50 protein-coding genes and 11 pseudogenes (2 of these 61 cut by a window edge) are annotated in these 57671 nt (G+C 68.6%); 42 read left to right on the top strand and 19 right to left on the bottom strand.

Annotation, left to right across the window (positions count from 1 at the left end; genetic code table 11):
- Together JK363_RS13740 and JK363_RS44180 are read right to left on the bottom strand one after the other, a co-directional pair.
- On the bottom strand, positions 1–2619 hold the 5' portion of the coding sequence (locus JK363_RS13740) for an ATP-binding protein (protein WP_201875145.1). The gene continues 129 nt to the left of window position 1, outside the view; only the first 2619 of its 2748 coding nucleotides appear in the window; its start codon is at positions 2617–2619; the stop codon falls past the left edge of the window.
- Positions 2620–3948: a helix-turn-helix domain-containing protein gene (locus JK363_RS44180; protein WP_307821716.1), complete on the bottom strand. Its 1329-nt coding sequence runs from the start codon at positions 3946–3948 to the stop codon at positions 2620–2622.
- Positions 3949–4192: 244 nt separating this feature from the next.
- Here JK363_RS44180 and JK363_RS13730 point away from each other — a divergent pair, with 244 nt between their 5' ends.
- Entirely contained in the window at positions 4193–6943 is a 2751-nt protein-coding gene (locus JK363_RS13730) for an ATP-binding protein (RefSeq protein WP_201875144.1), read from the top strand.
- 75 nt (positions 6944–7018) lie between these two features.
- Here the strand turns inward: JK363_RS13730 and JK363_RS13725 are convergent, their stop codons facing one another.
- Entirely contained in the window at positions 7019–7360 is a 342-nt protein-coding gene (locus JK363_RS13725) for a GNAT family N-acetyltransferase (RefSeq protein WP_201875143.1), read from the bottom strand.
- Positions 7361–7370: 10 nt separating this feature from the next.
- Positions 7371–8351, bottom strand: coding sequence for a pirin family protein (locus tag JK363_RS13720; protein ID WP_201875142.1), 981 nt, complete (start codon positions 8349–8351; stop codon positions 7371–7373).
- A gap of 125 nt (positions 8352–8476) precedes the next feature.
- Here JK363_RS13720 and JK363_RS13715 point away from each other — a divergent pair, with 125 nt between their 5' ends.
- Positions 8477–8983, top strand: coding sequence for a carboxymuconolactone decarboxylase family protein (locus tag JK363_RS13715; protein ID WP_201875141.1), 507 nt, complete (start codon positions 8477–8479; stop codon positions 8981–8983).
- 280 nt (positions 8984–9263) lie between these two features.
- The gene (locus JK363_RS13710) at positions 9264–10100 is read left to right on the top strand and encodes an alpha/beta fold hydrolase (RefSeq protein ID WP_201875140.1); all 837 of its coding nucleotides are present in this window, start codon (positions 9264–9266) and stop codon (positions 10098–10100) included.
- Between the two features lie 56 nt (positions 10101–10156).
- Here the strand turns inward: JK363_RS13710 and JK363_RS13705 are convergent, their stop codons facing one another.
- Positions 10157–11311, bottom strand: coding sequence for an FAD-dependent oxidoreductase (locus JK363_RS13705; RefSeq protein WP_201875139.1), 1155 nt, complete (start codon positions 11309–11311; stop codon positions 10157–10159).
- A 118-nt stretch (positions 11312–11429) separates the two neighbouring features.
- On the opposite strand from JK363_RS13705, the gene shc reads away from it, so the two are divergent.
- From shc to JK363_RS13660, 9 genes are all read left to right on the top strand, one after another.
- The gene (gene shc / locus JK363_RS13700) at positions 11430–13322 is read left to right on the top strand and encodes a squalene--hopene cyclase (protein WP_201875138.1); all 1893 of its coding nucleotides are present in this window, start codon (positions 11430–11432) and stop codon (positions 13320–13322) included.
- A gap of 15 nt (positions 13323–13337) precedes the next feature.
- Positions 13338–14081: a class I SAM-dependent methyltransferase gene (locus JK363_RS13695; protein WP_201875137.1), complete on the top strand. Its 744-nt coding sequence runs from the start codon at positions 13338–13340 to the stop codon at positions 14079–14081.
- Positions 14078–14980: a prenyltransferase gene (locus tag JK363_RS13690; protein WP_201875136.1), complete on the top strand. Its 903-nt coding sequence runs from the start codon at positions 14078–14080 to the stop codon at positions 14978–14980. Before JK363_RS13695 ends, JK363_RS13690 begins: the two co-directional genes overlap by 4 nt.
- A 1-nt stretch (position 14981) precedes the next feature.
- Positions 14982–16073 (top strand): polyprenyl synthetase family protein, encoded by a 1092-nt coding sequence (locus JK363_RS13685; RefSeq protein ID WP_201875135.1) that lies wholly within the window; start codon positions 14982–14984, stop codon positions 16071–16073.
- The gene (locus JK363_RS13680) at positions 16070–17416 is read left to right on the top strand and encodes a cytochrome P450 (RefSeq protein ID WP_201875134.1); all 1347 of its coding nucleotides are present in this window, start codon (positions 16070–16072) and stop codon (positions 17414–17416) included. Before JK363_RS13685 ends, JK363_RS13680 begins: the two co-directional genes overlap by 4 nt.
- Before the next feature lie 10 nt (positions 17417–17426).
- A complete protein-coding gene (locus JK363_RS13675; RefSeq protein WP_201875133.1) occupies positions 17427–18674 on the top strand; it encodes a flavin-dependent oxidoreductase in 1248 nt (415 codons plus the stop codon).
- A gap of 289 nt (positions 18675–18963) precedes the next feature.
- Entirely contained in the window at positions 18964–19947 is a 984-nt protein-coding gene (locus JK363_RS13670; protein ID WP_201875132.1) for a metallophosphoesterase family protein, read from the top strand.
- Positions 19948–19985: 38 nt separating this feature from the next.
- Complete coding sequence (locus tag JK363_RS13665; RefSeq protein ID WP_201875131.1) at positions 19986–21356, top strand: MFS transporter; 1371 nt, start codon at positions 19986–19988, stop codon at positions 21354–21356.
- Positions 21353–22414: a TolB-like translocation protein gene (locus JK363_RS13660; RefSeq protein WP_201875130.1), complete on the top strand. Its 1062-nt coding sequence runs from the start codon at positions 21353–21355 to the stop codon at positions 22412–22414. Before JK363_RS13665 ends, JK363_RS13660 begins: the two co-directional genes overlap by 4 nt.
- A gap of 61 nt (positions 22415–22475) precedes the next feature.
- Here the strand turns inward: JK363_RS13660 and JK363_RS44650 are convergent.
- Positions 22476–22703: pseudogene (locus tag JK363_RS44650) on the bottom strand (transposase); the annotation flags it as partial.
- 36 nt (positions 22704–22739) lie between these two features.
- On the opposite strand from JK363_RS44650, the gene JK363_RS13650 reads away from it, so the two are divergent.
- Complete coding sequence (locus JK363_RS13650; protein ID WP_201875129.1) at positions 22740–22898, top strand: hypothetical protein; 159 nt, start codon at positions 22740–22742, stop codon at positions 22896–22898.
- Positions 22899–22966: 68 nt separating this feature from the next.
- Positions 22967–23113, top strand: a pseudogene (locus JK363_RS42350) (site-specific integrase); the annotation flags it as partial.
- Here JK363_RS42350 and JK363_RS13645 read toward each other — a convergent pair.
- Positions 23076–24317: an MFS transporter gene (locus JK363_RS13645; RefSeq protein ID WP_201875128.1), complete on the bottom strand. Its 1242-nt coding sequence runs from the start codon at positions 24315–24317 to the stop codon at positions 23076–23078. The pseudogene JK363_RS42350 and the gene JK363_RS13645 sit on opposite strands and share 38 nt — an antisense overlap.
- A gap of 99 nt (positions 24318–24416) precedes the next feature.
- Here JK363_RS13645 and JK363_RS13640 point away from each other — a divergent pair, with 99 nt between their 5' ends.
- Complete coding sequence (locus JK363_RS13640; RefSeq protein ID WP_201875127.1) at positions 24417–25502, top strand: helix-turn-helix domain-containing protein; 1086 nt, start codon at positions 24417–24419, stop codon at positions 25500–25502.
- Positions 25503–25547: 45 nt separating this feature from the next.
- On the top strand, positions 25548–25712 hold the full coding sequence (locus tag JK363_RS44645) for a VOC family protein (RefSeq protein WP_372444766.1): 165 nt from the start codon (positions 25548–25550) through the stop codon (positions 25710–25712).
- Positions 25713–25725: 13 nt separating this feature from the next.
- Here the strand turns inward: JK363_RS44645 and JK363_RS13630 are convergent, their stop codons facing one another.
- Entirely contained in the window at positions 25726–26466 is a 741-nt protein-coding gene (locus JK363_RS13630; RefSeq protein WP_201875126.1) for an NIPSNAP family protein, read from the bottom strand.
- A gap of 128 nt (positions 26467–26594) precedes the next feature.
- Between JK363_RS13630 and JK363_RS13625 the strand changes: the two genes are divergently transcribed.
- The 3 genes and pseudogenes from JK363_RS13625 to JK363_RS42345 form a co-directional block, all read left to right on the top strand.
- Positions 26595–27575 (top strand): helix-turn-helix transcriptional regulator, encoded by a 981-nt coding sequence (locus tag JK363_RS13625; protein WP_201875125.1) that lies wholly within the window; start codon positions 26595–26597, stop codon positions 27573–27575.
- A 48-nt stretch (positions 27576–27623) separates the two neighbouring features.
- A pseudogene (locus JK363_RS13620) lies at positions 27624–27806 on the top strand (integrase core domain-containing protein); the annotation flags it as partial.
- Positions 27807–27891: 85 nt separating this feature from the next.
- Positions 27892–28031 (top strand): annotated as a pseudogene (locus tag JK363_RS42345) (IS5/IS1182 family transposase); the annotation flags it as partial.
- A 54-nt stretch (positions 28032–28085) separates the two neighbouring features.
- Here the strand turns inward: JK363_RS42345 and JK363_RS13615 are convergent.
- Positions 28086–28649, bottom strand: coding sequence for a hypothetical protein (locus tag JK363_RS13615; protein ID WP_201875124.1), 564 nt, complete (start codon positions 28647–28649; stop codon positions 28086–28088).
- A gap of 227 nt (positions 28650–28876) precedes the next feature.
- On the opposite strand from JK363_RS13615, the gene JK363_RS13610 reads away from it, so the two are divergent.
- The gene (locus tag JK363_RS13610) at positions 28877–29287 is read left to right on the top strand and encodes a PadR family transcriptional regulator (protein ID WP_201875123.1); all 411 of its coding nucleotides are present in this window, start codon (positions 28877–28879) and stop codon (positions 29285–29287) included.
- Complete coding sequence (locus tag JK363_RS13605; protein ID WP_201875122.1) at positions 29284–30441, top strand: hypothetical protein; 1158 nt, start codon at positions 29284–29286, stop codon at positions 30439–30441. Before JK363_RS13610 ends, JK363_RS13605 begins: the two co-directional genes overlap by 4 nt.
- A 294-nt stretch (positions 30442–30735) precedes the next feature.
- Here the strand turns inward: JK363_RS13605 and JK363_RS13600 are convergent, their stop codons facing one another.
- Positions 30736–31338, bottom strand: a complete 603-nt coding sequence (locus tag JK363_RS13600; RefSeq protein ID WP_201875121.1) for a TetR/AcrR family transcriptional regulator — start codon at positions 31336–31338, stop codon at positions 30736–30738.
- Positions 31339–31455: 117 nt separating this feature from the next.
- Here JK363_RS13600 and JK363_RS13595 point away from each other — a divergent pair, with 117 nt between their 5' ends.
- On the top strand, positions 31456–32550 hold the full coding sequence (locus JK363_RS13595) for a lipocalin-like domain-containing protein (protein ID WP_201875120.1): 1095 nt from the start codon (positions 31456–31458) through the stop codon (positions 32548–32550).
- Positions 32551–32873: 323 nt separating this feature from the next.
- Here JK363_RS13595 and JK363_RS45165 read toward each other — a convergent pair.
- Positions 32874–33047: pseudogene (locus JK363_RS45165) on the bottom strand (TIGR02391 family protein); the annotation flags it as partial.
- A gap of 28 nt (positions 33048–33075) precedes the next feature.
- A complete protein-coding gene (locus JK363_RS13590) occupies positions 33076–34182 on the bottom strand; it encodes a hypothetical protein (protein WP_201875119.1) in 1107 nt (368 codons plus the stop codon).
- A 284-nt stretch (positions 34183–34466) separates the two neighbouring features.
- Here JK363_RS13590 and JK363_RS13585 point away from each other — a divergent pair.
- Positions 34467–34925, top strand: a pseudogene (locus JK363_RS13585) (integrase core domain-containing protein); the annotation flags it as partial.
- 27 nt (positions 34926–34952) lie between these two features.
- On the opposite strand, the gene JK363_RS13580 reads toward JK363_RS13585, so the two are convergent.
- The gene (locus JK363_RS13580; RefSeq protein WP_201875118.1) at positions 34953–35528 is read right to left on the bottom strand and encodes a CGNR zinc finger domain-containing protein; all 576 of its coding nucleotides are present in this window, start codon (positions 35526–35528) and stop codon (positions 34953–34955) included.
- A gap of 82 nt (positions 35529–35610) precedes the next feature.
- Between JK363_RS13580 and JK363_RS13575 the strand changes: the two genes are divergently transcribed.
- Complete coding sequence (locus JK363_RS13575) at positions 35611–36783, top strand: epoxide hydrolase family protein (RefSeq protein ID WP_201875117.1); 1173 nt, start codon at positions 35611–35613, stop codon at positions 36781–36783.
- A gap of 59 nt (positions 36784–36842) precedes the next feature.
- Here the strand turns inward: JK363_RS13575 and JK363_RS13570 are convergent, their stop codons facing one another.
- Positions 36843–37439: a PadR family transcriptional regulator gene (locus JK363_RS13570; protein ID WP_201875116.1), complete on the bottom strand. Its 597-nt coding sequence runs from the start codon at positions 37437–37439 to the stop codon at positions 36843–36845.
- Between the two features lie 88 nt (positions 37440–37527).
- Between JK363_RS13570 and JK363_RS13565 the strand changes: the two genes are divergently transcribed.
- From JK363_RS13565 to JK363_RS42330, 9 genes and pseudogenes are all read left to right on the top strand, one after another.
- Positions 37528–38925, top strand: coding sequence for a carotenoid oxygenase family protein (locus JK363_RS13565; protein WP_201875115.1), 1398 nt, complete (start codon positions 37528–37530; stop codon positions 38923–38925).
- Between the two features lie 207 nt (positions 38926–39132).
- Positions 39133–39312: pseudogene (locus JK363_RS44640) on the top strand (hypothetical protein); the annotation flags it as partial.
- A gap of 115 nt (positions 39313–39427) precedes the next feature.
- Positions 39428–39586: a hypothetical protein gene (locus JK363_RS42340; RefSeq protein WP_236075758.1), complete on the top strand. Its 159-nt coding sequence runs from the start codon at positions 39428–39430 to the stop codon at positions 39584–39586.
- 4 nt (positions 39587–39590) lie between these two features.
- Positions 39591–40145, top strand: coding sequence for a hypothetical protein (locus tag JK363_RS13555; RefSeq protein ID WP_201875114.1), 555 nt, complete (start codon positions 39591–39593; stop codon positions 40143–40145).
- Between the two features lie 548 nt (positions 40146–40693).
- Positions 40694–42760, top strand: coding sequence for a galactose-binding domain-containing protein (locus JK363_RS13550; RefSeq protein ID WP_201875113.1), 2067 nt, complete (start codon positions 40694–40696; stop codon positions 42758–42760).
- Positions 42761–42841: 81 nt separating this feature from the next.
- A pseudogene (locus JK363_RS13545) lies at positions 42842–43240 on the top strand (glycoside hydrolase family 36 N-terminal domain-containing protein); the annotation flags it as partial.
- Positions 43241–43319: 79 nt separating this feature from the next.
- Positions 43320–43553: a GH36 C-terminal domain-containing protein gene (locus JK363_RS13540; protein ID WP_307821715.1), complete on the top strand. Its 234-nt coding sequence runs from the start codon at positions 43320–43322 to the stop codon at positions 43551–43553.
- A complete protein-coding gene (locus JK363_RS42335) occupies positions 43550–43741 on the top strand; it encodes a hypothetical protein (RefSeq protein ID WP_236075811.1) in 192 nt (63 codons plus the stop codon). The genes JK363_RS13540 and JK363_RS42335 overlap by 4 nt, the downstream gene beginning before the upstream one ends.
- Positions 43692–43952: an MFS transporter gene (locus JK363_RS42330; protein WP_236075757.1), complete on the top strand. Its 261-nt coding sequence runs from the start codon at positions 43692–43694 to the stop codon at positions 43950–43952. The genes JK363_RS42335 and JK363_RS42330 overlap by 50 nt, the downstream gene beginning before the upstream one ends.
- A gap of 15 nt (positions 43953–43967) precedes the next feature.
- Here the strand turns inward: JK363_RS42330 and JK363_RS13530 are convergent, their stop codons facing one another.
- On the bottom strand, positions 43968–44615 hold the full coding sequence (locus JK363_RS13530) for a TetR/AcrR family transcriptional regulator (RefSeq protein WP_201875112.1): 648 nt from the start codon (positions 44613–44615) through the stop codon (positions 43968–43970).
- A gap of 61 nt (positions 44616–44676) precedes the next feature.
- On the opposite strand from JK363_RS13530, the gene JK363_RS13525 reads away from it, so the two are divergent.
- From JK363_RS13525 to JK363_RS13500, 6 genes and pseudogenes are all read left to right on the top strand, one after another.
- Positions 44677–46011: a GH1 family beta-glucosidase gene (locus tag JK363_RS13525; protein WP_201875111.1), complete on the top strand. Its 1335-nt coding sequence runs from the start codon at positions 44677–44679 to the stop codon at positions 46009–46011.
- 181 nt (positions 46012–46192) lie between these two features.
- Entirely contained in the window at positions 46193–46870 is a 678-nt protein-coding gene (locus tag JK363_RS13520) for a DUF4232 domain-containing protein (protein WP_201875110.1), read from the top strand.
- Between the two features lie 1128 nt (positions 46871–47998).
- A complete protein-coding gene (locus JK363_RS13515) occupies positions 47999–48865 on the top strand; it encodes a nuclease (protein ID WP_201875109.1) in 867 nt (288 codons plus the stop codon).
- Between the two features lie 18 nt (positions 48866–48883).
- A complete protein-coding gene (locus JK363_RS13510; protein WP_201875108.1) occupies positions 48884–49282 on the top strand; it encodes a sugar dehydrogenase complex small subunit in 399 nt (132 codons plus the stop codon).
- Positions 49283–49301: 19 nt separating this feature from the next.
- Positions 49302–50999 carry a GMC family oxidoreductase gene (locus JK363_RS13505; RefSeq protein ID WP_201875107.1) on the top strand — a complete coding sequence of 566 codons (1698 nt, stop codon included), beginning with the start codon at positions 49302–49304 and terminating at the stop codon, positions 50997–50999.
- Positions 51000–51135: 136 nt separating this feature from the next.
- Positions 51136–51660, top strand: a pseudogene (locus JK363_RS13500) (transposase family protein); the annotation flags it as partial.
- A gap of 282 nt (positions 51661–51942) precedes the next feature.
- Here JK363_RS13500 and JK363_RS13495 read toward each other — a convergent pair.
- The 4 genes and pseudogenes from JK363_RS13495 to JK363_RS13480 all read right to left on the bottom strand — a co-directional run bounded on the left by JK363_RS13495 (position 51943) and on the right by JK363_RS13480 (position 54339).
- Positions 51943–52314, bottom strand: coding sequence for an amidase family protein (locus tag JK363_RS13495; protein ID WP_201875106.1), 372 nt, complete (start codon positions 52312–52314; stop codon positions 51943–51945).
- A 23-nt stretch (positions 52315–52337) separates the two neighbouring features.
- A pseudogene (locus tag JK363_RS44635) lies at positions 52338–52631 on the bottom strand (amidase family protein); the annotation flags it as partial.
- 216 nt (positions 52632–52847) lie between these two features.
- A pseudogene (locus JK363_RS13485) lies at positions 52848–53504 on the bottom strand (NADPH-dependent F420 reductase); the annotation flags it as partial.
- A gap of 22 nt (positions 53505–53526) precedes the next feature.
- Entirely contained in the window at positions 53527–54339 is an 813-nt protein-coding gene (locus JK363_RS13480; RefSeq protein WP_201875104.1) for an inositol monophosphatase family protein, read from the bottom strand.
- 127 nt (positions 54340–54466) lie between these two features.
- Between JK363_RS13480 and JK363_RS13475 the strand changes: the two genes are divergently transcribed.
- From JK363_RS13475 to JK363_RS13465, 3 genes are all read left to right on the top strand, one after another.
- On the top strand, positions 54467–55384 hold the full coding sequence (locus JK363_RS13475; RefSeq protein WP_201875365.1) for a LysR family transcriptional regulator: 918 nt from the start codon (positions 54467–54469) through the stop codon (positions 55382–55384).
- Between the two features lie 88 nt (positions 55385–55472).
- Positions 55473–56879 carry an amidase family protein gene (locus JK363_RS13470; protein WP_201875103.1) on the top strand — a complete coding sequence of 469 codons (1407 nt, stop codon included), beginning with the start codon at positions 55473–55475 and terminating at the stop codon, positions 56877–56879.
- A gap of 167 nt (positions 56880–57046) precedes the next feature.
- A protein-coding gene (locus JK363_RS13465) for an integrase core domain-containing protein (protein ID WP_307821714.1) crosses the window boundary here: on the top strand, positions 57047–57671 show its 5' portion. The gene runs 443 nt beyond the window's last position; 625 of the gene's 1068 nt are visible here — the first part of the coding sequence; it begins with the start codon at positions 57047–57049; its stop codon lies beyond the right edge, outside the window.

Raw genomic sequence — 57671 nt, 5'->3', positions numbered from 1 at the left:
CCGGTTGGTGTAGCCCTCGGCGATGAGGCGCGCGACCTTCTTCTCTGAGGCCGTGAGGGCCCCCCATCCCTGGACGGGGCGCCGCGTGGACGCTGCCCGGCGGCTGCCGGCCCCTGCACTATCGAGATCGCGCTGCATGCGTGCCGCTGCGGCGTGGGCGCCTGACTCGGCGAACGTGCCCTGGGCGTGAGTCAGCGCGGCCATTGCCTGAGGTCTCCGGCCTGCTGCGAGGAGTGCCTGTCCGAGATCGGCGTAGGCGGCGGCCCGGACCAGCGGGCGAGGGCTTGCCCTGAGCAGTGCCACGGAACGTTCCAGCAGGGCGAGATCGTTCTTCACGAGTCCGAGGGCCTGCGCCCCGATGCCAATCGCGGTGGGGACGGCCGGGTTGCGTTCGGCATGGGCTTCGGCCTGTGCGGCGAGGTCCTCGGCGAGCTCGTGGTCCGCGCCTCGCAGGGCCATGCGTATCGCGGAATCGACCCAGTTGCGCAACAGTGGCCAGCGCATGAAGAAGCCTTTCCGCTGCACCTGTCGCATCTTGTCGATGGCAAGCCCGATCTCCCCGTCGGCCTCGGCGTGGACCGCTTCCAGGAAGCGCACCGCTGCCGTGTTGCCCGGGTTCGGTTTGACGGTCAGTCTTTCTTGCGCTGCGGCCAGGTGCTCCCGCGCCGCTTCCCGATCGCCGCGCAGCAGGGCGATCCAGGAGCGGATCACGCGAGCGTTCACCTGCTGGACGGGTACCTGTACGTCGTCTTCCAGTCGCTCCATTGTCACCAAGCCGGCGTCGGCGTCGGCGAGCCTGCCAAGCCCCAGATCGTGCTGGCCCTGTGCCCACAGCATCATTGCCTGACGCATCGACCCGGCGTGGTCTGCTGCCTGCAGGAGCAGGCGTTCGCTGGACTCGAAGTCGTCCACGTGCAGGTGCGCGACGATCTCTTCGGGAAGGAAAGCGGAATCGACGGCACTGAGTGCGCTGAAGCACTCCAGCGCGACGACGTTCTCACCCGCGTTCTGCGCGATCTCGCCGAGCGCGGACAGCGTCAGGACGTGCGCCTCCCGGTCACCGATCGCGGTAGCGGCACGCAGCGCGGTCTCGCCGGCCTCGCGCGCCGCGACAAGATCATGGTCCCGGGACAAAGCCAGCGCCCGCAGAGCGGCCAGCCTCGCCCCGACCTCCGGGGCGGCGACGCCGATCGCGAGGGCCGATTCGGCCCGTCGGCGTAGTTCCTCAGCGAGATCCATGTTCCACAGCGTCCCGCCGAGGGCAGCCTGGAGCCGACTGAATGCCTCCAGTGGCGGTCGGAGGATCAGCAGCCGGTCGCCGGTCAACAGCGCCTCTCGACTCCTGCCGGCCCGAGTCAGGCAGACGATCGCCTGCTCACCCACGTCGAACCGCAACGGCCGCGCGGACGGCACCAATTCCAGGGCGCGCGTCATCAGGTCGGCCGCGAGGCCCGGCGTGACCGGCAGTACGTCGTCAGCGGCTTGCCGCAGCAGTGCCACGGCTTCCTCGTCTCCGGGCAGGGCGCCCCTGAGGATGTGCGGCACCGCGTCGATCGGCTGGCGGCCCGCGGAGACAAGCTGGTGGGCAGCCTCTCGGTGCAGAGCCTTCCGGGCTGACGGCGGGATGTCGACGTAGATCGCTTGGCGCAGCAGATCATGCCGGAAGGTCAGATGATCCCCGTCGTCGTCCAGGAGCCCGGCGCGCACCGCCTCCTCGAGCGCCGCGATCAACGTTGCGGACGGTTGGCCGCAGAGCGCGGCGGCGTCGTGGAAGCCGAACCTGCGTCCCAACACCGCTCCCATCTGAAGGAAGCGCAGTGTGCTGGGCGGCAGGGATCTGAGCCTGGCGCGCACACCCACCACGAGCCCTGGGGGCACAGGCTCACCCGAGGCCTCGACGGTCCGCAGGCCCGCGGGCATCTCGACCGCCGGAAGCGGGTTCCCGCCGGCTCCGTCGGGCAAGTCCCGTACCCGTTCGTCAACGCCTGCACCCAATGTGTCGCCGGCCGGTTGGCCGATGGCGGCGCCGGGCAGTGGCCCCAAGGGCACAGTGAGCGTCGGGAGTGTGTCCATCGCGGCTGCGACGACCTCCTCCGCTGGACCAGCGGGCTCCAGTCGCCCGGTCAGCAACCACAGGACCGGCGAGGTCCGCAAGCGTGTCGGAAGCTGCTTCAGGGCGAACCGGCTCAGCGGGTCGGCCCACTGCACGTCGTCGAGAGCGATCAGCACCGGCACGCTGCCGGCTCTGGCTTCGATCGCCTCCGCCAGGCGCTCCACCAGCCAGATCCGCTGATCGTGATTGCGCGCAAGATCGACAAGGGCATCGCCGGACAGCAGCGGCTGATCGCCGTGCAGGATGCAGGTCGCCAGCGACGAGAGCGGGACGATGCGATGCAGCTCATCGGCCTTGCCGAGGCCGACTGAGAATCCCGCTGACCTGGCGCTGGTGACGGCCTCGGCGAGCAGCGTGGTTTTGCCGATGCCCGGTTCGCCCTGGATCAGGGCCAAGCCGCCGCTTCCGGTCCGGGCCACCGAGGCGATCAGTGCCCGCAGCTCTTCGAGCTCGGCCTCTCGGCCACGCAGACCATTACGGGACAGCGATCCGCCTGACGCCGCCACTCACGCGCCTTCCTGTGCGCACTCGCCGGCCGAAGCCGGGCTCAGCCCGTGCCGACTGGTGACTGCGCCCTTCGGGGTCGCCTGCCGGTGCCGGAAGATCTCAGCGCCGGAAGGACCGGCGAGCACCTCGGGTGGCAGACCGGTCGCGGGCTCACGTTCTCCGTCGGCATGGAAACGCCCGAGGGCGTGCGTGACGCCCAGCGGGTCGCGGCTCTCCGCGGGCTCGCCATGCGTGGCCGCCTCGCGGCACGTCAAACCCACCGTCTGCGAGTGCTTCGTCACTGCGGGTCTGCGGTCGTGCTTCTCGTGACGACGCGGAGCATGACAGAGATCGTCTTCCTCGACGTCGAGTGGCAGGCGGACGCGATCAGTAGCGCCGGCCCGAGTGTCACGCCACTGGCTCGGCGACATGCCGTACGCATCGCGGAAGAGTCGGCTGAAGTGGGCCGGATTGGTGAAGCCCCACCGCCGGGCCACGCCGGAGACTGTCCTCTCACCGATGTCGCCCTGGGCGAGATCCCTGGCACACTCCCGCAGCCTACGGCGCTGAATCAGGCGACTGACCGTGATCCCTTCCCCTTCGAAGAGCTTGTGGAGGGACCGGACGGACATCCGGTGAGCAGCCGCGATGGTGTCCGGACCGAGCCCCGGATCCCCGAGGTGTCGGTCCACGTAGGCGCAGACTTCCCAGGTCTGGCGGTCTCGGGAACCGACCGTGCCCGCCACGTCACCGGCGGCCCGCTCGGTGATGAGGGTGGCCACCAAGTCAGTGAAGTTGCGGGCCAGGCGGCCGGCAACACGCTCAGGGCAGTCCGCGGCTTTCTCGGCCATCGTCACGAGAAGCGGTCCGACCAGGGCGGCCACCGGACCGGCCGCGTCGATCACAGTGGCCGTCACCCGCTCCAGTTGGTCGTCCCGTACGCCGAGAACGCGGCGAGGGACGAGGCAAGCCGTGATGGCTACACCGTGCGGAAAGTCGACCACATGCGGGCGCTCCGTGTCCCAAAGGGCAAGTGTTCCGGCGGCGAGCTCAGCCGTTCTTCCGCCCTGCTGGAGCACAGCACTGGTGGCCCCCACGACGGCGACCACCACGAAGCCCTCGGTCTGCCCGGCATCACGGGCGATCCGTCGTCGACTGCGGATGAAGCGTTGCGGATCCGCATCTGTCGTGACGAAGAGCAAGTGCCCCAGTGGCTGGGTCGTCATCCGGCCTTCCAGTGATGGCCCCCCGTACGAAGCAACCGTCACCGGCAGAGTGGCCATGGAGACAGCCCGGCTCCAGCGGCGAATCCTGTTCCCGCAGTCCGGAAATCTGGCCGTGTCGATCACAGGTGTCATAGGAGTCCTCCAGCCGGTCACGCGTGCCGGAACCCACCGCCGCACAAGCCGTCGGCTCGGCACAGCGTCCATCGTGGAACGCCGAATGACTTACGTCGTCGGCATGATGACTGCGAAGTGACTGTGAGGAGGCGATGCGCCGAGAGACAGGTGATTCTCAGCGCGCCTTGGTGTTCTCTGCGCGCACTTAGACTGTTCCTGTCCAGGTCAGAACAGTGGCGCAGGGGAACATCGGATGTCGGGCAACATACTGTTCGGTAGGGACAAGGAGCTGGCGACTGTCGACGAATGGGTCGACGGACTACCGGAGCGCGGCAGTGCACTGCTGATTCAGGGAGCCCCGGGGATCGGCAAGTCCTCCCTCTTGGCCCACGCTGTCACCCAGGCCCAGAACTCAGGATTCATGGTCCTCAAGGCGTCAGGTGTACAGGCGGAGACCCATCTGCCGTTCGCGGGGCTGCACCAGCTGACCCGGACCATGGTGGATCGGGTCTCGCACCTTCCTCCCATCCAGGCGGATGCGCTGCGGGGCGCCTTCGGCATGGCAGAGCCGTCCCCCAGTGCCTCCGCGCCCCAGTTCTTCATGATCGCCCTGGCCACGCTCAGCCTGCTCGTCGAGGCGACCGCCGATACCCCCGTTCTGCTGATCGTGGACGACGCCCAGTGGCTCGACGTCCCGACCCTGAACGTTCTCGGATTCATCGCACGGCGCGTCGGCGCCGAACCTCTCGGCCTGCTGTTTGCCCTCCGTGAAGGTCACGCGGCGTCGCTGGGCACCCTTGACATCCGCGAACTGCACCTGAAGCCCCTGGAGCCGGCCGCGGCCGATGCTCTGCTGGACGCCCGCGAACCCGGTCTCGACCCAGGCGTACGTCGCCGTGTGGTGGAGACGGCTGCCGGCAACCCGTTGGCGCTGATCGAGCTCCCGATCACCCTCGGCGCTGACGGGGAGACCTCCGGGGCCGTGGCATCGACAGCACTCCCGCTCACCGCCAGACTCGAGCGTGCTTTCGCCTCGCGCCTGGCCGATCTGCCGTCCGACACACGCAGTGCGCTGCTCGTCACCGCCGCCGACGACGGCGGCGGTGCGCCGATCGATGTGCTGGCCGCCGCTTCGATACTCACGGGCACAGAGATTTCCGCACGCTCCCTGGAGCCCGCCATCGCCGCACGTCTGGTGTCCGCCGATGAGTGCCGCATCGACTTCACCCACCCCTTGGTGCGCTCGGCCGTCCTGGGCTCGGCAACGCTCGCGGACCGTCTTGCCGCCCACGGCGCACTGGCCGACATCCTTCACGGACAGCCTGACCGGCAGGCATGGCACCGTGCTGCGGCCATCGGTCGTCCCGACGAAGCGGTGGCGCGGCAACTGGACCAGGTGGCTCTGCGAGCGAAAGGACGTGGCGCCGCCGCGGTGGCCATGTCGGCGTTGGAACGCGCCACAACATTGAGCGAAATTCCTTCCGGAAGAGTGGCACGCCTCCTGGGTGCCGCGGAACTGGGCCTCGAACTCGGCCAGACGGACCGAGCGTCAAGCCTGTTGCAGCAGGCCGAACCGCTGGAGCTCGGCGTGCTGGAGCGGGCACGACTGCTCCTGCTGCGCGAGGGGCTCGAAGTGGATGTCGCGGGGAGCACTCCCCGGCTCCATCTACTGATCACAACAGCGGAGCGGGCCTCCGAGGCCGGCGATCCCGAACTGGCCCTGCGGCTGTTGCGCGCAGCCGCGCGGCGGTGCTGGTGGTCCGACCCCGGACGGGAACTACGGGAACGCGTGGTGGCTGCGGCCGAGCGGCTACCCGTTCCGGAACTCCACCCGGACCTGGTGTACACACTGGCCGCGGCCACCCCGGTGGAGCGGGCGGCGACGGTGCTCGAACGCCTGGAGCGCGTCGAACGTCAGGGCGGGTACGACTTTCTGGCCGCTGCCACCCTGGGCACGGCGGCCACGATGGCGAACGCGTACGACCACGCCACCGGATTTCTCCGGCACGCGGCGGCCGGGCTGCGTGCCCAAGGCTGTCTGGGCCTGCTGGCCCAGACACTGGTGTCCCTCGCCTTCAGCACCGTGCACACCGTCGACTGGGAGACCGGACTCCCGGCTGTGGCCGAGGCGATGCGTCTGGCCGAGGAGAACGCACAGCCGCGCTGGCTGGCCGGCGCGCGAATCGCGAAGGCTCAGTTCGCCGCATTGCACGGAGATCTGGACACGGCGCTCTCCGTCATCGACGAGGCGGAGCGTCAAGGGTTGTCCGTGGCCAATCCCTCCAACCTCGCGTTCATCCAGATCACGCGCGGCCGGATCGGGCTCGCCGCCGGCAACCACGCCGAGGCGTTCCACTGCATCTGGCGGGTGTTCGACCCGAGCGATCCGGCCTACCATCCGTTCCTGCAGACCACCGCCATCGCGGAGTTGGCCGAGGCCGCAACGGACGATGATCAACGAGCCATGGCGAGGGCCGCGTTGCAACAGCTCGACGCGTCCGCCGGATCCAGCGAGGCCCAACTGATCCGGATAAACCTGGGATTCGCCCGTGCGCTGCTCTCCGACGATGAGCATGCGGAAGAGCGCTTCCGATCGGCGCTCGATCTGGACATGTCCCATGCGCCCTTTGCCCGCGCCCGACTCATGCTCGCCTACGGCGCCTGGCTCCGACGGCGTCGCCGCGTGATGGAAGCCCGCACCCCGCTCCGGATCGCCCGAGAGTCCTTCGCGGTCCTCGGTGTGGAGCCCTGGTGCGAACGCGCCTGCCACGAACTCCGCTCGGCAGGCGAGGGCAGCAAGCGTCAAAGCCGTACCGACTGGGACCTGCTTACGCCTCAAGAGCTGCAGATCGCCCAGCTCGCGGCGGAAGGTCTGTCCAACAAGGAGATAGGTCAGGAACTGTATCTGTCACCGCGAACGATCGGCGCGCACCTGTACCGCATCTTCCCGAAGCTCGGGATCACCTCTCGCGGCCAGCTGAGGGACAAGCTGAGCGCGAACTGAGCATGCCCCTCCTGCCCCCACACGCTTGTTGTCCCGGAGGTCTGACGGCGTCGGAGCAGGCGGCGCGGCGGGCAGTCACCGCGGCAGCACGGTCGCCAGCCACTGCAGGACTTCGGGGGTCACGGGGTCGGCTATGTCGGCGAACTCGTCGTGCTTCTCGAGGAACTTCGCCACGTAGGGACAGACCGGCACGATGCGCTTCCCGGAGGCACGTACGTCGGTCAGGGCCTGCTGGACGAGGAGCGAGGCCAGGCCCTGCCCGGCGAAGGCGTCGTCGATTTCGGTGTGGTAGAAAACGCGCTGGTCATCGCGGTCGCGGTACGCGGTGAGGCCGGCGGTTTCGCCGTCTACCAGGATTTCGTACCGGTCATTGGCGTCCACTCGCTGGACGGTCGGAGCGGCGGCTGGCTTTGTCATCGTGTGCCTTTCAGTGGCGCGGTGGGTTTGTGCGCGGCGAGATGGTGGCTTTCGGAAGGGCGGGCGCGGGAAGGCGGTCGCCGTCGTAACCATCGACCCTGCCGAAGCGGTCGGATGCGTTCTGCCACGCTTCCCTGGCTTCGACGATGTCTTCGTGGCTGCGGCCGATGAAGTTCCACCACATGACGATCTGTTCCTCGAACGGCATCCCGCCGAGCAGCACCGCCCGGGCAGGGGTGTCCGTCTCGTTCGTCAGCGTCAGTGTGTGGTTTCCCGTGCCGAGGTAGCCCAGCTCCGCCGGGCGCAGGAGTGTTCCGGCCATGCGGACGTCCCCTTGGTCGACGAGAAGGCCGTGCTCGAAGGCGGCATCCACCGGGAGTGTGACCGTCGAGCGCGGCTCAAGGACGAGTTCGGCGCCGAGCAAGGGCGTGAACGTTCGCACCGGAGAGGTGTCCCCGGCGAGGGATCCCAGAAACACTCTGATGTCTGCCCCGCCCACCCGGACCGGGCTCGGCACGTAGTGCCGGAAGTCCCTGCTGGTGTGCCGGTGTTCTTCGGGCAGCACCACCCACAACTGGACGCCGTGCAGGGTCGTGGTGCGGGTGGTGGAGACTTCCGAGTGGCAGATGCCGTACCCGCCGGTCATGAGATTCAGCTCGCCGGGCCGTACGAGCGCGTGGCTGCCCAGGCTGTCGCGGTGCTCGATCTCTCCGCTGAACAGCCAGCTCACGGTCTGCAGGCCGGTGTGCGGATGGGGAGCGACGTCCATGCCGCCCGTGTCAGCGACGTTGTCGGGGCCGTAGTGGTCGATGAAACACCAGGCCCCGATCAGCGTCCGGGCCCGCTGCGGCAGCGTGCGCCGCACCGTCGTCCCTCGTGGCCCGCCCAACGGGACGTCCCGCGCGGTCAGCACGTCGACCGGCGGCGCGGCCTCACCGTGGTCCGCGGCGCCGCAGCGCAGTTCGGCGGGATCCACTTCGACGTTGCTCATCGCACGCCCCTCTCGCACCCGAGGATGATTTTATATTCAATCATCGCGCCTGATAGTAAGTCTCAGCCCCCTCACATGCACGGCAGAGCGAACGAGGGCCGGGAGCGGCCCTGAAGGAGTCCACGTTGAGTGACACCACAGCAGACCCCGCGAGCCGGCGTGTCTTCATCGACAAGCAGAGCCCCAAGGCATACCACGCACTGGTCGAGACGGCCGACGCGGTCCGCGCGGTCGCCGCCGAGTCGGGGCTGGACCGCAGCTTGGTAGAACTGATCAACCTCCGCGTGTCACAGATCAACGGCTGCGCCTACTGCCTCGACGTGCACACCAGGGCCGCGCTGCGCGCTGGTGAGACCACCCAGCGTCTGGGCGTGCTGGCCGTCTGGCGCGACACCGAACTGTTCACGGAACGGGAACGCGTGGCACTCGCCCTGGCGGAGGCGACCACCGAACCCGCGAACGCCGTCGCGCAGGAGAGCGCCTACGAAACAGCTCGCCACGTCCTCAACGACGACGAGATCTCCGCGGTGATCTGGGTGGCGATCACCATCAACGCTTTCAACCGGGTCTCTATCCTGAGCAAGCACCCGGTCCGCGGGATCCCCCTGATAACCGGTTCCCCACGTGGGTGATCGCCACCTCGGTCCGCTCAGCAGGCAGCACTCAAGATCAGGCCGGTAACGGGCCCGGGCGGGACCGGCGCAGGCGGTCCCTTCCTGGCACTCTCAGGCAAGAAGCGGTGCGTTCGAGGACAACAGGCGGCGCGATGTCGCCCTAGCGTGATGACATCCCGTGCCGCGAAGCCCGGACGTCGGACGCCGATGGGTCGATGCCGTCCGTACAGCGCCCTGCCTCATCGAGACAGAGCGTGGTCCTGCGCGCGCCAGTCACTCCGGACGAAGGAACGCGACCTTGCCATACATCACCGTGGGTCAGGAGAACTCCACCACCATCGACCTCTACTACGAGGACCACGGAACCGGGCAGCCGGTCGTCCTCATCCACGGATTCCCGCTCGACGGCCACTCCTGGGAGCGGCAGAGCGCCGTGCTGCTCGACGCGGGCTACCGTGTGATCACTTACGACCGCCGCGGTTTCGGGCAGTCCAGCCAGCCGACGACCGGCTACGACTACGACACCTTCGCGGCCGACCTGAACACCGTGCTGGAGACCCTCGACCTGCGGGACGCCGTCCTCGTCGGGTTCTCGATGGGTACCGGTGAGGTCGCCCGGTACGTGTCCCGCTACGGCTCCGCCCGGATCGCCAAGGTCGCTTTCCTGGCCTCGCTGGAGCCCTGCCTGCTGAAGAGCGAGGACAACCCGGACGGGGTCGCCCCGAAGGAGTTCTTCGACGGCGTGGTCGCGGCCGTCAAGGCGGACCGCTACGCGTACTACACCGCCTTCTACAAGGACTTCTACAACCTCGACGAGAACCTCGGCACCAGGATCAGCGAGGAGGCGGTCCGCAACAGCTGGAACGTCGCCGCGGGCGGCGGCTTCTTCGCCGCCGCTGCCGCGCCGTCGACCTGGTACACCGACTTCCGTGCCGACATCCCGGCCATCGACGTGCCGGCCCTGATCCTGCACGGTACCGCCGACCGGATCCTGCCCGCCGAGGGAACCGCCCGGCCCTTCCACCAGGCGCTCCCGTCCGCCGACTATGTAGAGGTCGAGGGCGCCCCGCACGGACTGCTGTGGACCCACGCGGAGGAGGTCAACACCGCGCTCCTCACCTTCCTGAGCAAGTGACCCCCTGCCAGAGGAAGTGACCCCCTGCCGCAGGCCCGCCCGGCGGGACGCCAAGCTCAGCGGGTCCTCCGTCGGCCCGAGCCGCGCAGGTAGTCGCTGGTCTGTGTGAGCCAGTGGCGGTACGCCCAGCTCACGACAGGGCTGGGAGTCAGCCGGTCGATCACCGGCGGTCGGTAGCGGTAGGTGTACTCCGTGGCGGCGAGCCGCGCGATCGGCGCGGCCCTGCGGCGTCTGGCGCGTTCGTAGCCGCGGAGCGTATCGGCCGTGCCGTCGGGGCCGCGGGCGGTCGTCTCGGTCAGCCGTCCGGTGAGCACCCACGCGTCCTCAAGGGCCTGGTTGGCGCCCTGCGCGACGACGGGCGGCATGGTGTGGGCCGCGTCGCCGACCAGCGTGGCGCGGCCTGTGCCCCATCGGGGCGGGACGCGGTGGGTGTAGTGCGGGAACATTTCGATCTCCGCCTCGTCAACCTTCTCCAGCACCAGCGGCACCGGATCAGCCCAGGCGCCGTAGCGGCGGCGCAGCGTCGGCAGGTGCGGGCCACCGCGGTCGGTGGTGCACGGGTAGCTGAACCACCATTGCAGCAGGCCCTCCCCCGCCGGCATCAGGCCGCAGAAGCCGTCACGGCCGTTGATCATGATCCCGTGGTGCGGGCCGGTGACATCGGCGAGGAAGGTCCCGAGGCCCTGCCAGGTGGCCCACCCGGCGGGCGCCGTGGGGTCGTGCCCCCAGAGCTGCCGGCGGACCGCCGAGCGGTGCCCGTCGGCGCCGATCAGTACGTCCCCGGTGGCCGTGGAGCCGTCCGCGAAGGTGATCGTGACGCGTTTCCCGTCGTCGGTGAAGCGGTTGAAGTCCCGACCGTACTCGATGGTCCCGGACGGCAGACCTTCGGCCAGCCGCTCCAGGAGCGACCGGCGCGGGACGGTCAGGCTCTCGTGGCCCAGTCGCTTCGTCGACGTGAGGACGTCGATCGTGTAGAGGCGTTCTCCCGCGTCGGTTCGGGCGTCGATGCTGTCGATTCGGGCGCCGGCCTCGTCGAGGCGCACGCCGAACTCGCGCAAAATTCCGACGCCTCCGGCCCAGACGGTGATGGCGGCGCCCGTGGTGCGCGGCTTCTCGGCGCGTTCGAAGACGCGCACGTCATGGCCTGCGACGAGTGCTCCGCGCGCGACGGCCAGGCCGCCGACCCCGGCTCCGACCACCAAAAGTTTCAAGACACTCAGCCTCCCTTGCGGCCGATGAGGCCTTCTGGAAAGAAGTGAATCGTCCGGCCTACACTGTCGGATCGGCACATGTGTACCACTTTGGTGACAAATTGTCAGGAGTGGGTCTATGCACTTGGATACCCCGGATACGAAGCTGGTCCTGGAACGCGGCATCGAGCGGCTGCTGGCCATGCAGGACGCGGACGGCTGGTGGTCGCGCTGCCCGGACGCCAACGTCATGGTCGACGCCGTCGACGTGTTCATCCGCGAACTGCTGGGCGTACGCGACGAGAAGACGGTGTCCGCAAGTGCCCGTTGGATTCGGTCGCAGCAGTCCCCGGACGGCGGCTGGACGATCTATCCGCACGGTCCCGGCGACCTTTCGACCACCGTAGAGGCCTACCTCGCGCTCCGCCTGTCGGGAGACGGGCCCGAGCGTCCCCATATGCGGGAGGCCGCCCAATTCGTCAGGTCACAGGGTGGGTTGGCATCCTGTCGGCTCGAAGCCAAGATCTGGCTGGCCTTGTTCGGCCAGGGCTCCTGGGACAGCGTGCCCACGGTCCTGCCCGAGGTCGTCCTGCTGCCGCCCGCGGCGCCCATGTCTCTGTACAAGCTCTCCACGTGGACCCGGCTCGCCCTCGTGCCGCTGGGCCTGGTCCATGACCGGCGGCCGGTCGTCGACCCGGGCTTCCGGCTGGACGAACTCCACTCCGTCGGGAGCAAGTCGGCGGACGCCCGGCACCACTCCCGATCCTCCCCTCCACGCCTCGGGCAGCTCCTGGACCAGGGCGCGCGTGGCCTCAACCGCCTTTCTCCAGGCCCCCTCAGGCGGCGCGCGGTCCGCCGCTCCATCCAGTGGATCCTCGACCGGCAGGAGGCGGACGGCGCGTGGCTGGCGTGCAACGTCGCCTCGGTCTTCTGCCTGCTGGGGCTGTACGCAGCGGGCAAGGACGCGAAGGATCCGGAGATCCAGCGGGGCCTCGAGGGCCTGGACAGCTTCGCGGTGTGGCTGGAGTCGCCCGAGGGGCCGATGCGCCGGATGAACTGCATGCCCACCCCCGTGTGGGACAGCGCGCTGTGCGTTTGGGCGCTGCTCGACGCCGGGCTTCCGGCGGATCATCCCGCGCTGCTGCGGGCCGCCGACTGGCTGGCGGGTCAGGAGGTCCGCGCCTACGGCGACTGGGCCGTGGCCCGGCCGGGCAGCGCGGCGGGCGGCTGGTCGGTCGGGTTCGTCGAAAAGAGCTATCCGGACTGCGACGACACCGCCGTCGTTCTCGAGGCCCTCTCACGGGTGCAGCCGGAGGACCCGGAGGCGGCCGCGGCCCGGCGCGGCGCCGTCAACCGGGGCATCAACTGGCTGCTGACGATGCAGTGCGGCGACGGCGGCTGGGCCGCATACGACGCCGACAACACCTCCCTGATCGCGAGCAAGTTGGCGACTCTCGACTTCACCGAGCTCACTGACCCGCCGTGCCCGGACATCACCGCCCACGCCCTCGAGGCACTGGCCGCCCAGGGGCTGCGGGACCACCCGCGCGTGCGCCAGGCCGTGCGGTGGCTCCTGACCCACCAGGAGAAGGACGGTTCCTGGTACGGGCGTTGGGGCGTCAACTACCTCTACAGCACGGGCGCGGCCGTCACCGCGCTGCGCCGCGCCGGCGTCCCCGAAGACCACGACGCCGTGCGACGGGCCGTCCGATGGCTGACCGGCCGTCAGAATACTGACGGCGGCTGGGGCGAAGGCGTGCAGTCCTACGAGGACCCGGCGCTGCACGGACGGGGAGATTCCACACCCAGCCAGACGGCCTGGGCCCTGCTCGCCCTGCACGCGGCGGGCGTCGCCGCCGGGGACGGACGCGTCCAGCGCGCCCTGGGCTGGCTCGCCATGACGCAGAACGCGGACGGCAGCTGGGACGAGGAGACGTTCACCGGAACCGTCCTGCCCCGGCAGTTCTACATGAGCTACCCCATGTACCGCCAGCTGTATCCGGTCATGGCAATGGGGCGCTATTCACGCTAACTCTGAGGGGGACAGATGAAGAAAAGGATCGTCTCCGCCAACGATCTCACTCAGTACGACGACCTGGCGGACCAATGGTGGAATCCGCGCGGTCCTTTCACCGCACTCAGCTGGATCGCCGCGAAACGCGGCGAGATGATTCCGCCGGCCGCCGGACCGGGCGCCACGCTGGTGGACGTCGCCTGCGGCGGCGGCCTGCTCCACCCCCACATCCAGGGCAAGGGCTACCGCCACATCGGCGTGGACCAGTCCCAGCGGTCGCTGGAGGTGGCCCGTGCGCACGGCGTCGACGAGACGGTCCACACCGATGTGACCAAGATTCCCTTCGACGACGGGAGCGTGGACGTCGTCGTGGCGGGCCAGTGCCTGGAGCATTTCGACGAACCCTATGCTGTGGTCGCCGAATGCTGCCGAATTCTGCGGCCGGGCGGATTCCTGCTGCTCGACACCATCGCCGACACACTGCTGGCGCGCATTCTCATCGTGACGCTCACCGAGAATCTACCGCTGCCGGGCATGGCGCTGAAAGGCACGCACGACCACAGGCTGTTCATCGACCGGATCCGGCTGGCCCTGGTGGCCGAACACCACGGCGTCCCGCTGCGGATGTACGGGCTCTGGCCCCGGGCCACCGACCTTATCCCCTGGTTCTTCGGTCGCAAGGGAACCGTACGCATGGCCACGACGAAGTCCACCAACGTCATGTTCCAGGCGGCCGGCACCAAGCTCGCCGTACCCGGTGAAAGGGGGCGGGCATGACGTCGGCGCAAGCCGCCTCCGGAGCGCGTCAGCCCACCCTGGCCGCCTGGATCGTCGCCTCGGGACCGCCTCTCCTCTTCGTCGTCGTCCTTCAGGGCGCGTACGCGATCTCCGCTGCCCACCACAGCGGCGACCTGTCGGCCTGGCGGGTCGCGCTGACCCTCCTCATCCTGGTGCCCGACTGCGCCGGACGGCGATTCATCAACGACTACGAGGACTACGTACGCGGGCTCGACCAGCCCGGCGGGGTGCGACCGCAGAGCTCTCTCGCCCTGGGACTGGACATGCGGCGGCTGCGTACCGTCGGCCTCGCCTGCTTCGGCGTCGCCTGGGTCGGCCTCGCCGTGCTCGCGATCACCACCAGCCTGTGGCTGCTGCCGCTGATCGCCCTGTGCTATCTGGCGTACTTCAGCTACGCGGGCGGGCCCCGGCCTCTGGGCCACCGGGCCATGGGCGAGCTGCTCGACTTCGTTGTGACGGGCGCCGGCGTCACCCTCATCCTCGCCTGGCTGAACGTCGGGCACGTGGACGGCACCATCGTCCTGGCGTCGCTGGGCCCCGGGTTCCTCTTCGCCGGGCTGATGCTGCACAACAACGCGCGGGACGTCGACAAGGACCGGGCGGCCGGGAAGACCACGCTCCCCCACGTCGTCAGCCCCGCGGTGACCAAGGCCCTCTACGCCTGCTGCCTCCTCGGGTTCTACCTCGTCGTCCTCGCCCTGGCGCTCCGCCTGGACTCCGCGACCGTCCTGCTCCCCGCGGTGACCCTGCCCTGGGCGGCTGCCCTGGTGTGGTCCGTCTCCCGGTCCCGGATCGGGCCGGAGATGATCTCCTGGGCCTGGCTCTACCACCTGATGATCACCGACTTCGTGCTCTTCTCGGTCGGAGCGTGGCTCTGAGATGGGCGCCGAGAGCGGCCCGCCCCGGGCCCAGGACGCGACGTCGGCCGAGCTCGCCGAGGATTTCCCCGCGCTCCGCGGCGATCTCGCCCGCGTCCACGACAGAGTGCTCACATCCCTTACGACAGGCGACCGGCGGATCGACGAGGCGCTGCGCCATCTCGCGGCGCGGCCAGGCCGGTACCTGCGGCCGAGCCTGACCCTGACCTCCGCGTATCTCGTCGCCGGTGACACGCCCACGTCCGAGCGGACCGTCACCGCCGCGACCGCCGTGGAGACGCTCCACCTCGCCACGCTGCACCACGACGATCTGTGCGACCAAGCCGCCGAGCGCCGCGGGCGGGCCACGGCCAACGCGCGCTACGGAGACGATGTGGCGCTCGTCCTCGGCGATTATCTGCTGACCACCGCTCTGGGGCAGGCCGCCTCGCTCGGCACGGAGGAGTCCAGGGCCGCGGTCCGGTGCGCGCAGCGCATCTGCGTGGGCCAGCTCATGGAGCTGCACGACATCGGACGCCCGGAACGCTCGGTGGAGAGCTATATGGCCTCCATCTCCGGGAAGACCGCCGAGCTGCTCTCCCTCAGCGCCCTGCTGGGCGGGCTGACGGCGGGTGCGAGCAGCCGCCAGACCAAGGTGCTGGCCTCGTACGCGTACGAACTTGGTGTGGCCTTCCAGATCTGGAATGACGTACGCGACCTTCGGCCCCCGGCGGGACCGGCGGGCGCCACACCCCACAGCGCCGACCTGTCGCACGGTGTCTATACCCTGCCCGTCATCCATGGGCTGCGCCGGGCGGGCACCCGGCTGCGTCCCCTGATCGGGCCGGGCGCCGGCCCAGAGGCCGTCGCGGAGGCCATCCGGGTCCTGGAGAACAGCGGATCCGTGGCGACCGCCGTCGCGACCGCGAATCAGCATCTGCGGCAGTCCCTCGACGAACTCGGCTCTCTGGACGGCGCGTTCCGCGACGCGCCCCAACGGATCCTGCGCACCATGCGACTGCTGCTCCCAGAGATGGACGCACTGGTCAGCCCTCGCCCGCACCAGTCGGACGTTCGCGGCACGGACCGCTCCTCGCCGGAGGACGGCCGATGAGCCGGACCATGCCCAGCCTCTCCCCGCGCCGGGTGCTCCAGTTCGCCCTCGACCCCTTCACCGGGATGATGGACGCGTACCGTGCCCACGGCTCCGTGGTGGGCGTCGGATACGGCTCACAGCGCACGGCCTTCGTCTTCGGACCGGAGGCGAACTCCTTCGTCTTCGCCAACCCCTCACTCTTCTCCTGGCGCGACTCGTTCGAGGTGATGCTGCCCGTCCTGGGCGACACCGCGCTGCTCGTCACGGACGGCCCGGACCACCAGAGGCGACGTCATCTGACGCTCCCCGCGTTCCACCGGCGGCGCATCGACGCGTACGTACGCCTGATGGCACGGAACACGGCGGCGGCCGTGGAGACCTGGGAGAGCGGCCGAAGGATCGATCTCTACCAGGCGCTGCGCTCGGTGATCCGCCGCAATACGGTCGAGGCTCTCTACGGCGCCCCGCTGGCGACGGACAACCACATGATCGGAGCACGGCTGCAGATCGCGCTCAACTCCACGGACCTCCCCCTGGGCATGCAGCTCTTCCTGACCGGGATTCCCAACCCCATGACGGCCAGGGCGAGAAAAGCCCGTCGGCAGGTGGCGGCCAGGGTGCAAGCCGAGATCGGCCGCCGTCGCGCCAGAGGACCGGGCGCAGCGGGAGCGGGAGGCTGCGAGGCCGAGGGAGGCGACGGGCTGGGGATGCTGCTGGCCGCCCGGGACTCCGAGGGGCGCAGCCTGGGCGACCGCGAGCTCGAGGATCAGGTGATCAGCCTGATCGTCGCGGGGTACGAGACAACCAGCGCGGCCATGGGGTGGACCGTGCACGCGGCGCTCCACACTCCGGGCGTGTGGGACGACGCCCGCAAGGAGGTCGACTCCGTCCTCGGGGACGCCGAGCTCACCGGCGAAGCTCTGGAGCGGCTGCCCTATGTGGACGCGGTCGTGCAGGAGGCCCTGCGGCTTCACCCGCCGGTCGTGGTCCTGCCCCGGGTCGCGGCCCAGGACTTCGAGTTCGCCGGCCACACCATCCGGGCCGGCCGCCGTCTGGCCATCAGCCCGTACGTCACTCACCGGATGCCCGAGGTGTGGCCTCAGCCAACGGAGTTCCTGCCCGAGCGCTGGAGTCCCGGGCACCCCGCGCACCGCCCGGCGACGCCGTCCACCTTTCTGCCCTTCGGCGGCGGCGCGCACCGGTGCATCGGCTCGCCGTTCGCGACGGCCGAGCTGAAAACGATCCTGATCGAGCTGCTGCGGCGGACCGAACTGCGACTGGCGGGGGAGGTGACCCCGGCCAGCATCATGGCCATGCGGCCCCGCCGGGGCGTTCCCGTTGTCGTGCGACGCCGAACGTGATGGGGGACAAGTGAGAATCATCGTGGTGGGTGGTGGGATCGCCGGTCTCGTCACCGCTCTGAGCCTGCACACGGCGGGGTTCAGCCCGCTCGTCCGCGAGTCCGCCCGCGAGATCCACGCGGTCGGCGTCGGCATCAACCTGCTGCCCCACGCCGTACGCGAACTGACCGAGCTGGGTCTCGGCGACGAACTGGCCGCGATCGGCCTGCCGCCGAGGGAGCTGCTCTACTGCGACCGAGTCGGCGAGCGGGTGTGGTCGGAGCCCCTCGGCATCATCGCCGGCTACCGCTGGCCGCAGTACTCGGTGCACCGCGGGCGGCTGCAGATGATGCTGCTGGCGGCGGTACGGCAACGGATGGGCGAGGACGCCGTCCGCACGGGTATGTCGTTCCAGCGCTTCGAGCAGCGCCCGGCCGGCGTGCGCGCCCACTTCGTGGACCGCCGATCGGGGGCGGAGTGCGTCGAGGAGGCCGACGTGCTGATCGGCGCGGACGGCATCGACTCCGCGTTACGGGCTCAGCTACACCCCGGCGAGGGGCTCACGCACTGGAACGGCGTCCATATGTGGCGTGGCGTCAGCGAGTACCCGCACGTCCTCGGCGGCCGCACGATCGTGGTGGCGGGGGGCCGACCGGGATCGAAGTTCGTCGCCTATCCCCTCGTCGACCCTCCGGCCGAGGGCGGGAACGCGCTGATGAACTGGGTGCTGGAGATCCGCAAGAAGGAGGGGGCGGGAGCGCTCGACCGCTCCAGCCGCCCGATCCGCACCAGCGAGGCACTCGGGCGGCTGTCCGACTGGAAGCTGCCGTGGATCGATCTGCCCGCTCTGATAGGCGAGTCCACGGGAATCTACGAATACCCCATGCTCGACCGGGATCCGCTCCCCCGGTGGAGCTTCGACCGGGTCACGCTGCTCGGCGACGCGGCGCATCCCATGTTCCCGATGGGCATGAACGGCGGATCGCAGTCGATCGTCGACGCCCGGGTGCTGGCCTGGTGCCTCACGCGGCAGTCCGACCCGGCCCGGGCGCTGCTGCGCTACGAGGCGATGCGCCGGGAGCCGCTGAACCGACTGGTGCTGGCCAACCGGCAGCTGGGCCCCGAGAAGATCATCGCGCTGGCAGAGGACTTCGGCGGAGAGTTGCCCCGGGAGCGGGCGGAGAGCGTGTCGAGGGAGTACAAGCGGCTGGCCGGCTGCACGGCCGAAGGGCTCAACGAGAGGCACTCCTGGTCCACGTCGCCGGACAGGTTCCACTGAGCGACTCTGCGACGTGGACGTCCACGCACCATCCGATCGATCCGCGCCCTGGTCCTGCGCCTGGGCGGGGAGAGCTTTTCGAAGTCCGCACTCTGACGGGGGCGCGCCTGTACGTCTTCGCCGTGATCGAGCACGCCACCAGGCGCAAGCGGGTCCGGTAGCGACCGATCCTCTTCGGCGGTAGGAAACTTTCCTAACAATAATGCGGGCGAATCCTTGACGCGTACATGGAGGCGCGGCCAGGATGCCTCGGGAACGGCCCCCCACGCCGATCGAGGAGACGACGCAGATGACGTCCACCCCCCGCGCCAAGAAGCCCGTGCAGCCGCTGAAGCCGCTGCGGCCCCTGGTCAAGAACCCCCGCTTAGGAATATCCGTCGCCGCCGGCGCAGCGCTCGCGCTGGTCGGTGGCGTGGCGCTGTGGTCGCCCGCAGGAATCGCGGCCGCCGCCCCCGACCGCACACCGCGCGCCGCCGCCGGGTTCACGGCCGTTGCCGCCGGTGATATCGCCGAGCAGTGCACGGCGAGCGACAGCGACTGCGAACATCCCAAGACCGCCGCGCTGGTGAAGAAGATCAACCCGGCGTTCGTGATGACCATGGGCGACAACCAGTACGACGACGCCCGGCTCAAGGACTTCAAGAAGTACTACGACACGACGTGGGGCGCCTTCAAGAGCAAGACGCACCCCGTCGCCGGCAATCACGAGACCTACGACCCGGACGGCGAACTGGCCGGGTACAAGGACTACTTCGGGTCAGTCGCCTACCCGAAGGGCAAGAGCTACTACAGCTACGACCAGGACAACTGGCACTTCATCGCGCTGGACTCCAACAGCCTGGACCGCGCGCAGACCAACTGGCTCAAGGCCGACCTCGCCGCCAACTCCAAGAAGTGTGTGGCCGCTTACTGGCACCACCCGCTCTTCTCCTCCGGCGAGCACGGCAACGACCCGGTCAGCCGACCGCTCTGGAAGCTGCTCTACGACGCCAAGGCCGAACTGGTCCTCAACGGCCACGATCACCACTACGAGCGCTTCGCACCGCAGGACCCGAACGGCAAGGCCGACGAGAACGGGATCGTCGAACTCCTCGGCGGAATGGGCGGGGCCAACCCGTACAAGATCGAAGAGGTCCAACCGAACAGCGAGAAGCGGCTCACCAAGGCCTTCGGCGTGGTGAAGCTGAACTTCACCGACACCGGCTTCTCATGGAAGCTGGTGGGCACGGACGAGAAGACGAAGGACAGCAGCCCGACCTACCAGTGCCACTGACCGCCGTTCGGCAACCGCACCCACGGACGGTCTGATTGATGTATCTCGCGACCACGGACGCGGCCGCGACGGCGACCAAGGTGACGCGCGGCCGCGTCGGCGGGCCGGTCCTGGCCCTCGGCGCGGTCAGCCTGGTCACCGATATCTCCTCCGAGATCGTCACCGCCGTGCTGCCGTTCTACTTCGTACTCCAACTGGGCCTCTCGCCACTCCAGTTCGGCTTCCTCGACGGCCTCTACAACGGTGTGACCGCGCTGGTGCGACTGTGGGGCGGGCATGCGGCCGACCGCGGCGGACGGCACAAGCTCGTCGCCGGGTGCGGCTATGCGCTCTCCGCGCTGTCCCGGCTCGGACTGCTGCTCGCCGGGGGCGGCACACTCGGCATCGGCGCCTCCCTCGCCGCCGACCGGATCGGCAAGGGCGTACGCACCGGTCCGCGCGACGCTCTGATCTCGCTCAGCGCCCCGCCGGACGCGCTCGGCCGGGCCTTCGGCGTGCACCGGGCGATGGACACCACCGGCGCCCTGCTGGGGCCACTCGCGGCGTTCGCGCTGCTGTGGGCCACCGCCGATGCGTATGACGCGGTGTTCGTCGTGAGCGCTTGCGTCGGGGTGGTGGGCGTGCTGCTGCTGGTGGCCTTCGTACCGGGGCAGGCCAAGCTGCCCCGGCACGAAGGCCACCGACCGGGATCCACCGCACCCCTCCCCCGCGCACGGGTCCTGTTGCCGCTCCGCGACCCCGCCTTCCGGCGCATCTTCGGCGCGGCGGCGCTGCTCGGCGCGGCGACCATCGGTGACTCGTTCCTCTATCTGCTGGTGCAGCGTCGGCTGGACTTCGCGGTGAGCTGGTTTCCGCTGCTGCCGCTGGGCGCGGCGGCGGTCTATCTGCTGCTCGCGGTGCCGGCCGGGCGGCTCGGCGACCGCATCGGCCGGCGGGTGCCGTTCCTCTGCGGGCACACGGCGCTGCTCGCCGGCTATCTCCTGCTGCTGACGTCCGGTGCCGGACCGGTGCTGCTGGTCGGCGTGCTGCTGTTGCTCGGGGTGTTCTACGCCGCCACCGACGGGGTGCTGATGGCGCTCGTCGGGCCGGTGCTGCCGGCCGCCCGGCGTGCCGGCGGGATGGCGCTGCTTCAGACGGGGCAGGCGCTCTGCCGACTGTTGGCGGCCGCCGGGTTCGGCGCGGCCTGGACGCTCTGGGGCACCCGCCCCGCGCTGATCGCCGCCGTCCTCGCGCTGGCCACGGCGCTGGCCGCGGCCGCCGTTCTGCTCCCCCGTCCGGAGCCTCCGGCACGGCCGGATCGCCCGGACTCCACCGGTCCCATGGCCTCGCCAGGTTCCCCTGGTCCCCTGGCCTCCCCGGATCGCCCCGACTTCCCGGACCCCCCGGAAAGGCAACCGTCCCGCACATGAATCCACCCCCCACCTCCCTCTCCTCCCGGCTCGCCGCGCTCTCCCTCCGGGCTCGGGTCATCGCGGTCGTGACCGCCACCGCGCTGCTGGCCACCATCGCCGTCGTCTACACGCTCGGAGCTACCCGGCAGGCCCAACCCACCGACACCGCCTCGGCGTTCGGCCTCGACCACGGCCGGATGTACTTCCGCAGCTCCGGCGCCGGAACCGGCCGGGTGGCCCACCTCCCCGCACCGGCCGTCCGACCGGGCACCGCCGCCCCGGCCTCGGATCGCCACCCCGACCGCCGCACCACCGGCGGCCCGGCCTGCGACCGCTTCTACGCGGCAGCGAGTACGGGGCTGTGCCTCCAGCGTCGCCCCGGCATCCCGCCCAGGTCGTACGCCGTGGTCCTGGACCGGCGGCTGCGTGAGAAGCGGCGGATCGCGCTCACCGGCATCCCCAACCGGGCCCGGGTGTCCGCCTCCGGGCGGATGCTGTCCTGGACGATGTTCGCCACCGGTGACTCCTACGCCACCACCGCGTTCTCCACCCGCACCTCGATCCTGGACACCCGCACCGGCTACCTCATCAAGAACATGGAGGAGATCCCGCTCACCCTCGACGGCCGCCGCTACCACTCCCCCGACGTGAATTACTGGGGCGTCACCTTCGCCCGCGACGACAACCGCTTCTACGCCACCGTCTCGACCCGGGGGAAGACCTACCTCGTCCAGGGCGATATGCGCAGATGGGCGGCGCACACGATCCGCGAGAACGTGGAGTGCCCCTCGCTCTCCCCGGACAACACCCGCCTCGCCTTCAAGAAGCGGGTACGCGAGGGCGCCACCGACCCCTGGCGGCTGTACGTCCTCGATCTGCGGACCCTGCGCGAGCACCCGCTCGCCGAGACCCGCAGCGTCGACGACCAGGCAGCCTGGCTGGACGACCACACCCTCGCCTACGCGCTCCCGGGGCGCGACGGCCGGACCTCCGACGTCTGGACGGTCCCGGCGGACGGCTCCGGCACCCCGTCCCTGCGGGTGCCGGACGCCTCCTCACCCGTCCGCATCCCCTAAAACCCCGGAGGGCGGAGTTGTAGCCGGCCTCGCGGGCTCGTTGCTTGTCGTAGTAGCGGCGGGCGCCGGGTGAGGCCCGCAGGGCTGAGAACGCCTGGCGCTGGAGCGCGTCGGCGAGCCGGTTGTTGCGCACGTAGCGGGCCTGGACGGAGTGGCTCTTGCCGGAGGCCCGGGTGACGGGGCTGGTTCCGGCGTAGTTCTTGCGGGCTTTGGCGGAGCTGTAGCGGGTGGGGTCGTCCCCGAACTCGCCGAGCACCCGGGCGCCGGTGATCTCTCCGATGCCGGGCATCGAGCGGTAGGTCTCAGCGTCCGGGTGCGCGAGAAAATGCGCCTTCACCTGCTCTTCCAGCACGGCTATCTGCTAGTTGAGAGCGAGGAGGAGGCGGGCGTGGGCGGTCGTGGTGGCCCCGTAGGCGGCGGCCACCGGCTCGGGCAGTTCCAGGTGCGTCTCGCGCAGCGCGGCCTGGATGCACCGAACTCCTGAACCGGACCTCGGCCGAACCCTCCACGAGTACCAGCGAGCGGCCTGAACTACGCGGATGATGTATCCACCTCGGCGAGCAGAGCGCGTCCCTGTTGATGCTGATGGCGAAGTCCCGACACAAGAAGCCGGAGAACGTCCGTCGCTACGTCAAACCGTCGCCAGAGCCGATTGCCGAGCTCACGAGCCTGATCGCGCCCGGCCGCAGCTACCGCTGAGCCGCGTTCCTTGATCCTTCTCGGTGCCAACGGCGGAGGCGGAGAGGAGCGTCGCAGCGGCGAGGCTGCCCCAGAGGGCGGCCGGGCCGTGGGGTGCGAGAGCAGTGATGACCGACGGGGAGACGGCGAGGCCAAAGCCCGTGGAGAGCTCGAAGCGGGCGAGGGCGCGTCCCAGGACATGGGCCGGGGCGAGGGCGGTGACGAGCGCGGTGGCGCTGCCGGCATAGATGATCTCGCCGATAGTGCAGACCACGGACACCGCGGCGACGGCCGGGGCACCCCAGCCGTTTCCCAGTGAGGTGGCCGCGAGGAAGCCCAGGTAGGACACGGCGAGTACCACGCCGGCGAGAGCCAGCACGGTCCGCCGGGAGAAGCGGGACATCAGGACGGTTACGGGAACCTGCAGGGTGACCACCAGCACCGTGTTGGCCACGAAGATGGCTGCCGACCACACCGGGGATGCGTGCAACTGTGTCACCAGGACCAGAGGGAGCGCGATTTCGGGGACGTTGAGGCAGAAGACGTAGACCACGTTGGCAGCCAGCAGCGCGCGCATCCGAGGTGCGGGCCCGTCGGCCCTGTCCTTGGCCGGGACAGCGTCCGGATGCGCGTGCAGGTGGACCGACCACGCCAAGGCCGCCGCAGCGAGACAGGCGAGCCCAGTGACGGCGGCCAGCGCCTGCAATGCGGTGGTGCCGCCCGCCAGACATGCGGTGGCGAGGAGCGCGCCCGCGCCCAGGCCGGCGTTGCGCAGGGCGCGGCCTCCCGCGAGAGCGGCGTCGCGTTCCCGGCCGTGGGCGACCGTGGCCACGAGAGCCGCGTGGGCGGCCGGCCATGCCTGGTTGCCGATGCCGAGGAAGAGCGCCGCCGTCGCGAACAGCCAGACGTGCCCCGCCGGGGTGGCCAGCAGCAGCGCCACGCCCAGCACCCGCACCAGCATCGACGCTGCCACGACCGTGCTGCGTGCGCCCCGGTCCAGCCATCGGCCCACTGCGGGCATGCACACGAGGCCCACGACGACGCCGACCGTCATGGCGATGCCGGTGGCCGGCGCGGACAGCCTCAGCACGGTCACCCCGTAGAGCAGCAGAAAGGGCCGCAGCAGGCCGGTGCCGAGCGCGTCCACGGCCAGGGCGACGGCATAGCGGGGGCCTCCGGAGGCGCGGACGAGGGCGCGGGGCTGGATCTTGGTGGTGGTTGCCATGACGGTAACGGTGTGTTCGGCCGCCGGGCTGGGCACGTCGGTTGACGGACACCGTCAACCGACGCCGTCGTCGGCCATCCGGTCAGTGATGCTGAGGGGATGACGTTGAGGATCGACATCAGCGGCCTGCCGGCCGAGCGACTGCGGTTCGCCGCCTCCCCGCTGGCCGAGCTGACCGCGATGCTGCACGTGCTGGCCGAACCAGGGCATCATCCGCAGTTCGCCGGCTGGGCCGGGGACGTCTGGTCCGGGCTGCGGCCGGAGCTGGCCGAGCGGTTGCGGGAGGCGGAGTTCCTCTGGCGTTCCTCACAAGCCGACTTTCTGCTCCCCGCCCGACCTCGGCCCACCCTCGCCGAGGAGTTGGACGACGTGGACCGGATCGACGACGAAACGTATGTGACCGCCGCGCTCGTCACCACGTGCGGCAGCAACCGGGTCCACTTCGCCGCGCTGTCGCCGCTCACCGACGCGACTGCGCGCGAGCGGGCCCTGGACCTGGCCCAGGCCCGCGGCGCGCGGCAAGAGGCCTTCGCGGAACGGCTGCTCGCGGACCCGCCCGCTGTGCGGGCGAGAGTGCGCCACACCCTCGAACAGTGCGCCGAAGCCTTCTTCGACGCCGCCTGGTCGGGCGTCGCCGTGCAGCTCGCCACCGACCTGCGTCTGAAGAACGACCTGCTGAAGCGGCAGGGCATCGGGGAGACACTCGCGTCGGTCTCCGGCGCGGTCACCCTGGCACCGGACGGCGACTGCATCATCGTGGACAAGCTGCAGGACAAGGCGACCGCCGCCCATGGCGCGGGGGTCACCTTCATCCCCAGCGTCTTCGGCAGCCCGCACCTGGTGGTCGTCCACGCGCCCGGATGGCAGCCGGTGGTGCAGTACCCCGTGGCCGAGCCAAGTCCATCAGAGCCGGTGTCGCTGGAAACGATCACACTACGGCTGGAGGCACTCGCACATCCGGTACGGCTGCGCCTGCTGCGCACCCTGGCCCGCGGGCCCCACACCACTGGTGAGCTGGCGCACGCCTGGGAACTGACACCCCCGGAGGTTTCCCGCCACCTCGCTGTCCTGCGCCACGCGGGACTGCTCACGGCCCGGCGGCACGGTCGTTACGTCCGTCACACCCTCAATCTGCACAACGTAACGGTGCTGGGGGCCGACCTGCTGGGGGCCGTATTGCGCTGAGTAACTTCGGTCTGGCAGAACGCGGGCGACCGCCGCCTTCGCGGCATCGTCCGACTCGGCAAGCCACCGAGCACTACCGGTGCGACCCCCTGCTGCCCTCGGGCAGCCGGGCAGCGCACTGGTCAGACCGAGGAAGAACCCTGGCACGTCCTCGCCGATCCCGAAGGCAACGAGTTCTGCCTGCTCAAGACCCGCCTCCACCCACTCTGACGGCGCTGAGCGGTCAGGAGATGAGCGAGCGACCCGTGGGTGCCAGCCGCAGTGTCCGGGGCGCTGCTGTCTGTTCTCTCCCGATGGCCGGCAGGACCTCGTCCCGTATGAGGGGATGAGCCTGCACCTCGGCAAGGTGTCGGCGATACGCACTCTCGTCGGGGTAGGAGGTGAAGACCACAGCGACGTTCTCTCCGGTGCGGACCGGCAGCCTGGCGAATGTGTTGTGTGCTGTCTCGGTGGTCAAGACGGCGAGCGGCGCGGGTCCCGTCTTGCGGAGCACGGGGAGAAGACCGTCCTGGATGAGTGCGATGCCATCTGACCGTCCGGGAGGGAAGGACCAGACGGTGGCGGACACGATCCGGTCCGGTGCCGGAGCACTGGCTTGGGGCCGCTTGGACGGGCAGACGGCGAAGCCGCTCCCGGCCGACGGCGGCCGCAGCAGCAGGACATCGTCGGAGTCGACCATGGTGGCGTTGGCCTGGGAACCGTGCTCGGCCCAGACAGGTCCGCCGTAGAAGGCCGTCAGCGCACGATGCCGTACCGCCATGTTCGGGAACCCGCGCAACCAGACGAAGCGGTCCGGATCGTCAAGGTCTCGGAACTGGCCGAGTACGACCATCCCGGTCTCCTCCTGCGTTTCGACGAACTCCCGGTCGAACAGGTCGATGAGTTCGTCGCGCCGGCCGGGACGCAGTGTGTATTGGCGAAGCTCGATCACGGCGGGGCGGTCGACAGGGTCGGTGGGGAACACGGTGCAACTCCTCTTCGCTGCTCTTGTCCAGGCGTGGCCTTCGGACGGTCCGGTCGGAGCCGGACGCCGATTGACGCTAGGGGACCCGTGTGCCACGTGCTGTCAGGGTTTCCGAGGAGAATGCGCCCATGTCTGCCGGTCGACTGTTGTCGCTGCTGTTGTTGCTGCAAGCTCGTGGCCGCATGTCCGCCCGAGGGGTCGCTGACGAACTGGGTGTGTCCGTGCGGACTGCCTACCGTGACCTGGCGCGTCTGCAGGCCGCCGGGGTCCCGGTCTACGCGGAGCCGGGCCGCGGGGGTGGCTATCAGCTGCTCGACGGCTATCGCACCCGCCTCACCGGGATGAGCGAGGGTGAGGCGCGGGCACTCTTCTTCGCCGGACTGCCTGGACCCGCCGCCGACCTGGGCCTTGCGGCGGAGGTGACGGCAGCACGGCTGAAGCTGCTGGCCGCGCTTCCGACGGGACTGCGCGAGGAAGCCGCGCGGAGCGCGGCGGTCTTCCACCTGGACGCCCCCGGCTGGTACCGGGAAACCGAACAGACACCGCAGCTGCCCCTGCTCGTCGACGCGGTGCTCACGCGGCGTGCAGTGGATGTGCGCTATCGCCGTTGGCGCGCGCCGCAGGAGGTGAATCGCCGCCTTCGTCCCTACGGCTTGGTGCTCAAATCCGGTATCTGGTACCTCGTGGCCGCCGTCGCGGAGAGTCGGATCGCGACCTACCGGGTTGCCCAAGTCCTCGATGCGGTGCTGAGCGACGAGCGGTTCGACCGGCCGCAGGGTTTCGACCTGGGTGCGTACTGGACCTCCTACCTCGACGACTTCGAGACACGCCGCTACACGGGCACAGCCACCATCCGCCTGTCGCCGCGGGGACGCCGGCGCCTGCCCGACAACGTTCCTCCGGAGGTGGTGCGGGCAGTCGACTCCACCGCGACCGCCGTCGGGGACGACGGATGGGTCGAGGCCGTCATCCCGATCGAGAGCACCGACCACGCCCGCGGGGAGCTGCTACGGCTCGGTATCGACGTCGAGGTCGTTTCGCCTGCCGAACTGCGCCAGGCCATGGCCGCCACCGTGGGCGTACTCGCCCGAGCCTACGGAGTCCACTGACGCCAGGAGGGACATGCGGCGTTCATGGTGACCGACTCGCCTACGGGGCGCTGGATACAGACCTGCCGCACCGAACTCCTGGACCGGACCTTGATCTGGAACCAGGGCCACCTCCTCCACGCACTGCGCGAATACGAGTCCTTCTACAACGAACACCGCCCGCACAGGGCCCTGGAACAAGCCGCTCCCTGCCGCCCGCTACCCACATCCACCACCCAACAAGCCCAGCTCACCCCCTGGAAGTCCGCGGACGAGACCGCCGTGGTGTGACCGCTGGCGGCACTTCGCGAACTTCTACGCGGACATGGGCGGAGCTGACGGGTATCACCGCCTTCAACGCTGCTACGAACGCCGCGAAGTCGTCATCGACGCGTCTTCGACCTCGCCGACGCGATCATCACGGTCCATACACTGATCCGTCGAGCCCGGACCAACCACCGCTGGGACACCCACCCCTGGAACGCCCATGACGGTCACCAATCCGCGCGACCTCTTTCCCCGAATCCGTGGCTATATGGCGATGTGGCCGGGGGGAGTCGCGTCCTGCCCGAGTTCCACTCGACGTGTCTTGAGGTCGGGGTGGCGAAGAAGCTTGTGTACCAGTCCGGCAGGCCCGCCGACACAGATCCAGTCGTCGTCGAACAACCGCGACACCAGCCAGCTGCGGTCGGTCGGAAAAATTAGGTCGGGCAGGCTACGGCGTTGACGCCACGTCAGCTTGCGCCAGCTGAGCGCCTGCTCCGGCCCCGCCTCGACCAGCACGTAGTGCCAATTGGCATACAAGGTCACCCGGGAAGCTTCGGGGAAGACGATGTCGTCGGCGCCGCTATCGAGGTATCCCAACCACCAACGCTGCTTCGCCGGCTCAACGCGCAGGACCGACACCAGCGCTCGGTCCAGCACTTCCCAGGCCACGTCGTCGTCCTCCGGCACGACGATCGTGGCGTACCTCTCGAAGACCGGCGGGATCGCGGAGATGATGGTCAGGCCGACCGACGTACCGTCCGCGATCCATGCGCTCTCCGCGCCGGTTCCGATTCGCCAGGAACCACCGTCCGAGGTGGTGACATCCACCCACCCATCATCGCCGGCTCCACGCAGAAGCGCCAACGAATTCGAGTGGGTCGATCAGGCGGGTGCGAGCTCGAGCCGGCCTCCCCCTCGACAGTCCCCGGTCCGGGGTTCTGTCGCGTACCGGCCGTATACGGCCCGCGGTTACGAGGGTAGCCACGCCCTTCGGCCCGTGGGGTCCGAGACGCTCACCCTCTGCATATATCGTGCCACGATATATACTGGCCATCATGGCGTTGAAACCACTCACCGAGCCGGTCTTCTTCGTGCTCCTCGCGCTGCACGATGCGCCGCGCCACGGGTACGGCATCAAGCAGGAGGCCGCCGAACTCTCCGACGGCCGCGTCGATCTGCGCGTGGGGACGCTCTATGGCGTCCTCGACCGCCTCACGGCCGACGGTCTCGTCGAGCACGACCACGACGAGGTCCACCGGGGACGCCTGCGCCGCTACTACCGCCTCACCAGCGACGGCCGCCGGGCGCTGGAGGCCGAGAACGCGCGGATGGCCGCCAATGTCCGGGCCGCGGAGCGGCGATTGACCGGCTCCCCTCCGATCGAGGCACCCACCGCCCCCACCACCTCCACGTCATCCACGTCCCGCGGACGGACACGGCCGGCCGGGGCAGGAGGCACAGCATGAGCACAAGCGATTCACCCACGCTGCTGGAGGACCGGTTCCGCGCCGTCCTGCGCGTGCTCCCCGCCTACTACCGGCGGGAGCGCGAGGAGGAAATGGTCGACACCTTCCTCAGTGACTACGAACCGCTGGACGAGGAAGCGGAGTTGGGCCGCCCCCGGCTGCGTGAGGTGGCCGGAGTTCTCCATCTCGCGGTCCGTACACGCCTGGCCGGCCACGGGGCTCCGGCCCGTTACGTGGCCTACGGCCGGGCGGCGCGCCTCGTCGGCCTCCTCGGAGTGGCCCTGCTCGCCGCCTCCACTGCGGTGAACCTGCTGGGCCAGGCGGCGGTCCTCCTCACCGGATCCGGCGAGGACAAGCGCGTGGTGCTCGATGTGCTCCTCGGCCGGTCGTCCGGTGCGTCACCCGACGCCCTCAGTGCGGCCCTGGCACTGCTGGTCGAGGTGCTGCCACTGGGATGGATCGGGGCGGCCGTGGCCCTGGGATCCGGGCGCCGGCGTCGTGCCGCCGTCTTCTGCGCCGTAGCCTCGCTGCCCACGTTCATGTACCTGGGCCAGTCGGTGGTCCTCGGCTTCCCGCCCTCCGTCACGGAGTTGGCCACCGTCGCTCTCGTCGTCCTCGTCACCGGCAGCGTGGCCATGGCGTTCCACCCCGGCGCGCCTCGCGCCGAGATCTCCCGCCTCGCCGGAGAGTGGATCACGGCGGCCTGCGTTCTCGTCCTTCTCGCGGCGGCCGTAGCCGCCCGGAAGTTTCTGGGCTTCGGCGACGAGGGACACGGCTGGGTCTTCCTGGCGGGCGGAGCGGCGTGCCTCGTCCTCCGTGCCCGTGCCCACCGCGGGCGCCCGCGGGCCCCGGAACCCTCCGCTGCAGCGGCCGTTCCGGCACGCCGTACGCGGGTGTCGGCCACGGATCCGGCGTTGCCCACAGCCTTGGCCGTGCTCGGTCTTCCCGTGGTGACCACGTGCCTGGACCTGCTGACGTACAGCATGAGCGTCCCCGGGCTTCCCGTCACCGCGTTCGTCACCGGCGTCACCGAGGCCGCGGCCGTCACCGTCCTGGAGGCTGCGCTGCTCGTGGTCGCGATACGGGCGTTGCGGCGCGAGCCCCGGGTGCGCAGCACTTCCACGGCACCTGTTTCGGCCCCTCCCGGCCTCTGAGCGGCGCGGGCGCTGCGGTTGTGCGGTCCGGGCCGGGAAACTGCAGCCCGGACCGCATGGTTGGTGCCGCTCGTCTTCCTGGGGCACGTGGTCCACGCTTTCATCAGCCGCGGGAACTGGAGTTCTCGCTTCGAGGTTGATGGTCCTCGACGATGACGGACTTCACCTGGGAAGGGCCTCTGCAGTGCGTCAGAGGCCCTCCCCGATCTTTCGGGGGCTTGCTCGCTCCGGTGGCGGAAAGTGCCCGGTCGAGGGCCGTTTCGGCATGCCGACGCGCGGGAGCCGGCGGAGACCTCAGCGGGCCGCCGCATCGCCGTTCTGCCCCCGCAGCAGCACTTCGACGGCTGGTCGCAAACACGCGACGAGATCGTCGATGCTGGCCTGTTCAACGGCGGAGAACTTCAACACATAGCGTGTGATGGCGGTGCCCAGCGTCAGCGCTCCGAGCAGCCGTCCGCGCAGCTCGGTCAGTTCATCGTCGGGCAGCCGCCCCGCATAGACGTTCTGAGCCATCTCCCCCAGGTTGAACAGCTCCAACGCCTCCTCGGCGCTCTCGTCATGAGTGAGCATGGAGCGGAATGTGGAGGCGGTGGCTTCCGGTCGCGCGTCCATTTGCTCGAACACTGCGCGGATCAGCCGCTCACTGAGTTCCTCAGCCGGCCCTGCCGATACCGCCGCCATGTCCAGGTCCAGCTCCGACGCGGCCCGGAACAGCCCCTGCTTGTTGCCGAAGTGCTGCATCACCAACGACGGATCGCACCCTGCCCGCTCGGCCACGGCCCGAATCGTCGCCTTCTGATACCCACGCTGAGCGAACTCCTGCCGTGCGGCTTCGAGGATCGCCGTACGGGTACGAGCGCGGCGCTGCGCCCTGGACGAGGACGAAGTGTCCGACATCTCACCACCTCTCTCACTCAACACTTGTTGAGTAAATCTCTTCGCATGCCTATGGTGACTCTACGGCTGTTGAGCGAAACGTGCTCGACAGCAGCTCACCCCTGAGGGAGAACTCACATGAAGAGGACCACCCGCATAACGCTGGGCATCGCCTCTGCCACCGCCGCCACCGCCGCAACGGCACTGCTTGGCGCGACCGCCATGCCGACCGCCCAGGCCGCGGACGGGGAGAACCGCGCGGTGGGCAGCGAGAACCGCACGGCGCCCACCCCGGTCGCAACCGGGATACCGTCGGTGGTCGACCCCGCAGCTGACCTTGCCGCCCAAACGCCTGGCCCCGACGAAACCTGGACCGACTCGATCTACATCAACGGCGAAGTGAAGGCCGACGGCCACGATTTCGGGCTTCTGGTGCACACGATGAACGTGCCCCACAGCGATCAGAGGACGCTGTCGGTCTCCGTCACCGATGTGACCACCGGCTGGTACAAGAGCTACGAGAGCAAAGTCGCCAAGGACGACTACATCTGGAGCAAGAGCGGGCTCAACATCAAGATGCCCGGCCTGAGCTGGACGGGCGACGCGGAGAAGATGTCGCTGAAGACCACCACGCCGTGGGGTTCCCTCGATATCCGACTCAAGCCCAAGGGCCCGGCCATGAAGTACGCGGGCACCGGTGAGTTCCCCCTGCTCGGTGAACCCCAAGTCGAGTTCGCCTACCCGTCCGTGCAGACCACCGGCACTCTGAACATCGAAGGCAAGTCCCACAAGGTGTCCGGCGAAACCTGGCTGGACCGGCAGTGGGGCAATATCCCCCGGAGCAGCTCCCCGCACTGGACGTGGATGAACTTCAACCTTCCGAACGGCGACAAGATCGCCATCTGGGACAGCATCAACAGCAAGGCCGAGGAGTCCTGGGCCACCGTCCTGCACCCGGATGGCTCCTACGACCTTGCGGCGGTCAAGCCCCTGGCCGAAGGCGCGGACAGGATCTGGAAGAGCCCGGACACCGGCAAGGCGTACCCCACCCGCTGGCGCATCGAGATCCCCGCGCTGAAGGCGCACCTCAACGTTCGCATGACCGGAACCAACGCCCAGGAGCTGACCGGCGGCCTGGGAGCCCGCGTGGAGGGCACGGCAGCATTCGCCGGCACCTACGAGGGCAAGAAGGTATCGGGCAAGAACTTCGTCGAGATGACCGGCGCGTGGTAGGCCAATTCCGTCCAGCCGCGTGAGGCACGCTGTTTCCTCTCCAGGCCCGGCTACAGCACGCCGATCAGGGCGTTGTCCTCCCACTGGTCGACGACGAGGTATCCGGCGAGCACCTTGAGGTGCGGGGCCCATCCGCCCTGCTTGGCGATGACGATCGGCCGGGCGCTCACTTCCCCAGGGCTGTCACCCCAAAGGGGGGCTCTGAGCATGCCCCGAGCAGCCCTCGAGCAGGTGGTGATAGGTGTTGGCCTTCGGCCTGCACCATCGCTGCGACCAGGCGGCGCTTGGCACGCTCGACCCGCATCGGACGCTGCCTCCTGATCCCCACCCTCAGCACCCGCGTCGGCGAGCGGCCCGCCCTTGCCGTTCTTATGCGGCTGGAACGCCGCACGCATCAGAAGCACGCCGACCAGGGAGTTGTCGAGCCCGGAGGCGTCCCGGACGGCGACCTCAACCGCCTTCAACGCGGCGAACCACGCCCTCTCGTAGGCGCCCAAGTGGATGTCGGCGCCTTCTGCCGGCTGGCTAGAAGAGGCGGACGCGCAGGTGCTGCGTGAGGTTCTCGAAGATCTCGCGCAGCCACGGGCTGCGGACGGCTGGTAGCCGGACCAGTGTGTGCTGGAACGCTCCCGGGTCGGCCCGGAACAGGTAACGGGGGCGCGGCGCGGGTGGGTCGTCGCGGAGGACGCCGTCGGGCATGCCGCCCGACGCGGGGACGGGTAGGTACGGCTCGGGGGAGGCCAGCCACAGCCACATCCCGAACGGCAGCGGCACCGGGTATGCCGACGCGGCCGGGCCTGCCGGGGTCCAGGTCTCCCCCGTCTGCGGATGAGCCGGCACGAGGAGGATGTCGGCGTCCGCGTCGGGGGCGGGCCGCCCGGGGCCGGCCAGGACGGCGCGCCGCGCGGCCGTGCCCACGGGCAGCAGGATGTCGAGGGCGCGTTGGAACACTTCCGCGATCGGGCCGTCCGGGACAGTCACCGGCTGTCCTTCCGAGGCCGCCAGCAGGTGGGCGAGCGCCCGGCCGGCTGCCGCTTCCCACTGCGGGCTCCATGACCAGTAGTGGTTCGACCCCAGCCGCGATCCCCACGTCGAGATCGGCTCGAACGGGGGCGTGCCCTTCCCCTCTGCCATCAGCTCCGCCCAGGAGAGCGGTGCGGCGTCGGCGTCGTCGAGGGGGAGGCGGCGCACGGCGTTTGGGGCGAGCCACACAGCCTGCCAGAGCGAGCAGTCGTCGATCCGGCTCGCCACGGGCAGGCCGCACGCCTCGCAGGCCATGTTGGGGCCGTCGGCTCCGTCGAGGCCGCAGCAGTAGCCGCCACCTTTCTCCGGAATCAGCAGGGTGCCACGAGCATCTCCGGGTGAGATGACGATCGCGCCGGGCGCGCCGTCGGACAGGGCGTAGACCGGCGCGTAGATGCCGCGGGCCGCCGCCTCGTCCGGATCGATCTCCTCCCACGTCCGCCACGGCGGCCCCCAGGGCTCCGGATCCACGGCGAACGTGCCCGACTCCATGAGCACCGGAAGCTGAATCCCATTCCCGTACTTCTGATGGGCGTGGACCGGCAGGGCGACCTGCGACAGCGGGGTGGTCAGCCGGGCGCCGCACCCCGCACACACGAAAACGAACAAAAGTCCTCCGATGGGGAAACGAGGGCATCATCGCAGCTTGGCGGCGAGCGGTGCTGGGCGTGGTGGTGTACGGCGGAGGAACACCCCCGCGTCGGCCGGGAGGAGGTCACCCCCCGGCAACTTCCCCACGCCCTGAGCGCCTGGCGCGGTGAGGGCCGGAGCTTGGCGGCCGACACTTACGAGGTGACCTCGTCCAGGAGGTGCGGGTCGTTGTTGCCGGTGTTGTTCACCGTTGTCGAGACAGGTCGTGTGTCCAGGTGGCCCTCTGCGGGTTGGGGGCCTGCAGCACCTGGGCCGACTTCTTGCGCTCGCAGGCCGATGCCCTGGTGGCTTGCGACTTCCTGGAAACGGTCACCTTGTCCGGGGCCCGCCTGTACGTGTTGGCGGTCATCGAGCACGCCGGCCGACGTGTCCGGATCCTGGGCGCGACCGCGCACCCCACCGCCTCATGGGTAGGGCAAGCGGCCAAAAACCTGGTCATGGACCCTGAGGACGCAGGCTGCCGAGCGCGGTTCCTGATCCGGGACCGAGACGGGAAGTTCCCCACCCTGTTCGACTCCGTCCTTGCTGATGCGGGGATTGAGGTCGTGCTCAGCGGTGTTCGGATGCCGAGGATGAACTCGGTCATGGAGCGGTGGGTGCAGACCTGTCGGCGCGAACTGCTGGACCGGACCTTGATCTGGAACCAGCGACACCTGCTCCACGCGCTGCGGGAGTTCGAGCAGTTCTACAACACTTACCGACATGCCGCATGACCTGGGCGGTAACGATCACTCCGCTGGTCTGGGGTTTTTGCGCTGGTTGGCATGGAAGCGCGCTTTCTTCTGACGATTCCCGCACGTGTTCATGTCACACCATTTGCGGGTGCGACTTTGGCTGGTGTCGAAGAAGGCGGCTTGGCAGGTTGGTGATGCACACAAGGCCAATCTTCCGTCTCGTTCGCCTGCGATGATGCTGATCGCGTCGGCGGCGATCACGCTGAGGGCATCTTCCACGCAGGAAGCCGAGCTGAGCCGCCATCGCCGCTCACCCTCGGGCGTCAGGATGGCCGCGGCCCGACCCTGAGCGCTGCGGTCATTGATGACTTGGACAGCAGATGCAGGGAGAGCGTCCTGGATCGCGGCCGCTGTCGCGGCGGCGTGAATCGACTCCCTCAGTTCCCGAGCGAGGTCGAGCTGGGCGGTGGTGCAGGAGTCCACGGCGAGGCCGTTCACTGCCAGCCAGTCGACGAGTCGGTGCGGCGCGGGAATGCGCTCCACAGCGTTGCCGTGACGCTCCGACAGCGTCCCCGTGAAGCTGGTCGCCAGCACGTTGCCGAGGCGGAAGTCAGGGAATCCAGCACGCATGGAACCACCTTAGAGGGTTGCAGCATGGCTCGGAGAACTGCTAGAACCACCTTAGCCGGTTCCACGATGGCCAGGAGGTCTCATGCCCCGTCCAGCCAGCGACGTGCAAGCATTTGAAGCCCACGCAACGAAAGCTGACCTCGACGATCTGCGCGCGCGACTGGCCGCGGCGCGACTACCGGAGGCTGAGACGGTCTATCGCGCCGCGCCCGACCCTCGCCGATGGGAACAGGGCGTTCCGCTCGCCGACCTCGTCGATGTCGTGAACTACTGGCGCACCGGGTACAAGTGGCGGTCGTTCGAAGAGCGCCTCAACCGGATCGGCCAGTTCCGCACGACCATTGATGATCTGGGAATCCACTTCCTGCACCGTCGCTCCGCGCGCGCAGATGCCACTCCTCTGATCTTGACGCACGGCTGGCCAGACAGCATTGCTCGGTTCATCGATGTAGTAGACGAGCTGGCAGATCCGAAAGATGCAGACGCGCCGGCGTTCCACGTCGTGGTCCCGTCGCTGCCAGGCTTTGGTTACAGCGACAAGCCGGCTACCACCGGGTGGGGAACCGAAAAGATCGCGGCCGCATGGGTGGAACTGATGGGAAGGCTCGGCTACAGCAAGTTCGCAGCCCACGGAGGCGACTGGGGAGGCAATATCACCACGGTTCTCGGCGGCAGGTTCCCGGCGCACGTTCTCGGCATCCACACAACGTTCGCGGAGGGACCGCCCGGGTTGACAACGGACGGGCTGACGGCGGTCGAGCGCGAGTGGACCGAGGAAACCCGCGATTTCTGGCGCCACCGCGCAGCGTACGCGAAGCAGCAGGCGACCCGACCGCAGACCATCGGCTACTCGCTCGTCGACTCACCGGTCGGGCTTCTTGCCTGGATCCTCGACAAGTTCGCCGAGTGGACAGACACCGAAGACAGCCCGTTCGAGACGATTTCCAGAGACCGCGTTCTTGACGACGTCACCCTGTATTGGCTGACGCGGACCGGCGCATCGGCGGCCCGCATTTACTACGAAAGCCACAACTCGCTGGACCCCGAACTTCGGGTCGACGTCCCGTCAGCAATCACCATGTATCCCCGCGACGTCGAGAAGTGTCCACGCCCCTGGGCACAGGAGCGGTACCGACACATCGTCCGATGGAGGTCGCCCGAAATCGGGGGACATTTCCCGTCGCTGGAGGTTCCCGAGTATTTCGTCAAAGATCTGCAAGAGGGCCTCGCGGCAGTGCTGGCCGCTCATCGGTGAACGCGGCTCGGCGACCCGGCACTCGATCACCGCCTGATCCGGCTCAAGGCGTTGCCCGGTCAGTCCCCAGCTTCCGCCCCCTCCCGTGAGGGGGCGAGCAAGTCCGCGGGAGATTCTCTGATTTCACGCCAGAAATCGCTGATCATCTGCTCGAATCTGAGACCGAGTTCCAGGGCAGCTCGTTGGGGCGTTCCTGGCGGCAAACGATCTGATTCCGCCTCTCGCCGATACCTGGCCAGACGGTTTTGGTGAGCCGCGGTCTGCTCTTCGGCAAGTTTGGCGACCGCCTCTACGGCGGAATTGCAGTGGGTGCTGGCGCTGCCCCGGCCAAGAGGCTGGAAAAACAACCGGAGTACACCCTCGTCGTGGATCTCAGTGGTCGCGTCCGTTGGAGTCTCCAGCCACCGACGCAGTTCTTCCCGTCCCGCATCGGTGATCGCCAGGGTGCGGCGGCGCCGCCCCGTCTCTTCCCGGCGCTCGACGACCAGTCCGCGGCGTGCCAGACGCCCGGCCTCTGCGTACAGCTGAGATCGCGGGAACACCCAGAAGTTGCCGATGCCCTGCTGGATTTGCTGATCGAGCTGGTAGGGAGTCGCCTCCTGTTGCTCTTCGAGCAGCCCGAGAACGACATACGCGCTGATGGGCAAGGCTGCCATGGCGATCTCCTGGTTCGGACGGTCTCAACCCCAATATTACATTCTGAACCGTCCAACTTGTACGGTCGCTTTTGGCATCAGTGACCGAATGGAGAACGAAGTGACGGAGACGGCAGCAGAAAATTTCTACCTCAGCGGCAACTACGCCCCCGTCGCCGAGGAGGTGAGCACGTCCCAACTGACCGTCACCGGTGCGCTGCCGAGGGAACTGAACGGCCGCTACCTTCGAATAGGCCCCAATCCGAGGGAGCAGGTCGACCCTGCCACCTATCACTGGTTCTCCGGCGCGGGCATGGTGCACGGCATTCGGCTGCGCGACGGCAGAGCGGAGTGGTACCGCAGCCGCTTCGTCGAGAGCGAAGCCCACACACCGAACACCAACGTCCTGGCTCACAGCGGACGCATCCTCGCTCTCGCGGAGGCGGGCAGGCCGCCGGTGGAGATCACCCCTGACCTTGCACGCATGGCGGTCTGGGACTGCGACGGCACGCTCGGCCGCGGATTCACCGCGCACCCCAAGACCGACCCGGTGACCGGCGACATGCACGCCATCACCTACAACCCGAATTTCACCGCCACGCGCTACGTCGTCCTCGACGACGACGGCAAGGTCAAGCACACCAGCGACATCGACCTCGACGACGGGCCGATGATCCACGACATGGCATTGACCGAGACACGCGTCGTCGTTCTCGATCTCCCCGTCACGCTGGCCGCAGGCATGCGCCGCGCGCAGGCCGGCGAACCGGTGTCGAACCTGCCCTACGTTTGGGATGACCGACACCCGGCACGGGTCGGACTCGTACCGGTCGGAGGCACCGCCGAGCAGATCCAGTGGATCGAGGTACCACGGTGCTTCGTGTTCCATGTGCTCAACGCCTACGACAACCCCGATGGCTCCCTCACCCTCGACGTCATCCGCTACGACGAAGTGTTCCTCCGTGACATGCACGGCCCCGGCGGCAGTGTGCCAACCCTCGTACGCTGGGCGATCAATCCGGCCACGGGCGCCGTCAACGAAGAGGCGATCGGTGACTACAGCGTGGAGTTCCCACGCATCAACGCCGAGCTGGTCGGCCGCCCTCATCGCTACGGCTGGTTCGCCGGGGTCGGCGCCCACGGCCTGGAGATCACCGACGACGTCGAGCGTAGCCAAACGAACGGCGGTCTGGAAACAGGGCCGTTGGTCAAGGTCGACACCGTGACCGGCACCAGCCAGATCCACCACTACGGGCCGGCGCGGGTCACCATGGAACCCGCATTCGTGCCGCGACGGAACGCCGAAGGCGAAGACGACGGCTGGATCCTCTCCGTCGTCCACGACGCAAACACCAACCTGGCCGAGCTCGTGGTACTCGACGCGGCTGACATCAATGCCGGCCCCATCGCTCGTGTTCACCTGCCGCACCGCATTCCGTTCGGCTTCCACGGCAACTGGATTCCCGACACGGAGATCGTCCAGGGCTCGATGACATCGCTTTGCTGAACGGGCGTACCGGCCAGGGCATACACGGGGCCCATGACCGCAACCCACCATGCGTCGGCCGGACTTCCCCGTCGTCCTCGCCGATGACCACGGCTGGGCCAGCCTGTCCCCTTACGGCGCCCCGCACCAGGACCCTGATCTGGACCGCCTGGCGGTCAGGGAGTCCGCTTCACCGAGCAACGCTCTCCATGAGACGGATCTGCGCGCGTGCCATGCCTCCGCCCGAGTGACGCTCCCACCGAACTCCTCACCCCCGAAGGTCGTTTGGCCTGGCAACACCGCACCACCCTCTGGGGCACCCCCCTCCCCACCCCACTCGTCGGTGAGGGGAGCATCGACTGCCCCCTACGCTTCCCCGGCCAATGCGCCGACCCCGAAACCGGCCTGAACTACCACCACTTCCGCCACTACGATCCCGAAACCGCCCGCTACCTACCTCACCTCAGATCCGATCGGTCTCGCCGACGGCTACGCGCCGCACAGTTACGTTCCCAACCCGTTCATGTGGCTTGCCCCTCTCGGACTGTCCCTCCTCGACGTCAGCAAGAACGGCGTGCGCATCGTCGTGCACGAGTACGACGGCAGGCGAAATCAGGCGGAGGAGCAGGCTGAACGGGAGCGGCGCGAGGCCGCCAAGAACCAAACTTGCGACAAGGGATGAAGCGATGACATTGCATTCCGATGTGGCCGAGTTGCTAGCGGGGGCCGGCATCGTCGACGTGAACGTCGACGATGCCGTCGCGGACGAGCACGTCCGATCGTCCGCGTACCAACGTGTCGTCTCGGTAACCGCTTCCTCGCGGAGCCGCGACCGAGACCGCGCGATCGTGGCCACGATCCTGCGCGACCCCATCGACATGGTGTCCAAGACGGCGGTGGTCGCCCTCGTGGACAGGATCGCCATGAAGGTGACCGGTCCCGCCGAGTTCAGGCAGTGGTCGGCCGAACTACTGCCAGAGATCGACCAGCTCAAGACGGAAGGGAACCGCGAGTTCATTCGCCGCCGCATCCACGACTGGCTTTTCTACCTGTCCATCAAGGACGGTCACATGCCGACACCGGCCGAGTTGGCGACGGTCACGGACTGGATGCAGCGCGTCCTCGCCGAGAAGTCGACGTCGCTGGCGGTACTCGCCCTGCTCGCCCAGTCAGGCAGAACCAAGAAGACACGAAACATCGCGAAGAACCGAGCCGGAAACCGCAAGCTGAGGACGAAATGAGTCGGTGGTGGCAATTGCTGTGGATGGTGGGGCAGTCGGGGTGGCGTGGTGTGGTACTCGTTGAGCAGTCCACCAAGTACCTGTCGGCGCCTGACTGTGCCAGCAGGTAGGTCGTGGCCCCGGCCCAGGCGGACAACGAGCCCCTCCTGGAATCCGGAGAGCATGTTCCATGAGTTCCCGGCAGCCAGACCGAGCACGAATGCGTCGCTCATCTCGGCGAAGGAGGCATCGAGGCCGTGCCGGGCGGGCTCTCGCCGAACCGCGGTCAGCAGGACCCGGTCATGCTTGAACGCTGCCCTGCGGAACGTCTGTTGAGTGGTGGCGAGATAGTTCCCCGGGGCCCGTTCGGGGTGACTGGTCAAGGTGTCTGTGGCCATGCGTGGATGGGCGGACATGTAGCGGTGGACCGTTCCGTAGGAGACGCTGCCACCCTGACCAAGGACGCGTGAACTGCCGAACGTGAACGCCGCCAGGGGGTTGGCGTTGTGGGCTCGCGTCCCTAACGTAGAGCAGAATATGAGCCCTGCTCACCTTTAAGGATCTACGCGATGGTCATCGTTCAACCTTTGCGCCGCAGAATCAGATCGCTCGCGGTGGTGTCGCTGCTTCTCGCCGTGACCGCCCTGGTGCTCGGTCCGGTGCCCAGCTCCGCGGCGGAGTCCAACTGGTGGGATCCGTCCGCGAGGCCCGCACCCGACTCGCAGATCAATGTCACGGGCGAGCCCTTTAAGGGCACCGACGCCCAGGGCCGCGTCAGGGGCTTCGTCGACGCCCACGACCACATCATGTCCAACGAGGGCTTCGGTGGCCGGCTGATCTGCGGCAAGCCGTTCTCGGAGCAGGGCGTCACCGACGCGCTCAAGGACTGCCCCGAGCACTACCCCGACGGCTCGCTCGCCATCTTCGACATGATCACCAAGGGCGGTGACGGCAAGCACGACCCCAACGGGTGGCCCACCTTCAAGGACTGGCCCGCCCACGACTCGCTGACGCACCAGCAGAACTACTACGCCTGGATCGAGCGGGCATGGCGCGGCGGCCAGCGGGTGCTGGTCAACGACCTGGTCACCAACGGCGTGATCTGCTCGGTCTACTTCTTCAAGGACCGCAGCTGTGACGAGATGACCGCCATTCGTCTCGAGGCGAAGAAGACATACGACATGCAGGCCTTCGTCGACAAGATGTACGGCGGCCCGGGCAAGGGCTGGTTCCGGATCGTCACGAACAGCGCGCAGGCCCGAAAGGTCATCGAGCAGGGCAAGCTGGCCGTCGTCCTGGGCGTCGAGACCTCGGAGCCGTTCGGCTGCAAGCAGATCCTGGACGTGGCGCAGTGCAGCAAGGAGGACATCGACCGGGGCCTGGACGAGCTGAAGGAACTGGGCGTCAGCAGCATGTTCCTGTGCCACAAGTTCGACAATGCCCTGTGCGGGGTGCGCTTCGACTCCGGCACGCTCGGTACGGCCATCAACGTGGGCCAGTTCCTGTCGACCGGCACGTTCTGGAAGACGGAGACCTGCCGCGGCCCCCAGCACGACAACCCCATCGGCAACGCGGCGGCACCGGAGGCGGAGAAGCGGCTCCCGAAGGGCGTGGCCGTCCCCTCGTACGCCTCGGGCGCGCAGTGCAACACCCGCGGACTGACCGACCTGGGTGCGTACGCGGTGCGCGGCATGATGAAGCGCAACATGATGCTGGAGCTTGACCACATGAGCGTCAAGGCCGCTGACCAGGCCTTCGGCATCCTCGAATCCGAGTCGTACCCCGGCGCCATCTCCTCGCACAGTTGGATGGACCTGAGCTGGACCGAACGCCTCTACAAGCTCGGCGGGTTCGCCGCCCAGTACATGAGCGGCTCCGAGGCCTTCAGCGCGGAGGCCAAGCGCACGGACGCGCTGCGCGAGAAGTACAAGGTCGGCTACGGCTACGGCACCGACATGAACGGTGTCGGAGGCTGGCCGGCTCCACGGGGCGGGGACACCCCGAACCCGGTGAAGTACCCCTTCCGCAGCACGGACGGCGGCTCGGTGATCGACAAGCAGACCGCCGGCGAACGCACGTGGGACTTCAACACCGACGGCGGCGCGCACTACGGCATGGTCCCGGACTGGATCGAGGACATCCGGAACGTCGGCGGCCAGGGGGTCGTCGACGACCTCTTCTCGGGAGCCGAGTCCTACCTCCGCACCTGGGGGAACTCCGAGAAGTACCAGGCCGGGAAGAACCTCGCCGCGGGCGCGGCCGCGACGGCGTCCTCGTCGGAGTGGTGGAACCCGGCCGTCAGCTTCAAGCCCGGGAAGGCGGTGGACGGCGACACGGGCACCCGCTGGGCCAGCGAGTGGAACGACGACCAGTGGCTGCGGATCGATCTCGGATCCGCGCAGCCGGTCAAGCGCGTCACCCTCGACTGGGAGCGGGCGTACGCGAAGTCGTACCGCGTCGAGTTGTCGGAGGACGGCACGAACTGGAAGACGGTGTGGTCCACAGCCTCCGGTGACGGCGGCCTGGACACGGCCCGTTTCGCCGGAGCCCAGGCGCGCTACGTACGCGTCAAGGCGCTGGAGCGCGGCACCCAGTGGGGGTACTCGCTTCAGGAGGTCGGCGTCTACGCCGACTGAGGCACCGACGAGGCGGCGCCCAGGGCCCGGCCCGGTGGAGCGATCTTCGACAGCCCGTCAGGGGGTGAGCGTTGGGGGCTCGTGTCCCTCACGCGAACAGGCCGTCGTCATCGCGGCCGACCTGCCCGAAGAGGACCCCGGCGGCGACCCCGGGGCGAGGAGTACGTGGTCGAGGGCGGCCTGCGCTTCGGGACGCCGTGGCTGACCGTTCGGTTCGGCGACGGCGTCCGCGGCTTCGAGTGGCGGTTCGTCTCGCACACGGTCGACGACGGCCGGCTCACGCTCTCCTTCACCGACCGTGTCCGCTCCCTCGCTCTCGACCTGAACTACCGGATCCGGGAAGGCCATGACCAGATCGAGCGCTGGGCCATCCTCACCGCGGACGAGCCGGTGGAGGTCCTGCGCTTCGACTCCGCCGCCTGGACGCTGCCGGCCCGCGACGACTACCGGATCAGTCATGTGGTGGGGGAATGGGGCCGGGAGTTCCAGCTCCAGCCTGACCGGGTGCCCGTCGGGGAGACCGTGTTCACCAGCCGCCGCTGGCACGCCCACGTCGAACGTGAGGTGCTGCCCGCCCGAGGACGAGGTCGTCGTCTTCCCGTTCCAGCCGTCCGCGCTGACCCGCTCGGCAGCCGGCACCCGGCTGAAGGGCCTCGACCCCGATGCCCGCTACCAGGACGAGGGCACCGGTGCCGTCCACGAGGGCGCCGTCCTGCTCAGCCACGGGCTCCCGCCACTGCTGTCCTTCGACTGGACGAGCGAGCTCGTCCACCTCAGGAGAGTGCCCCGATGAGCCTCGCCCCCGAGCGCCGCGAGCGGCCCGAGGCCCTCGCCGAGCCTGTCCGCAAGGTCGGCCCGGGCTGGGTCGCCCTGTACGTCCTGGCCGGCGTCGGGGTGTTCATCCCGATGCAGGTGCCGACCACCTTTCCTGATGCCCGAGCAGATCGCCCGGATCGACCCGGTGGGAAAGGTCGGCAGTGACGCCTGGGTCAGCATGATGGGCTCGATCTCGGGAATCGTCATCGCACCGCTGGCCGGCGCGCTCAGCGACCGCACCACCAGCCGGTTCGGCCGCCGCCGGCCGTGGCTGATCGTGGACTTGCTGGTCTGCATGGCGACGCTGGTCTGCATCGGCATCCAGACGACGGTCGCCGGGTCGCGCCCGGCTCCCTCGTGCTGTCCGCCTCGTTAAGGTCAAGACCGTCCGCTAGGCCTGCTGACTGGTCGCCAGGAGCCGGATGCGATCGTTCAGATAGCTGTTGAGGACCCGTTTGCACTCGGCGATCAGCTGGGGGTCGCCCTGCGGATCGGTGTGGAAGGCCAGTTGCAGCACGCCGTCCGCGCACTCAAGGGCCACCCGCACGGCGATCTCGAGTTCGGCGTTGTCCTGGACACCGGTCAGGGAGGCGGTCAGTGCGCGCAGCGATCCGGCGACCGCGGTGTTGTTGTCCCGGTTCGGCTCCAGGATGTGATCCTGTCCCACCGCGCCGAAGTCGACCACGCCGAACCCGGTGACGGTCCGGCGCATGGCGACGAACTCGTCGACGGTCACCTCCACGATGCCCGAGATGCCGTCGGGCGCCTCGCGCTCCAGCCGGTCCGCGACCCGCGCCAGAAAGGACTCCAGATTGCGGGCGGCGAGCGCGCCGATCAGCCCCTCCCTGTCGGAGAAGAACTGGTAGAGGGTGCCGATGGGCACCTCGGCTCTGCGTGCCACCTCCTTGGTGGTCAGCGCGGCATAGCCGACCTCGTCCAGGAGTTCGGCGCAGGCATCCAGCAGCCGTTCGAAGCGTTCGACGCTGCGCTTCTGGACCGGCAGCCGGCGCAGCGTCCCTGCAGTGCGGTCTTGATTCATGCTTCCACCATCCCATCGGAACGACTAACGTGAGCACTACTCATGTTTCGGGGGGTTGTACGTGACACTGGACCATCTGCCCGCGGACTTCATCTGGGGTGCCTCGACGGCGTCGTATCAGATCGAGGGCGCCACCGAGGAGGACGGTCGCGGACCGTCGGTATGGGACACCTTCACCGCCCGCCCCGGTACGATCCGCGACGGGCACACCGGTGACGTGGCCTGCGACCACTACCACCGGTACGAGGAGGACCTCGCGCTGATGGCCGAGGCGGGCCTCACCGGCTACCGCTTCTCCATCGCCTGGCCCCGGATCCAGCCGACCGGCAAGGGCGAGGTCAACCTCCGGGGCCTGGACTTCTATGACCGGCTGGTCGACGGCCTGCTGGCACGCGGCATCGAACCCGTCCCGACCCTGTTCCACTGGGACCTCCCGCAGGGCCTCGAGGACGATGGCGGCTGGCTGAACCGCGACACCGCGCACCGCTTCTCCGAGTACGCCGCCGTCATGGCCGACAGACTGGGAGACCGCGTCCAGAAGTGGATCACGCTCAACGAGCCGTTCATCCACATGGTTTGGGGCTACGGCCTCGGCACCCACGCACCGGGCCGCACCCTGTTCCTGGACTGCCTGCCGGTCGCCCACCATCAGCTGCTCGGTCATGGCCTGGCGCTGAGGGAACTGCGGGCGCGCGGCCTCCAGATGATGATCTCCAACAACTGCACCCCGGTCTGGCCCGCCTCGGGCACCCCCGCCGACCGCGCCGCCGCGCGGGCCTATGACAGCCTGCACAACCGCCTGTTCAACGATCCGATCCTCACGGGCACCTACCCCGACCTGTCGGCCTTCGGCTCGGACGCCACTCTCGGCGGCTCCGTCCGGGACGGCGATCTCGAACTGATCTCGGCCCCCCTGGACGCGCTCGGTATCAACTACTACAACCCGACCCGGATCCAGACGCCGGCGTCCGAGGGGCTGCCGTTCGAAGAGGCCCCCATCGAGGGCTACCGCCGCACCGCCTTCGACTGGCCCGTCGTCCCCGACGGTCTACGGGAACTGCTCGTCGGCCTCAAGGAGCGCTACCCGGCACTCCCGCCGGTCTACATCACGGAGAACGGCTGCTCGGCCGAGGACGTCGTCGCCGCGGACGGCACCGTCGTGGACCTCGACCGCATCGACTACCTCGACACCCACCTCCAGGCCGTCGACGCAGCCGTGGCCCAGGGCGTGGACGTGCGCGGCTACTTCACCTGGACCCTGATGGACAACTTCGAATGGGCCGAGGGTTTCCACCAGCGCTTCGGACTCGTGCACGTCGACCACGACACCCAGGTGCGCACCCCGAAGGCGTCCTTCGCGTGGTACCGCGACCTCATCCGCGCGCAGCGCAGTTGAGATCGCACGGCAGACGGACATGGAGCACTGTGTGACGGGGATCGAGCGTTGGTGTGGAGACGAACGCCGGGCCGTGTTAGCCGGGTGTTAGTGGAGCGGCAGCCTAGCAATAGTGGCCTCGACCAGAGTGGGTGACGTACCGAGGAGACAACGACACAAATCGCCCCCGGGGGGAACCGAAATGAGCTCCAGCACCACTGCCCGCACCGCCCGCCGCCGCACCCTGCGCGTCGCCGCCGCGGCACTCATCGCAGCCGCCGGACTTACCCTGACCGCCTGCAACAACTCGGACGACACCGCCTCGAAGCCTGCGGCCGGGGCCGGCAGCGCAGGCTCCTCCGCCGGAGCGCAGGGCACCGATGGCCAGCCGGACAACGCCAAGTCGGGCTCCGCCGACGGCGCCTCGCCCCGTGCCGACTCCGGGAACGGTGCGGCGAAGGGCGGGGGAAAGAGCAAGTTCTGCCGCACGAACGACCTGACCATGGAGGCCGTGGACAGCTCGCCCGACCAGAAGGTGGGTGAGGTCACCGTTCAGATGACCAACAAGGGCGCGAAGACCTGCTCGGCGACGGGCTTCGCGGGCGTCGACTTGAAGGACATCGACGGCACGTCCGCCCCTGTCCACCGCGGCGGTGAGCAGCCCCGCATCACCGACCTGAAGCCCGGTGACACCGCCACCTTCAGCATCTCGTACAAGGTCGACTTAAGTGGCGACAGCCTGGCGTCCCCGACCAACATCATCGTGACGCCGCCGAACGAGACCCGCAGCGTGTCCCTGAAGTGGCCCGCGGAGGCACTGAAGCTGGCCGGCCCGTACGACGACAAGATCCAGGTCCACCCCGTCGGCATAGCCAACTGAGTACCTCGAAGACGGGTGTTCGTGAAGCTCCGGCCGGGGGACATGTCCCCCGGCCGGAGCTTCACGAGTACAGGGCCGTCTCGGTTCGGTGCGACGGAAGGCAAACGACTCGGTTCGCCGAGTAAACGCCTCGATTGGATGAGAGCGGTCAGCGGCCACTGGCTCTGTACGCGAGAAGGGGCAGCAGATGTTCACCACTTCGGGAGGCAGTAACGGAGGAAGTGTTTGCAGTCGCTGCTGCCGGAGCAGCCGGTGAGCAGCAGAGCTGCACCGATGACCGTGGCTGCGGTGGTGGTGCGCACGCGCACGAATCCCCCATGGACGGTGTTGGAGTGCACCATGCGGCTTGGTGAGGGTGGCGTGGGACTGGCATGACAAAGCGGTGACTGGGCCGATGATCCTGCGGCTTGCTCCTTCCACTCTCTGGAGTGCGCCACGCACCGTCCTGTGGCTCGGCTCTTCATCGTTGCTGGTCAATCGCCCCGCCCGGCGCGCAAAGAGGTGCGGCCATGTATAGATGACCGTGGCGCTTCTGTACTAGGTGACCTGACGTCGGGCTGCTCGTGCTTGCTCTCGACGACCTGAGTCCCACCCAAGGAGCTCGACCGACTCCGCAGCGCCGCAAGCCAGCTGTAACCACGCGCGCCCTGATCTTCACCCGGCTGCTCGGCTTGATCGTGCCCCATTGCCGTTCCTCCACCACCAAGGACATCGAGTTTTGTGCGCAAGGTGAGGCCCAGCGGAGAGCCCGGCTCTCAAGCCGTCCCGCCACTCCGGCATACACGTGGTGCCGACGAAGCCGCCCCGGGGCTCCCCCGGAGAAGATCCTGAACCCGAGTTCCGGCTCCCTCAGGAAGATCTCCACCCGGTGGTCCAAGCACCGCTCCCAGCGGCATCGTCGTCGCGGCTGGCTTGGTGACAGGCGCACCGTCGGTCCGGCCCCATGCGTCTCCTCAGTCACCTGTCCGGCGGCTGGCCTTCGGGTCGTCCCTGCATATACATTCACGCACAAATGTGTCGTTATGTGATGATGATATCGCTTTGGGTGACGCCGCCATGTCGCGTGCCTCCCCCGACGTGAGTCAGCGGAGCATGCGGCGTCCGGTTCCTCAACCCTGCGAGGCTCTCATGCCGATGCTGGTGATCAAAGGATCGTTCCATGTGAAGGGCGGCGCCAAGCCGGACGGGGACACCATCCCCTTCACCCCTGACCATCCGACCGATTGGAAGCTCGTTCCGGGGCTCCGCAAGGTCGTGCCCAAGGCCGACGGCCATGCCAACGTGCGGCTGGAAGCCATCGACGCCCTGGAGACCCACTACTCCGGCCAGGGACCGGAGGTCCACCAGCCGTTGCCGTTCGCCCACGCCGCCGCGGACGAGCTGCTGAATTGGCTGGGCTTCACCGATGTGCACCGCAACCCGGACGAGACCGTCACCGCCACTCCCGACAGCGTGCCCGGCTTCATCCTCACCAGGGGCGCCGACATCCACAACCGTTGCGTGGCTCTGGTCGGCCGGGGCGCCCCGCCGGCGGCCAGTGGCTACGAGATCAATGTCGGCGTGCCATTGCTGAGGAAGACCGCCAACCATCATCTGCTCACGCTCGGCCTGGCCTTCCCCACCTATTACGCGGGCCTGCCTTCCACCTTGCGCGACGAGCTGACCGTGGCCGTCGACCAGGCCCAGGCCGCGCCGGCCAAAGGCCTGTGGCCCAGCGACGTGACCATGACCGGGGCGAAGGTCACCGGAATGTCCTCCATCACTGACGAGGTGGTGATCCTGCCGAAGCTGTTCCGGCGGCTGAAGGACTACCTGGACCTTGGCAACCCATCACTGGCCTGCTTCCCCTCCTTCCTGGCCGGGGCCGCGGACACGTTCCGCATCCTGTCGACCGACACGTTCCGCACGGGCCTGCACCACGTGGTCGAGATCAGCAACGGCAACACCGTACGGATGACCCACCCCGCCGAAGACCTCCTCTTCGACGAGGCCTGAGCAGGAGGCACCGCTGCCATGACGCATGCCGCCGACTTCCGCGCGCTGTCCGAACTGCTCACCGGCGAGCCCTCCTTGAATCAGGCACTCGCCGACGCCTACCGTCAGCGGCTCAGCCAGGCATACCCCGCCGACCTGCCCAGGCTGATCGACGCCTATCGTGCCGCCTCGGGGCAGTCGGATCCGGCCGTCGCGCTGCGCGCCGCGCTGGACGCCGACACCGCGCTCGCCCGGGCAGCCCGGGAGACCCTCGCCGTCTGGTACACCTCCCAGTTCACCCGCCCCGACGGGACCCTGGACGCCCCGGATACCCCACGGCACTACCAGGAGAGCTTGGTCTGGAAAGTGATCCAGGCTCACCCGCTCTCCGCAGCGCCCATCCCAGGCGGTTACGGCTACTGGACCCAGCACCCTTGAGAGCAGGAGAAAACTCGCCATGGCCCCCGAGTACGACGTCGTGATCGTCGGCGCCGGTGTCGCCGGTGCCTTGTGCGCCTGCCAGATCAAGACCGCCAAGCCGAGCGCCCGCGTACTGCTCCTGGACGCCGGGAACAACGCCATCGACGACGATCAGCGTCGTGCTTTCGTCGATGCCTACCAGGTCTCCCCGGTCAAGAACGTCCCCTCCCCGTATGCCGGCCTCCCGAACAACAGCGCCGGCTACGCCCCCTCCTCGGACGGCGTGGGCGATCCCGTGGCGATGAACCGCTACTACGTGGAGGTCGGGCCAGATCTGTTCAAGAGCGGCTACCAGCGGATGGTCGGCGGCAGTACCTGGGCCTGGCGCGGCAACACCCCGCGCTTCCTGCCCCGGGATTTCCAGCTCAAGTCCCTCTACGGTGTCGGCGTCGACTGGCCGCTGAGCTATACCGACCTGGAGCCCTACTACGGGCGGGCCGAGGTGGAGCTGGGGGTGTCCGGCAACCGGGAGGAATGGGAGGCACTCACTCCACGCAGCACCGACTTCCCGATGCCCGGCATCGCCCCCAGCTACGGTGACGAGTTGGTGCGCGCCGCGCTGGCCCCGATCCCGCCGATCGATGGCACCCCCGTCACCGTGCTCACCACCCCGCAGGCCCGTAACTCCCAGATGTACCAGGGCCGCAGCCCCTGTCAGGGAAACTCCAGTTGCATCCCCGTGTGCCCGTCCGGCGCCAAATACGACGCCTCGGTCCACGTCAAGCGCGCCCGCGACGATCTCGACGTCGAAGTCCGCACCGGCTGCACCGTCACTCGCCTCCAACCCAACCCCGGCAACGCCGCCCCCACGGTCGTCTTCCGCGACTGGACCACTGCCGACAAGGCCGAGCAGCAGGTCACCGGCGCGCACCTCGTCCTCGCCATGGGCGCCGTCGAAACCCCCAAACTCTGGCTGCTCTCCGGCCTGGACAACAAAAGCGACCAGGTCGGCCGCAACCTCATGGACCACCTCGCCGAAGAAGTCGTCGGCCTCTTCAGCCGGCCGGTATTCCCCTTCCGCGGCCCCCAATCCATCCTCAGCATCGAGACCTTCCGCGACGGCGCGTTCCGCCGCGCCACAGGTGCCTTCCGCATGACCATCGGCAACGACGGCTGGGGCCGGACCGAATCACCAGCCGCCGCCGTCGACAAACTCATGTGGGATCCCACCGCCAAGAAGATCAAACTCATCGGCCAGGGCCTTCAGGACGCCCTCGCCGAGCGGGTCACCCGCATGCTGCGCATCGGCTACTCCACCGAGCAGCTGCCCGACCCCGCCAACCGGGTCACGCTTTCGGACGAGCGAGACACCCTCGACGTGGCGCGCCCCAAGATCGCCTACCGCATCGACGACTACTCCAAGCGCGCCCTGGCCTACGGCCACTCCGTGGCCCGCCGGATCTGGCAGCACCTCGAGGACACCGCCGGCGCCACGGAGGTCGATCCGAAGCAGCCGCTGCTGAAGTACAACGGAGCGGGCCACCTCATGGGCACCATGCGCATGGGCCCCGACAAGACCACCTCTGTCGTCGACGCCGACGGACGCTCCCACGCCCATCCCCACCTGTGGGTGATCGGATCCTCGGTCTTCCCCACCGGCGGAACCGCGAACCCCACCCTCACCCTGGCCGCCCTCAGCCTGCGCACTGCCGACACCCTCGCCGTCACCCTCTGAATCACTACGGGATCCCACCACCCGCTCGCTTCTTGGGCGTTGCCACAGGCTACCGGCGCCGACGGGACTGTAAATCGTTCCGCCCTGTCTCGCTTTCGGTGGTGACGCGGAGTCGTAAGGGGTCGTTGGCATTTGCGTGAAGAATGTCAACAAGCTTGTGCAGACGGTGCTTTCAGGGCTCTCCCCGCTGGTCATCGAGAATGTGGTCGACGAAGGCGAGCGGATCGTGGTGCGGGCACGAACTCCGCAGGACACCGTGCGTCGTCGGAACGCGTGCACGGCTATCACTGGCGGACCGTGACCGACGTACCGGTCGACGGGCGCCGAGTGGTGGTCCGCGTGCGGGTGCGGCGTCTGGTGTGTCCCACGCGCGGCTGCCGCCACACCCCTCCGCGAACAGGTGCCCGCAGTCCTGGAGCGCTACCAGCGCCACACAGCCCGTCTGGCCAGGCAAGTCAAGGCCGTGGTCAAGGAGTTAGCGGGCCGGGCAGGAGCACGCTTGCTGGTGACACTCGCGATGGGCCTCTCGCGTCACACGGCTCTGCGCACCCTGTTGCGCATCCCGTTACCCACCGGGCGGGTGCCCCGCGCGATCGGAGTCGACCACTTCGCACTGCGCCGGCGTCACCGCTATGCCACCGTGGTGATCGACGCCGCGACCCTGTGGGTGCCGGGAATTGTGTCAACCGTCCTGACCTGCTGGTTCGGATCTGCCAGACCTCAGGAGCAGCAAGCCTTTCTGAGGCAGCATGCCGGTCGTGGTGATACGGCTGAGCTACCTCCTCGCCTGCCAGACTTTCCGATGGCTTGCCCGTCGCGCGGGTACCAGTCGGCGAAGTCCTCTTCGCACCATAGTCCGTCGAGGCGGTCTCTCACCCACATCGCCGTCGTACCACTCGGACACAGCGACGGTGCCCCGTGTCTCACGATCCGAGGTTGGCGATCAGCCAACGTCGGTGCTTGGATCGATGGGGGTCCTGATCTGAGAACGCGCCTCGATGACCTCGCCTGCCGCCAGCGCCATGTCCTCGTGGAAGGCCCGGCCAACGATCTGGACACCAATGGGAGCGCCACCGTTTCGGTGGACGCCGATTCCGAGTCCGGGCAGGCCGAGCACGGGCACCGCCATGTTGGGCCACTGGCGTGCCATGATCTGCCTTGTGCGATCCACGGATGCCACGTCGTCTCCGAGCGGGAAGGGCGCCTCGCCGGAGTTGGGGAGAAGGAGCAGGGGGAACTTCGACATGAACACCGAGACCTTGTGGCGAAGCATCCCTCGGCGCGCATAGCCGCCAAGGAACTCGCGGAGGTCCACGTCGCCGAACTCCGAGTCGGTGGACAGTTCGAACGCGCGACCATGATGGCTCCCGCGTCGAGCCAGCTCTGCGCCTGCGGGTCGGTCTCGGACGCGGCGTTGTGCAGGTATGCCTCGACTCCATCCGTTGTGGGGTAGCCGACGACGTTCGTGTTGATCTTGAAGGTGACCGGCAGCCCGTGCAACGCGCCGAGTTCCTGCCCGGCGCGTCGCGCCGCATCGGCTCTCTTAGCCTGCTCCATCGCGTCGTCAGCCATCTCGACGAACGCATTGGTCACGGGATTGACCTGCTCGATCCGGCCGAGCACCGCGGCCATGACCTCCTCGGCAGCCACCTGACCGGTGCGCATGGCACCGACCAGCGTGGTCGCCGACCAGCTCCAGAGCTCTGTGTTCATGGGTTGGCCTCCTGGGAGCCCTCCGAGCGGACTGGTTTGCGACGAATTTCGGGGCTTTTCGATCGCTGTGATGAGCTCTTCGACTGCTTGCAGTTCGGACCCTGGGCGTCGGCCGACGCCGGACGGTGGCGGCGGTCAGCGTGCGAGGGACACGGCGAACGGCTGGAATCCGCGACGTCGCAGGACGTGTGGGACCAGCAGGATCAGTGCCTCGGTGGCGCGGGCAGTAGTGATGTCGCCGAGGTCCTCGATCCAGTCCGGCTGCCAGCCCAGGTCGGCGAGGAGGCTGGTAACGACCTTCTTGGCGTGCTCGTCGTCGCCGGACAGGTAGACCGTCGGCGGCGTTGACAGGGAGCCGGGGGCGGTCATGACCATGAAGAGCATGGTGTTGAGGGTCTTGACGACCCGAGTCGCGGGCAGGGCTTGCTGGAGGTGTTCGGCCAGGCTGCTGCCTGGGTAGCACTGCTTTTCAGGGAGACCGTCGGCGGCATCGTGGGTTGCGTTCGAGACGTCGATGAGAATCTTGCCCGCAAGCTCGGCGCGGAACGTCGACAGGCGCTCCAGGGTGGTGTCTCCGGGCGTCGCGTTGATCACGATGTCGGCGGTGCGGGCGGCGGTGCCTTGGTCGGCGAAGCGGATCGACTCGTCGATACCAGCCTCACGGACCGCGGTCTCTTGGGACGGCTGCCGGTAGCCGAGAATCACGTCGTGCCCGGCCGCGGTGAGCTTGCGGGCGAGGTTGGCGCCGACGCGGCCCGCGCCGATGATGCCGATGGTGGTCATGGTGTTCTGCTCCGTGGGTGGTTGTGGCTGGTCAGGCGATGGGTGACAGGGTCTTGACGGCGGCGGCGTGGATGCCGGGGGTCGTTGCCAGGAAGTCGCGGCTGGCCAGGCTCCAGGGCTCGCCGTGGGCGTCGGTGACGGTGCCGCCTGCCTCTGCGACCAGGAGGGCGCCGGCCACCAGGCCCGAGCGGACGTCGGAGAACTGCCAGAAGGCGTCCATCCGTCCGGCCGCGACGTGGATGAGCTGCAGGGTGGCCGGCACGGAGACGCGGACGACGAGGCCATTGATCAGCATCGCCGTGACCGAGTCGCCGATTCTGCGGAATGTCTGCTCGTCCTCGCCGGGCTTGGCCTGACCGGTGCCGATCAAGGCTGCGCTCAGGTCGGTCTTCGCCGACACACGTAGCTGCGCGCCGTTGAGTCGTGCGCCGCTGCCGGCCAGTGCGGTGTAGTCGTCGCCGGTCAGCGGGAGGTGGACAACGGTGAGCACCGGCTGGTTGTCACGCACGAGGGTGGCGGTCACGGCCCAGTCCGGCATGCCGTGGACGTGGTTGATGTTTCCCTCGACCGGGTCGACGATCCACCACTCGCCGGGCGGCAGTGAGCCGCCGGCCAGTTCATCCTCGGCCCAGCGGGAGCCGGGCCGAGCCGCGAGCAACGGCTCTTTGAGCAGGTCCAGCACAGCGTCGTCGTTCGCGTAGATCTCCGAGACGATCTCATCCCTGCTGATGCCGCGAGCGTGGTGGGTGTACCGCTCGCGCAACCGCTCGCCGGCCGCGTGAATCGCGGCGGTGACCTGGGACAGGACCGTGTCATCGAGGCTGGATGCCGTCGCTGAGGGCATGCGGGTACTCCCGAGGAATCGAAGATGGGAAGAAGAAGTCCGGCGCGCTTCAACGCCCGTGCCCCGACGGTAGCCAGCCGCGACTGTTAACAACAAGTGCATGCTTGTAACCCTTAGCATTACTCTCATGCAATTGGATTTGAACCTGCTCACCGCCCTGGATGCCCTCCTCGAGGAGGGCAGCGTCGGCGGCGCGGCTGCCCGCCTGCACGTCACGGCCCCTGCGATGAGCCGCACCCTGGGCCGCATCCGCCACGCCACCGGAGACCCGATCCTGGTACGCACCGGACGCACGATGGTGCCCACCGCCCACGCCCAAGCCATCCGGGCAGAGGTTCACGCGCTCGTGCACCGAGCCCACGAGGTGCTATCCCGTCAACAAGGCGTGGATCTCGCGAGGCTGGACCGCGTGTTCACCGTGCGCTGGCACGACGCGCTCGCCACCGCATGTGGCCCTGCCCTGGTGGCCGCTGTCCACCAACGGGCCCCAGGTGTACGGCTGCGCCTCGTCGCCGAATCCAGCTCCGACACCCCAGAGCTGCGCCGAGGTGAAGTGGACCTGGAATCCAGCTCCACCAAGCCGGCCACACCCGACGGCCGCTACCGGTTCATCGGTCACGACCGCCTCGTAGCGGCCATGCGCCCCAACCACCCCCTGGCCGACCAACCGCTCATCGCCGAGCGCTATGCGGAAGCAGAGCACATCACCGTCTCCCGCCGAGGGCGTCTGCACGACCCGATCGACGACGCCCTGGGCGCACTCGGGCTGGAGCGCCGGGTGATCACGGCGGCGCCGACGGCAGCCACCGCTCTCCACCTCGCGGCTACCACCGACTTGGTGGTAGCCGTCCCAGAGGCGGTCACCCGCTCCACCCTGGAAGCGCTGGATCTGTTGACGTTGCCCTTGCCGGTGGAATTGCCGCCGATCCCGCTGCATCTGGTCTGGCATCAGCGCTATGACAACGACCCTGCCCACATCTGGCTCCGAGACCAGGCACAGGCGGCCTTGGGCGCGGTGTTCCCGCCCCCGATTGCGCCGCGGTAACTCCACGAGTACCGAACAGGCAATGGACGCCCCGAGGAACGACACCTGGACAGGGAGCCAACAAGCGATCTGTCGAAGGAGGACTCCGGTGTCGGAAGAGTTGCACTGGCTCTCGGCCGCCGAGGCCGTCGCCCGGCTGCGTGACGGCTCGCTGGACCTGGCCGACTATGTCGAGGCCCTGTTGGAACGCACCGAGCGTCTCGCGTACTTGAACACGTACATCTCCCATGACCCCGCGCAGGTCAGGCAATCACTGAGCCGCGACCCACGGCCGTCCGGGCCGTTGTTCGGGCTGCCGTTCGCCCTCAAGGACGCGATCGACACCGCCGACCTGCCCACCACCGCCGCGACCCCAGCCCTTCGAAACTGGCGTCCAGGCCGTAATGCCCCGGTCGCCCAAAGACTCCTGGACGCCGGCGGAACCCTCATGGGCAAGCAGGCCCTGGGCGAACTGTCCTTCGGGATCACCGGCAACAACCCGGCCTTCGGAACCGTCGGCAACCCCTACCACCCACGGTTCATGGTGGGCGGAAGCAGCGGCGGAACAGCCGCGGGCATCGCCGCCGGACTCGTCCCGGTCGGCCTGGGCGCCGACACCGGCGGTTCGGCTCGCATTCCCGCAGCGCTCTGCGGCTGCGTCGGCTTCCGACCCAGCCACGGACGCTACGACCAGCAGGGGGTCGTCCCCATCTCCTCCACGCGTGACACCATCGGGCCTCTTGCCCGGACTGTCACCGACATCCGCCTGATCGACGCGATCTGCACGGCCACTTCGGTGGACGATACGGCTGTGGACCTGTCCGGCCTGCGGATCGGCGTGCCCCGCAACTACTTCTACGACGACATCGACGACGAGGTCGGCACCGCCACCGAACGCACGCTCGCGGAGCTCTCCACGGCGGGTGCCATGCTCGTGGAACAGGACCTGCCGGACATCGGCACGCTCAACCAGCGGGTCAGCTTCACGATTGTGCTGTACGAAGCGCTGCGGGAACTGGCAGCGTACCTGTACCAGCACGGTGCACCATTCACCGTGCGCGACGTGGTTACGCAGATGGCCGGTCCCGCCGAGCGTGCAACCCTCGCCTCGATCCTCGACCGCGATGTCGTCTCGGCTGCCGACTACCGCGAAGCACTCGTCGTCCATCGCCCCGCTCTGCAGAAGGCCTACGCAACGTATTTTGCCGACCACGACGTCGCAGCTGTCCTGATCCCCACCACCCCGGCTCCCGCACGCCTGCACCAGGAGCCAGGTCGCGACGGCACTGTCGACCTCAACGGCCGTACGGTCGACACGTTCTTCACGTACATCCGCAACTGCTACCCAGCCAGCAACGCCGGGCTGCCGGCACTGTCCATCCCCTCTCACCTGACCAGCACCGGCATGCCTGCAGGCGTTGAACTCGTCGGACCAGCATCCTCGGATGCACGCCTGCTGGCCATCGGGGAAGCTGCCGAACGCCTCCTTCCCGGACTGCCGAAGCCGACCCTGTAAGAGGGCGTTACGCCTGGCAGAACGCCTTCCACCGGCTCGCCCGCTGCTACGAGCGGCGCACCACCGTCATCTTGGCCACTCGATATACCGGCCCGGTCAGAAGCCCCGATCACGAGAACGTAGCGGCGAACCGTCTCATTGGTACAACGTAGATTCGATGGTGACCCGTGATCCCGGGGACCTGTCGGGCTCGGAAGTCATCGCCGCCGGTAGCAACTGTCGGGCGATCTTGGCTGGCAGCATGTCCGCGTGTTCGCTTCAATGCTGTACAAGGTGGCCCGCAAGCTGTTCCCCGTCCCCGGGGGCTGCTGCGCCGCGACACCGCAAAGGATGCCGAGTTACTCGCGCTCCGGCACGAGAACGCAGTACCGCGCCGCCAGATCGCCAACCCGGTCCACTACGAGCCCGCGGACCGGTTCTGGCTGGCGACGCTGTCCAGCCTGATACACCGTCACCGCTGGCAGACGATCTTCCCCGTCACACCCGGCACGCTCCTGACCTGGCATCGCCGACTCATCGCAGCCAAGTGGGACTACAGCACACGGCGCGCCCGCACCGGACGCCCCCGACCAGAGCGGCGCTCAAGGAACCTCGTGCTACGACTCGCTCAGGAAAACACGAGGTGTGGCCACAGGCGGATCCAGGGCGAACTCGCTCGTCCCGGGCACCCAATCGCCGCCTCCACGGTATGGGAAATCCTGCATGCAGCCGGCATCGACACCGCCCTGGGCCACCGGTTGTACGCCCTGGCGTTCCTCGAGCACGGCACCCGACGCCTGCACATCACCGACC

It is taken from the genome of Streptomyces coffeae, assembly GCF_016741875.1.
GTDB lineage: Bacteria > Actinomycetota > Actinomycetes > Streptomycetales > Streptomycetaceae > Streptomyces > Streptomyces coffeae.
This window is presented reverse-complemented; position numbering and strand designations above follow the sequence as displayed.

Coding starts and splice junctions, on each gene's coding strand:
- JK363_RS13695 (WP_201875137.1), top strand. CDS start 13,338: ATGAAGAAAAGGATCGTCTCCGCCAACGATCTCACTCAGTACGACGAC.
- JK363_RS13660 (WP_201875130.1), top strand. CDS start 21,353: ATGAATCCACCCCCCACCTCCCTCTCCTCCCGGCTCGCCGCGCTCTCC.
- JK363_RS13570 (WP_201875116.1), bottom strand. CDS start 37,439: ATGGCAGCCTTGCCCATCAGCGCGTATGTCGTTCTCGGGCTGCTCGAA.
- JK363_RS13680 (WP_201875134.1), top strand. CDS start 16,070: ATGAGCCGGACCATGCCCAGCCTCTCCCCGCGCCGGGTGCTCCAGTTC.
- JK363_RS13610 (WP_201875123.1), top strand. CDS start 28,877: ATGGCGTTGAAACCACTCACCGAGCCGGTCTTCTTCGTGCTCCTCGCG.
- JK363_RS13600 (WP_201875121.1), bottom strand. CDS start 31,338: ATGTCGGACACTTCGTCCTCGTCCAGGGCGCAGCGCCGCGCTCGTACC.
- JK363_RS13510 (WP_201875108.1), top strand. CDS start 48,884: ATGACGCATGCCGCCGACTTCCGCGCGCTGTCCGAACTGCTCACCGGC.
- shc (WP_201875138.1), top strand. CDS start 11,430: ATGCACTTGGATACCCCGGATACGAAGCTGGTCCTGGAACGCGGCATC.
- JK363_RS13670 (WP_201875132.1), top strand. CDS start 18,964: ATGACGTCCACCCCCCGCGCCAAGAAGCCCGTGCAGCCGCTGAAGCCG.
- JK363_RS13650 (WP_201875129.1), top strand. CDS start 22,740: ATGCGCCTTCACCTGCTCTTCCAGCACGGCTATCTGCTAGTTGAGAGC.
- JK363_RS13595 (WP_201875120.1), top strand. CDS start 31,456: ATGAAGAGGACCACCCGCATAACGCTGGGCATCGCCTCTGCCACCGCC.
- JK363_RS13720 (WP_201875142.1), bottom strand. CDS start 8,351: ATGAGCAACGTCGAAGTGGATCCCGCCGAACTGCGCTGCGGCGCCGCG.
- JK363_RS13685 (WP_201875135.1), top strand. CDS start 14,982: ATGGGCGCCGAGAGCGGCCCGCCCCGGGCCCAGGACGCGACGTCGGCC.
- JK363_RS13520 (WP_201875110.1), top strand. CDS start 46,193: ATGAGCTCCAGCACCACTGCCCGCACCGCCCGCCGCCGCACCCTGCGC.
- JK363_RS42340 (WP_236075758.1), top strand. CDS start 39,428: ATGTGGCTTGCCCCTCTCGGACTGTCCCTCCTCGACGTCAGCAAGAAC.
- JK363_RS13580 (WP_201875118.1), bottom strand. CDS start 35,528: ATGCGTGCTGGATTCCCTGACTTCCGCCTCGGCAACGTGCTGGCGACC.
- JK363_RS13640 (WP_201875127.1), top strand. CDS start 24,417: ATGACGTTGAGGATCGACATCAGCGGCCTGCCGGCCGAGCGACTGCGG.
- JK363_RS13605 (WP_201875122.1), top strand. CDS start 29,284: ATGAGCACAAGCGATTCACCCACGCTGCTGGAGGACCGGTTCCGCGCC.
- JK363_RS13565 (WP_201875115.1), top strand. CDS start 37,528: ATGGAGAACGAAGTGACGGAGACGGCAGCAGAAAATTTCTACCTCAGC.
- JK363_RS13730 (WP_201875144.1), top strand. CDS start 4,193: ATGTCGGGCAACATACTGTTCGGTAGGGACAAGGAGCTGGCGACTGTC.
- JK363_RS13475 (WP_201875365.1), top strand. CDS start 54,467: ATGCAATTGGATTTGAACCTGCTCACCGCCCTGGATGCCCTCCTCGAG.
- JK363_RS13555 (WP_201875114.1), top strand. CDS start 39,591: ATGACATTGCATTCCGATGTGGCCGAGTTGCTAGCGGGGGCCGGCATC.
- JK363_RS13530 (WP_201875112.1), bottom strand. CDS start 44,615: ATGAATCAAGACCGCACTGCAGGGACGCTGCGCCGGCTGCCGGTCCAG.
- JK363_RS13575 (WP_201875117.1), top strand. CDS start 35,611: ATGCCCCGTCCAGCCAGCGACGTGCAAGCATTTGAAGCCCACGCAACG.
- JK363_RS13645 (WP_201875128.1), bottom strand. CDS start 24,317: ATGGCAACCACCACCAAGATCCAGCCCCGCGCCCTCGTCCGCGCCTCC.
- JK363_RS13515 (WP_201875109.1), top strand. CDS start 47,999: ATGCCGATGCTGGTGATCAAAGGATCGTTCCATGTGAAGGGCGGCGCC.
- JK363_RS13550 (WP_201875113.1), top strand. CDS start 40,694: ATGGTCATCGTTCAACCTTTGCGCCGCAGAATCAGATCGCTCGCGGTG.
- JK363_RS13480 (WP_201875104.1), bottom strand. CDS start 54,339: ATGCCCTCAGCGACGGCATCCAGCCTCGATGACACGGTCCTGTCCCAG.
- JK363_RS13725 (WP_201875143.1), bottom strand. CDS start 7,360: ATGACAAAGCCAGCCGCCGCTCCGACCGTCCAGCGAGTGGACGCCAAT.
- JK363_RS13505 (WP_201875107.1), top strand. CDS start 49,302: ATGGCCCCCGAGTACGACGTCGTGATCGTCGGCGCCGGTGTCGCCGGT.
- JK363_RS13665 (WP_201875131.1), top strand. CDS start 19,986: ATGTATCTCGCGACCACGGACGCGGCCGCGACGGCGACCAAGGTGACG.
- JK363_RS13690 (WP_201875136.1), top strand. CDS start 14,078: ATGACGTCGGCGCAAGCCGCCTCCGGAGCGCGTCAGCCCACCCTGGCC.
- JK363_RS42330 (WP_236075757.1), top strand. CDS start 43,692: ATGCCCGAGCAGATCGCCCGGATCGACCCGGTGGGAAAGGTCGGCAGT.
- JK363_RS13625 (WP_201875125.1), top strand. CDS start 26,595: ATGTCTGCCGGTCGACTGTTGTCGCTGCTGTTGTTGCTGCAAGCTCGT.
- JK363_RS42335 (WP_236075811.1), top strand. CDS start 43,550: ATGAGCCTCGCCCCCGAGCGCCGCGAGCGGCCCGAGGCCCTCGCCGAG.